The 57,671-nt window shown below is 42.1% G+C and carries 55 protein-coding genes and 4 pseudogenes (2 of these 59 only partly in view); 36 read left to right on the top strand and 23 right to left on the bottom strand.

Going from position 1 to position 57,671, the window contains the following annotated elements:
• Positions 1-474 carry the end of a PucR family transcriptional regulator gene (locus tag NQ550_RS21220; protein WP_025581281.1) on the top strand. The gene continues 1,077 nt to the left of window position 1, outside the view, so the window shows 474 of its 1,551 coding nt (coding positions 1,078-1,551); its start codon lies off the left edge, out of view; the stop codon is at positions 472-474.
• A gap of 166 nt (positions 475-640) precedes the next feature.
• Here NQ550_RS21220 and mscL read toward each other — a convergent pair whose 3' ends face one another.
• The 6 genes and pseudogenes from mscL to NQ550_RS21190 form a co-directional block, all read right to left on the bottom strand.
• On the bottom strand, positions 641-1,051 hold the full coding sequence (gene mscL, locus NQ550_RS21215) for a large conductance mechanosensitive channel protein MscL (RefSeq protein WP_025581280.1): 411 nt from the start codon (positions 1,049-1,051) through the stop codon (positions 641-643).
• A gap of 155 nt (positions 1,052-1,206) precedes the next feature.
• Positions 1,207-1,536 carry a type II toxin-antitoxin system RelE family toxin gene (locus NQ550_RS21210; RefSeq protein ID WP_025581278.1) on the bottom strand — a complete coding sequence of 110 codons (330 nt, stop codon included), beginning with the start codon at positions 1,534-1,536 and terminating at the stop codon, positions 1,207-1,209.
• Entirely contained in the window at positions 1,533-1,856 is a 324-nt protein-coding gene (locus NQ550_RS21205) for a type II toxin-antitoxin system Phd/YefM family antitoxin (protein WP_025581277.1), read from the bottom strand. The genes NQ550_RS21210 and NQ550_RS21205 overlap by 4 nt, the downstream gene beginning before the upstream one ends.
• Before the next feature lie 365 nt (positions 1,857-2,221).
• Complete coding sequence (gene dfrF / locus NQ550_RS21200) at positions 2,222-2,716, bottom strand: trimethoprim-resistant dihydrofolate reductase DfrF (protein WP_002322211.1); 495 nt, start codon at positions 2,714-2,716, stop codon at positions 2,222-2,224.
• Positions 2,717-3,024: 308 nt separating this feature from the next.
• Positions 3,025-3,503 (bottom strand): annotated as a pseudogene (locus tag NQ550_RS21195) (MGMT family protein).
• Positions 3,504-3,813: 310 nt separating this feature from the next.
• Complete coding sequence (locus NQ550_RS21190) at positions 3,814-4,485, bottom strand: helix-turn-helix domain-containing protein (protein ID WP_002322214.1); 672 nt, start codon at positions 4,483-4,485, stop codon at positions 3,814-3,816.
• Between the two features lie 510 nt (positions 4,486-4,995).
• Between NQ550_RS21190 and NQ550_RS21185 the strand changes: the two are divergent.
• The 3 genes and pseudogenes from NQ550_RS21185 (at position 4,996) to NQ550_RS21175 (ending at position 7,520) form a co-directional block, all read left to right on the top strand.
• Positions 4,996-6,044, top strand: a pseudogene (locus tag NQ550_RS21185) (replication initiation factor domain-containing protein).
• Positions 6,044-6,248 (top strand): annotated as a pseudogene (locus NQ550_RS21180) (excisionase). Before NQ550_RS21185 ends, NQ550_RS21180 begins: the two co-directional pseudogenes overlap by 1 nt.
• A 78-nt stretch (positions 6,249-6,326) precedes the next feature.
• Entirely contained in the window at positions 6,327-7,520 is a 1,194-nt protein-coding gene (locus NQ550_RS21175; RefSeq protein WP_025580843.1) for a site-specific integrase, read from the top strand.
• Positions 7,521-7,889: 369 nt separating this feature from the next.
• Here the strand turns inward: NQ550_RS21175 and NQ550_RS21170 are convergent, their stop codons facing one another.
• The 3 genes from NQ550_RS21170 to NQ550_RS21160 all read right to left on the bottom strand — a co-directional run bounded on the left by NQ550_RS21170 (position 7,890) and on the right by NQ550_RS21160 (position 11,010).
• Entirely contained in the window at positions 7,890-8,486 is a 597-nt protein-coding gene (locus NQ550_RS21170) for a 50S ribosomal protein L25 (RefSeq protein WP_025581187.1), read from the bottom strand.
• Between the two features lie 267 nt (positions 8,487-8,753).
• Positions 8,754-9,869 carry a glucose-1-phosphate adenylyltransferase subunit GlgD gene (gene glgD, locus NQ550_RS21165; RefSeq protein WP_025581188.1) on the bottom strand — a complete coding sequence of 372 codons (1,116 nt, stop codon included), beginning with the start codon at positions 9,867-9,869 and terminating at the stop codon, positions 8,754-8,756.
• 1 nt (position 9,870) lies between these two features.
• A complete protein-coding gene (locus NQ550_RS21160) occupies positions 9,871-11,010 on the bottom strand; it encodes a glucose-1-phosphate adenylyltransferase (RefSeq protein WP_025581189.1) in 1,140 nt (379 codons plus the stop codon).
• A gap of 442 nt (positions 11,011-11,452) precedes the next feature.
• Between NQ550_RS21160 and NQ550_RS21155 the strand changes: the two genes are divergently transcribed.
• The 8 genes from NQ550_RS21155 (at position 11,453) to NQ550_RS21120 (ending at position 22,991) form a co-directional block, all read left to right on the top strand.
• Positions 11,453-12,853 carry an exopolysaccharide biosynthesis polyprenyl glycosylphosphotransferase gene (locus NQ550_RS21155; protein ID WP_022380407.1) on the top strand — a complete coding sequence of 467 codons (1,401 nt, stop codon included), beginning with the start codon at positions 11,453-11,455 and terminating at the stop codon, positions 12,851-12,853.
• 2 nt (positions 12,854-12,855) lie between these two features.
• Positions 12,856-13,620 (top strand): glycosyltransferase family 2 protein, encoded by a 765-nt coding sequence (locus NQ550_RS21150; RefSeq protein ID WP_020993233.1) that lies wholly within the window; start codon positions 12,856-12,858, stop codon positions 13,618-13,620.
• A 333-nt stretch (positions 13,621-13,953) separates the two neighbouring features.
• The gene (locus tag NQ550_RS21145; RefSeq protein ID WP_025581038.1) at positions 13,954-15,312 is read left to right on the top strand and encodes an acyltransferase family protein; all 1,359 of its coding nucleotides are present in this window, start codon (positions 13,954-13,956) and stop codon (positions 15,310-15,312) included.
• Positions 15,313-15,547: 235 nt separating this feature from the next.
• Positions 15,548-16,855, top strand: a complete 1,308-nt coding sequence (locus tag NQ550_RS21140; protein ID WP_025581039.1) for an adenylyltransferase/cytidyltransferase family protein — start codon at positions 15,548-15,550, stop codon at positions 16,853-16,855.
• On the top strand, positions 16,852-19,170 hold the full coding sequence (locus NQ550_RS21135) for a LicD family protein (RefSeq protein ID WP_025581041.1): 2,319 nt from the start codon (positions 16,852-16,854) through the stop codon (positions 19,168-19,170). The genes NQ550_RS21140 and NQ550_RS21135 overlap by 4 nt, the downstream gene beginning before the upstream one ends.
• Before the next feature lie 19 nt (positions 19,171-19,189).
• Positions 19,190-20,350 (top strand): LicD family protein, encoded by a 1,161-nt coding sequence (locus tag NQ550_RS21130; protein WP_025581042.1) that lies wholly within the window; start codon positions 19,190-19,192, stop codon positions 20,348-20,350.
• A gap of 11 nt (positions 20,351-20,361) precedes the next feature.
• The gene (locus NQ550_RS21125) at positions 20,362-22,104 is read left to right on the top strand and encodes a thiamine pyrophosphate-binding protein (protein ID WP_008705384.1); all 1,743 of its coding nucleotides are present in this window, start codon (positions 20,362-20,364) and stop codon (positions 22,102-22,104) included.
• A 149-nt stretch (positions 22,105-22,253) separates the two neighbouring features.
• Positions 22,254-22,991 (top strand): SDR family NAD(P)-dependent oxidoreductase, encoded by a 738-nt coding sequence (locus NQ550_RS21120; protein ID WP_008705382.1) that lies wholly within the window; start codon positions 22,254-22,256, stop codon positions 22,989-22,991.
• A gap of 84 nt (positions 22,992-23,075) precedes the next feature.
• Here the strand turns inward: NQ550_RS21120 and NQ550_RS22695 are convergent.
• Positions 23,076-23,237: pseudogene (locus NQ550_RS22695) on the bottom strand (DUF6783 domain-containing protein); the annotation flags it as partial.
• Positions 23,238-23,449: 212 nt separating this feature from the next.
• On the opposite strand from NQ550_RS22695, the gene rpmG reads away from it, so the two are divergent.
• The 8 genes from rpmG to NQ550_RS21085 all read left to right on the top strand — a co-directional run bounded on the left by rpmG (position 23,450) and on the right by NQ550_RS21085 (position 27,753).
• Positions 23,450-23,599 carry a 50S ribosomal protein L33 gene (rpmG, locus tag NQ550_RS21115; protein ID WP_025578252.1) on the top strand — a complete coding sequence of 50 codons (150 nt, stop codon included), beginning with the start codon at positions 23,450-23,452 and terminating at the stop codon, positions 23,597-23,599.
• 52 nt (positions 23,600-23,651) lie between these two features.
• On the top strand, positions 23,652-23,861 hold the full coding sequence (secE, locus tag NQ550_RS21110) for a preprotein translocase subunit SecE (RefSeq protein ID WP_008705380.1): 210 nt from the start codon (positions 23,652-23,654) through the stop codon (positions 23,859-23,861).
• 15 nt (positions 23,862-23,876) lie between these two features.
• The gene (gene nusG / locus NQ550_RS21105; RefSeq protein ID WP_008705379.1) at positions 23,877-24,392 is read left to right on the top strand and encodes a transcription termination/antitermination protein NusG; all 516 of its coding nucleotides are present in this window, start codon (positions 23,877-23,879) and stop codon (positions 24,390-24,392) included.
• Positions 24,393-24,462: 70 nt separating this feature from the next.
• Complete coding sequence (gene rplK, locus NQ550_RS21100; RefSeq protein ID WP_008705378.1) at positions 24,463-24,888, top strand: 50S ribosomal protein L11; 426 nt, start codon at positions 24,463-24,465, stop codon at positions 24,886-24,888.
• Positions 24,889-24,949: 61 nt separating this feature from the next.
• Positions 24,950-25,642 carry a 50S ribosomal protein L1 gene (rplA, locus tag NQ550_RS21095; RefSeq protein WP_008705377.1) on the top strand — a complete coding sequence of 231 codons (693 nt, stop codon included), beginning with the start codon at positions 24,950-24,952 and terminating at the stop codon, positions 25,640-25,642.
• 467 nt (positions 25,643-26,109) lie between these two features.
• Complete coding sequence (locus tag NQ550_RS21090) at positions 26,110-27,105, top strand: D-alanyl-D-alanine carboxypeptidase family protein (RefSeq protein WP_025578255.1); 996 nt, start codon at positions 26,110-26,112, stop codon at positions 27,103-27,105.
• Entirely contained in the window at positions 27,102-27,167 is a 66-nt protein-coding gene (locus tag NQ550_RS23005) for a DUF6783 domain-containing protein (protein WP_349826297.1), read from the top strand. The genes NQ550_RS21090 and NQ550_RS23005 overlap by 4 nt, the downstream gene beginning before the upstream one ends.
• A gap of 241 nt (positions 27,168-27,408) precedes the next feature.
• Positions 27,409-27,753 (top strand): hypothetical protein, encoded by a 345-nt coding sequence (locus tag NQ550_RS21085; protein WP_242833560.1) that lies wholly within the window; start codon positions 27,409-27,411, stop codon positions 27,751-27,753.
• Between the two features lie 92 nt (positions 27,754-27,845).
• On the opposite strand, the gene NQ550_RS21080 is transcribed toward NQ550_RS21085, so the two are convergent.
• From NQ550_RS21080 to NQ550_RS21045, 9 genes are all read right to left on the bottom strand, one after another.
• A complete protein-coding gene (locus NQ550_RS21080; RefSeq protein ID WP_025578258.1) occupies positions 27,846-28,391 on the bottom strand; it encodes an NADH peroxidase in 546 nt (181 codons plus the stop codon).
• Positions 28,392-28,650: 259 nt separating this feature from the next.
• Positions 28,651-29,064: a Fur family transcriptional regulator gene (locus tag NQ550_RS21075; RefSeq protein WP_025578260.1), complete on the bottom strand. Its 414-nt coding sequence runs from the start codon at positions 29,062-29,064 to the stop codon at positions 28,651-28,653.
• Positions 29,065-29,402: 338 nt separating this feature from the next.
• Positions 29,403-30,818: an ATP-binding protein gene (locus tag NQ550_RS21070; protein ID WP_025578262.1), complete on the bottom strand. Its 1,416-nt coding sequence runs from the start codon at positions 30,816-30,818 to the stop codon at positions 29,403-29,405.
• Positions 30,819-30,975: 157 nt separating this feature from the next.
• The gene (locus tag NQ550_RS21065; RefSeq protein WP_242833563.1) at positions 30,976-31,113 is read right to left on the bottom strand and encodes a DUF6664 family protein; all 138 of its coding nucleotides are present in this window, start codon (positions 31,111-31,113) and stop codon (positions 30,976-30,978) included.
• A gap of 377 nt (positions 31,114-31,490) precedes the next feature.
• Positions 31,491-32,207 carry a tyrosine-type recombinase/integrase gene (locus tag NQ550_RS21060; RefSeq protein ID WP_049947361.1) on the bottom strand — a complete coding sequence of 239 codons (717 nt, stop codon included), beginning with the start codon at positions 32,205-32,207 and terminating at the stop codon, positions 31,491-31,493.
• 205 nt (positions 32,208-32,412) lie between these two features.
• The gene (locus NQ550_RS21055; protein WP_025578264.1) at positions 32,413-32,727 is read right to left on the bottom strand and encodes a tyrosine-type recombinase/integrase; all 315 of its coding nucleotides are present in this window, start codon (positions 32,725-32,727) and stop codon (positions 32,413-32,415) included.
• Between the two features lie 123 nt (positions 32,728-32,850).
• On the bottom strand, positions 32,851-32,997 hold the full coding sequence (locus tag NQ550_RS23000) for a site-specific integrase (RefSeq protein WP_416386868.1): 147 nt from the start codon (positions 32,995-32,997) through the stop codon (positions 32,851-32,853).
• A 159-nt stretch (positions 32,998-33,156) separates the two neighbouring features.
• Positions 33,157-34,527 (bottom strand): MFS transporter, encoded by a 1,371-nt coding sequence (locus NQ550_RS21050; protein WP_025578265.1) that lies wholly within the window; start codon positions 34,525-34,527, stop codon positions 33,157-33,159.
• 20 nt (positions 34,528-34,547) lie between these two features.
• Positions 34,548-36,035: a sulfatase-like hydrolase/transferase gene (locus NQ550_RS21045; RefSeq protein ID WP_025578267.1), complete on the bottom strand. Its 1,488-nt coding sequence runs from the start codon at positions 36,033-36,035 to the stop codon at positions 34,548-34,550.
• 180 nt (positions 36,036-36,215) lie between these two features.
• Here NQ550_RS21045 and NQ550_RS21040 point away from each other — a divergent pair, with 180 nt between their 5' ends.
• Complete coding sequence (locus tag NQ550_RS21040; RefSeq protein WP_025578269.1) at positions 36,216-37,085, top strand: AraC family transcriptional regulator; 870 nt, start codon at positions 36,216-36,218, stop codon at positions 37,083-37,085.
• Positions 37,086-37,144: 59 nt separating this feature from the next.
• On the opposite strand, the gene NQ550_RS21035 is transcribed toward NQ550_RS21040, so the two are convergent.
• Together NQ550_RS21035 and NQ550_RS21030 are read right to left on the bottom strand one after the other, a co-directional pair.
• Positions 37,145-37,708 carry a chromate transporter gene (locus NQ550_RS21035; protein ID WP_025578271.1) on the bottom strand — a complete coding sequence of 188 codons (564 nt, stop codon included), beginning with the start codon at positions 37,706-37,708 and terminating at the stop codon, positions 37,145-37,147.
• Positions 37,705-38,271 (bottom strand): chromate transporter, encoded by a 567-nt coding sequence (locus tag NQ550_RS21030; protein WP_025578272.1) that lies wholly within the window; start codon positions 38,269-38,271, stop codon positions 37,705-37,707. The genes NQ550_RS21035 and NQ550_RS21030 overlap by 4 nt, the downstream gene beginning before the upstream one ends.
• Positions 38,272-38,395: 124 nt before the next feature.
• Between NQ550_RS21030 and NQ550_RS21025 the strand changes: the two genes are divergently transcribed.
• From NQ550_RS21025 to NQ550_RS20995, 7 genes are all read left to right on the top strand, one after another.
• Complete coding sequence (locus tag NQ550_RS21025; RefSeq protein WP_242859392.1) at positions 38,396-39,277, top strand: LysR family transcriptional regulator; 882 nt, start codon at positions 38,396-38,398, stop codon at positions 39,275-39,277.
• A 596-nt stretch (positions 39,278-39,873) separates the two neighbouring features.
• Entirely contained in the window at positions 39,874-40,992 is a 1,119-nt protein-coding gene (locus NQ550_RS21020) for an anaerobic sulfatase maturase (RefSeq protein WP_025578276.1), read from the top strand.
• A gap of 955 nt (positions 40,993-41,947) precedes the next feature.
• Positions 41,948-43,906, top strand: a complete 1,959-nt coding sequence (gene metG / locus NQ550_RS21015) for a methionine--tRNA ligase (protein ID WP_025578278.1) — start codon at positions 41,948-41,950, stop codon at positions 43,904-43,906.
• Between the two features lie 262 nt (positions 43,907-44,168).
• Positions 44,169-44,645: a cyclic pyranopterin monophosphate synthase MoaC gene (moaC, locus tag NQ550_RS21010; RefSeq protein ID WP_022379965.1), complete on the top strand. Its 477-nt coding sequence runs from the start codon at positions 44,169-44,171 to the stop codon at positions 44,643-44,645.
• Between the two features lie 129 nt (positions 44,646-44,774).
• Positions 44,775-45,263 (top strand): MogA/MoaB family molybdenum cofactor biosynthesis protein, encoded by a 489-nt coding sequence (locus NQ550_RS21005; RefSeq protein ID WP_025578281.1) that lies wholly within the window; start codon positions 44,775-44,777, stop codon positions 45,261-45,263.
• A gap of 166 nt (positions 45,264-45,429) precedes the next feature.
• Positions 45,430-45,858 (top strand): MOSC domain-containing protein, encoded by a 429-nt coding sequence (locus tag NQ550_RS21000; protein ID WP_025578282.1) that lies wholly within the window; start codon positions 45,430-45,432, stop codon positions 45,856-45,858.
• A gap of 140 nt (positions 45,859-45,998) precedes the next feature.
• Complete coding sequence (locus NQ550_RS20995) at positions 45,999-46,778, top strand: TatD family hydrolase (protein ID WP_022380517.1); 780 nt, start codon at positions 45,999-46,001, stop codon at positions 46,776-46,778.
• Here NQ550_RS20995 and NQ550_RS20990 read toward each other — a convergent pair.
• Complete coding sequence (locus tag NQ550_RS20990) at positions 46,772-48,226, bottom strand: CapA family protein (RefSeq protein ID WP_025578283.1); 1,455 nt, start codon at positions 48,224-48,226, stop codon at positions 46,772-46,774. The two genes, NQ550_RS20995 and NQ550_RS20990, sit on opposite strands and share 7 nt — an antisense overlap.
• Before the next feature lie 342 nt (positions 48,227-48,568).
• On the opposite strand from NQ550_RS20990, the gene NQ550_RS20985 reads away from it, so the two are divergent.
• From NQ550_RS20985 to NQ550_RS20975, 3 genes are read left to right on the top strand one after another with little or no spacing between them, the layout of a single operon-like run.
• Positions 48,569-49,006: a MarR family winged helix-turn-helix transcriptional regulator gene (locus NQ550_RS20985; protein ID WP_029676914.1), complete on the top strand. Its 438-nt coding sequence runs from the start codon at positions 48,569-48,571 to the stop codon at positions 49,004-49,006.
• Between the two features lie 11 nt (positions 49,007-49,017).
• Positions 49,018-50,124: a phosphoribosyltransferase domain-containing protein gene (locus NQ550_RS20980; protein WP_025578288.1), complete on the top strand. Its 1,107-nt coding sequence runs from the start codon at positions 49,018-49,020 to the stop codon at positions 50,122-50,124.
• Between the two features lies 1 nt (position 50,125).
• Positions 50,126-51,178 (top strand): cysteine protease StiP family protein, encoded by a 1,053-nt coding sequence (locus tag NQ550_RS20975; RefSeq protein WP_025578290.1) that lies wholly within the window; start codon positions 50,126-50,128, stop codon positions 51,176-51,178.
• A 12-nt stretch (positions 51,179-51,190) separates the two neighbouring features.
• Here the strand turns inward: NQ550_RS20975 and NQ550_RS20970 are convergent, their stop codons facing one another.
• Positions 51,191-52,153, bottom strand: a complete 963-nt coding sequence (locus tag NQ550_RS20970; protein ID WP_022380521.1) for an HpcH/HpaI aldolase/citrate lyase family protein — start codon at positions 52,151-52,153, stop codon at positions 51,191-51,193.
• 321 nt (positions 52,154-52,474) lie between these two features.
• Between NQ550_RS20970 and NQ550_RS20965 the strand changes: the two genes are divergently transcribed.
• From NQ550_RS20965 to NQ550_RS20945, 5 genes are all read left to right on the top strand, one after another.
• Complete coding sequence (locus NQ550_RS20965) at positions 52,475-54,748, top strand: YceG family protein (RefSeq protein WP_025578292.1); 2,274 nt, start codon at positions 52,475-52,477, stop codon at positions 54,746-54,748.
• A 6-nt stretch (positions 54,749-54,754) separates the two neighbouring features.
• Positions 54,755-55,909 carry a toxic anion resistance protein gene (locus NQ550_RS20960; RefSeq protein ID WP_020993224.1) on the top strand — a complete coding sequence of 385 codons (1,155 nt, stop codon included), beginning with the start codon at positions 54,755-54,757 and terminating at the stop codon, positions 55,907-55,909.
• Positions 55,910-55,938: 29 nt separating this feature from the next.
• Positions 55,939-56,520 (top strand): TerD family protein, encoded by a 582-nt coding sequence (locus NQ550_RS20955; protein WP_008705354.1) that lies wholly within the window; start codon positions 55,939-55,941, stop codon positions 56,518-56,520.
• 97 nt (positions 56,521-56,617) lie between these two features.
• On the top strand, positions 56,618-57,199 hold the full coding sequence (locus tag NQ550_RS20950) for a TerD family protein (protein WP_025578294.1): 582 nt from the start codon (positions 56,618-56,620) through the stop codon (positions 57,197-57,199).
• Between the two features lie 27 nt (positions 57,200-57,226).
• A protein-coding gene (locus NQ550_RS20945) for a TerD family protein (RefSeq protein WP_008705352.1) crosses the window boundary here: on the top strand, positions 57,227-57,671 show its 5' portion. The gene runs 164 nt beyond the window's last position; the window shows 445 of its 609 coding nt (coding positions 1-445); its start codon is at positions 57,227-57,229; its stop codon lies off the right edge, out of view.

The raw sequence follows: 57,671 nt of genomic DNA, 5'->3' as shown, positions 1-57,671 counted from the left end.
AAACTGGTTTATTTTATCAGGGATACTTATCTGAAAGCCGGATACAGCAGGGTGATGACAGGACATATGAGTCTGAGACGGCAGTATGTGCAGGCGAAGACGGCTCTGGATGTAGGAAGCCGTAAGAAGCCTTATCTGTGGATTCATTATTTCGGTCAGGTGGCATTGACTTATATTCTGGAACAGGCAACAAGAAGACTGCCGGGAACAATGATCTGTCATGAAGGGCTGCTGGAATTGAAGAAGCATGATGAGGAGAATCAGACTCAGTATATGGAGACATTGAGAGTGTATCTGGAGCAGCATCTCAGTGCAACTCAGGCGGCAAGGGAATTGTTTATCCACCGCAGTACGTTTCTTTACAGGCTGGACAGGATTAAGGAAATCCTGCAGTCTGAGCTGGATGATCCGGAGGAAATTTTTTATCTGGAATTGTCATTCAGGCTGCTGGAGCAGGAGCGAGAAAAGGAATAGAGACAGCAGAATAGTGTGTATGCAAAATATAATACAGTAAAAAGGACTGGCACATTGGCGAAAAACGTCAGGGTCAAAAGGTCGTTCGTGTTTGAAAAATCATTCCAACAAATTGTGACGCACATCTTGTGTAAAGCATTTTTCGAACATACTGGACGGTTACGGATTATTCCGCATTCTCTTCCGGTAACTGTGAAGTACAGTGTGGACAGCGTGTTGCTTTGATGTCAATTTCACTCATACAGAATGGACATTTCTTAGTTGTCGGAGCGGCAGGTTCTTCTTTTTTTGCACCGAGGGAGGTGACTTTGTTTACGGCTTTGAGCAGGCAGAAGAGGATGAAGGCCATAATGATGAAGTTTACTACGGATGCGATGAATGAGGATGCGAATCCGGATACATCCTGAAGTGTGTATGTAGCTCCACCTGTGAGTACGTTAAGAATCGGATTGATGAAGTTGTCGGTCAGAGAGGTTACGATTCCGGAAAAAGCACCTCCGATAATAACACCGACTGCCATGTCCATGACATTGCCACGCAGGGCAAATGCTTTGAATTCTTCCATGAATTTTTTCATTGGAATTTCCTCCTTAAAAGGTGTGATACTATTATGATAACGTAGATGACTGGAATGGTCAATTATTTATAGAGGTTAGTAAAACCTAAAAAAGCATTGTAACAATGCGGATGAGATATTGTTACAATGCTTTTGGATGTACTATTCTTATGAAATCAGAATTTATTTTTCTCTCGTCTTTTAGCAGCTTCTTTGTATACTGCTTCATCTGTTCGTGCTGAGATGACGATTATTTTCATAATGTCATCTACATATTCCAATTTGTAAACTACTCGGATACCTAAATCCCGGAATTTTATTTTTAAAAGATTTGTAAGATTGATTCCGTTTTTATTTCCGAGAGGTTTTCCATATCCTCCTTTATCTGTGGGAAGAGGATTTTTTCTGACTTTTTCAATTCCTTTTACAACTTGGAGCTGTACGGAATGATCCAGTTTTTTCAGATCCTTTTTAGCTTCTTCGAGAAATTCTATATTCCATGTCATTCGATAGCAACATCCTCCGTTTCTTCTAATTCTTTTTCGGTTATTCCAAGTTCATCTAAAACAGAGGATAATGGAACTGTCGGTTTTGAACCGTTTTCTTCGAGTCGTTTGTTGGCTTCCAGCAATAAGAAATAATCTTCTTCTATCTCTGTGAGTCTGGTGTATTCTTCGGGAGACAGGATGATTGCTGATGGTTGATTATTCTTTAGTACGATTAATTCTTTTTCGGAACGTAAACGGTCAAATATTTTTGAAGCCTGGCCTTTGTTGAATTGTGAAATTGGAACCAGACATTGTAAAATATTTGTTGCAATTGCCATAAGAACACCTCCTGCTTTTTTCTTTTATTATATTCATAATGCAAATAAATATCAATAATTGCATTAAAATTTATATATAAATTTTATATCTAATTTTCGATTATCCGCATAAACACTATACTTTCAAGTATTTTGAAGTATAGAAAAAACTCATTTTACCACGAATTTACCACGATTGAATGAGCCTTGATATGACCTATAAAATAACACCCAAAAGACATCATTACACCTAAATGGTGTCTTTTTAAAAAGCAGTCAATCCTAAGACTAACTGCTTTGTGTGTATGGATATGAAATTGTCAAACTGGGATTTGTCTTACAACAATTTATATATGCATAAAAAGCAATATATTTATGAAAACACCCTAAATCCAAAATCTACTCAATTCATTTTTCCTTACATAAAATGTTCTCGTATATTTCACTTCCTCACCAAGTGTTTCCCCTATCAAAACTTCAAAATCATTGATATCAAATTCTGGAAAGAATGTATCTCCATCTTCAATATTTAAATCTACTTCTGTGATATACATTTTATCTACTATTTGCAAAGCTTCCTTAAATAGTCCATATCCACCAGATATGTATACATCTCGTCCTTTAGCCAATAATAATGCATCTTCTAATGATTTAACTGAAACTAAATTATCTCCTTGATACTCTGTTGTGGTGGAAACAACAATATTCATTCTATTAGGCAACGGATGACCGATTTCTTCATAAGACTTTCGCCCCATAATAACCACATTACCCGTTGTTAACTCTCTAAATTGCTTTTGTTCTCCCTTTATTTTCCATGGTATATTACCATTCTTGCCTATAACATTATTCTTTGACCTCGCAACAATCAAACCTATCATCTATTTCATCCTCCATAATATGATGTCGTACCTGTGATTCCATCAAGTGCACCACATCTTAACAAACTCAAAATTATCTCGAACTAACTTGACTCGACAAATTCTAGTTTGTCCGTTTCTTCATATCCACATTATATCATTTTCATATCTGCACCACAATAAAATTTTATGCACCGATAATCTTAGTGAACAGCTCTAACAAACACCATTTCATCACTCCAATCTGAAATTTAGGTATGAAAAAAGCAGTCAATCCTAAGACTAACTGCTTTGTGTATAGAGATATGAAATTGTGAAATAGAATTTGCCTATTTCAAATCAAAAAGAGAATTTTCATAGTCCTTTACATAGTATCGTATATTTTTACGCCCCTTTTGAATAATGGTATGTCCCTCTGCTTCTAATTTTTCTTTCTGTGCTTCAATACCATTTGGATATTTAGCATTTAATTCTCCGTTTGCTTTTAATGTTCTCCAATAGGGTGTTTCATCTTCGGAACGCTGATAACTCGCCCACGCTACAATAGAAACAAATATACCCGCTGTAATCGGCTCTGTAAAATCTGCACCACTCAATTTTGCAAAGTGTTCTCGTATTTTTCCAACCGTAATCACTTTACCATACGGAACTTTTTTCATTACTTTGTCATAGTCAATCGGGGAGCAAAATACATTTTGTTTCCACCATATTTCTCAATACTTTTCTGGTCTATGATAATTTGAAATTTTGGCATATCCTTACTATCATGCAACATAGCATTAAAATCTTTTTTATCTTCATTTGCCATTTGTGCCACCTCCTACTTTAAGGATAGTCTGTTTCTTATTTCCATGCAATGAGGCTGTTTGAAAATTATTAACACTTTCAAATTTGTCGCTTTCTTCATATCCATATTATAACAGTTCCATATATCCGCCACAATAAAAATCAGCATACCCTTAGCATTTATGGAACAAAAATGCACACTTTTTCTTTCTTCCTCTTGATTACCCCACAACAGAAAAGAAAAAGCCCTGTCAAGAGCCTTGCCACCATTGGTGGTGCTTTGCACTCTTTACTGGGCTTTTTGTTTGCTGTATCTTCCATGCAAGAGGAAATTAAAGACCTCTGTTCCATTTCGCCTTTAGATAATCTTCATAGTCTGCTTCATTGAAGTCTACTTGTGGAGAAGTGTCGGGAATGTTGTTTCTGTTGTCTATATCCGCAAGCTGACGAAATATCCAATCATCATAAGGGTCATGGTATTTATACTCTTTGGGCTGTTCTCTGTATCGGTCTAACCCTCGCATTTCCTTATGCACTTTTATCATGCGTTCCAGTTTTTGACGCTGTATCAACTGCTTGATTTCCATAAGTTCTTCCAACTCCGTAACCTCATTGGTAATGTAGTTATGGATATACTGTATGAGTTTATATGCCTTGTAAAATGTGCATTCTTTTTCATCATCGAAAAATTCATTTTCAGACAGGTAATCTAAGGAAACATTGAAGTCTTGTTCCCGTTTGATAATATCCATGATATAGGGCTCGGTGTGGTCAATATACTTCCATTCTCCCGACAATAATTCATTGGGCGTTACACCCAAGACGTCCATTATCTTCTCTAACGTATCAAAGGTAGGATAATTCACGCCACGTTCAATCTTGGAAAGGCTCTGCATATTGATACCGATTTTGTCCGCAAGTTCCTGTTGTTTCATTCCTCTGTGTTTTCTTATGGTCTGTATGTTTTCTCCTAAGAAACTGATTTTCTTTTCATAATGCTCCATAACTTAGTATAACCGCTCCTTTCGTTGCTTTTCTTGGTATTTATAAGCATATCATACTTAATCTATATCTAAAAGTCAACAAAAACTTCTTGACAAGTAATTCTAATGGAGTTATTATCGTATTAGACAGAGTGATTAAGCACGCTAGGGTCAATCACACGCTTGAGTAAGCATATAAAATATATATTTTCACTTTGATAGCATGAATAAGCATGGACTATCAGACCGAAAATAAGGTTTCTGACTGGGGCTGTTCCGTTTAGCCACGAGCCTTACAAGGCTCGTGAGCGTTAAGAACGGGGCAGACACAGGAAGAAAGGGAACGCCTTTAGGCGTTCGTAAAGGGCGTATATGTAACACCGCCCTGCGTATACATGTCATAGTACCTAGAAACTGTGATAAATAAAGGAAAAAACACAATTTTTACCCCGCAAAAAACGGGGCATACGAAAGGAGCAATGCACTATAACTACACACAAAAATTTATCCGTTAAGATTGATTACATCAGCATTGTATTTGATACCGCAACCGCTGAAGATGTAATCATGCACATTTTAGATTTACCGACTGATATTTTCAATGTGTATCCAAGCAACGATAAAATTCAAGACTTATCAAGCACGTCGGCAGATTGGAGATATTTATGTATCGGGGGACGCAAGAAAGACAGAGGACAACCCACAGGGGCTAGGCTGTTATCTTGTTATGACTGGCAGAGGTTGTGATGATATTTTCCGTATTCTCGACAGTAGGAATTATACCTTTGGAGATATGTTCCGACGTTGTGAGCGAAGATACGGACGGGATAACTTCCATTTCACAAGACTTGATATTGCCATTGATGATAAGAACGAAAAGCCATTCTTTACCATAGAGCAGATAAAGAAAAAATGCGAAAAAGAGGAATTTATCTCGAATAGTGAGGGCTACCACTTCGACGAAAGCAAGTTTGACGATTTCGATACCGCAAAAACCGTTTATATCGGTCTTTGGAAAATCGGGATTGTCCTACCGCTTTTATGATAAGGATAAGGAAGTCTGTTCAAAACATGATAAGACGCTTGATGAAGTCGGCAGTTGGAAACGGACAGAAATGCAACTGCGTGATGATAAGGCTCATGTTTTTGCCATGACATTCAAAGACAGACCACTTGAACTTGGGGAACTGGCTTTCGGGCTATTGGCAAACAACCTACGCTTTGTCGTGCCAAACAGAAATGAAAGCAATAAGAGCAGATGGAAAACGTGTCGGTTTTGGGAACGCTTTTTAGGGGCTGTGGAAGTCTTGAAACTGCAAGTGCCGAAACTACATAATTCCCTTGAGGAAACACAGCAATGGCTTACAGAGGGTGGCGTGATTTCCGCTGTCAAAAGTTTTTACTTCTTAGAAGAACATGACGCATTAGGCGGACTGGAAAAAGTGGGAACTATGCTCGATAAGGCAAGATACAGCACTTCCCTTTCCAGTAAATTAACCGCCCACTTACAGAGGATAGACCGCACCGACCTTATCCCCTATATCCAGTATGACACGAAACATGGGAAAGGGGGCATCTGATGAATAACAACGATATTCCTGTATGGGAAAAATACACCCTTACCATTGAAGAAGCGTCAAAGTATTTCCGTATCGGAGAAAACAAGTTAAGACGCTTGGCAGAGGAAAACAAGGACGTCGGGGTGGCTCATTATGAATGGCAACCGCATACAGATTAAACGCCGACAGTTTGAACAGGTTATTGATAAATTGGACGCAATCTAATGCAAATGAGCCTTGTATGTGTTATGATGAACACAAGTCATATCAAGGCTCTTTCCAACAAGGAAAGGAGCAGACACCATGAAAGAAAAAAGACGGGATAGCAAAGGTCGTATCCTGCATACTGGAGAGAGCCAACGAACAGACGGAAAATACTTATATAAATATGTAGACGCATTTGGAAACACAAAATATGTGTATGCTTGGAGATTGACACCCACAGACCCGACACCAAAGGGAAAACGGGAAAAATCCTCACTTCGTGAACTGGAACAGCAGATAAGACGGGATATTGAGGACGGTATCGACAGCACAGGCAAGAAAATGACGCTTTGCCAACTTTATGCCAAACAGAACGTACAGAGGGCAAACGTGAAGAAAAGCACACAGAAACAACGGGAACAGCTCATGCGGTTATTGAAAGAGGACAAGTTAGGTGCTAGGAGCATTGATACGATAAAACCCTCTGACGCTAAAGAATGGGCATTACGCATGAAAGATAAAGGCTTTTCCTATAACACCATTAACAACCATAAACGCTCGTTAAAAGCGTCGTTCTATATCGCCATACAAGACGACTGCGTAAGGAAAAACCCTTTTGATTTCAAGTTGAGTGAAGTCCTAGAAAATGATACCAAAGAGAAAGTCGCATTGACAGAGGAACAGGAACAAGCCCTACTCTCATTCATCAAGACGGACAATGTGTATCACAAGTATTATGATGATGTGCTGATACTGTTAAAGACAGGACTTCGTATCTCGGAACTGTGCGGACTGACAGTAGCCGATATTGATTTCCAAAATGAAGTTGTGATTATCGACCACCAGTTATTAAAAAGCAAGGAACAGGGCTATTACATTGAAACGCCTAAGACAAAAAGCGGAACAAGGCAAGTACCATTAAGCAGAGAAACGATACAGGCATTTCAACGGGTTATGAAGAAACGCCCAAAGGCAGAACCATTTGTGATAGACGGACGGGGCAACTTCTTATTTGTCAATCACAAAGGCAAGCCCAAAGTTGCCATTGATTACACTATGCTTTTTGTCCGTATGGTAAAAAAATACAATAAGAACCATAAGGACAACCCATTGCCACATATCACACCGCATACACTACGCCATACGTTCTGTACAAGGCTGGCAAGCAAGAATATGAACCCGAAAGATTTACAGTATATCATGGGGCATTCAAATATCAGTATTACAATGAACTGGTATGCTCATGCGTCCATAGATACTGCAAAATCAGAGGTTCAGCGTCTAATCGCATAAGAAGTATTTACCACGATTTTAACCACGCTTGATAGCGAAAATATAAGAAGATAGACCTAGATATGTGAGGTTTACCACAAAAGCAAAATGCCCGTAGAGCCGATAAAATAAGGCTTTGCGGACATTTAAGAAGATATAAAAAGATAGTCAAAAAGACATATATAATTTTCTCTTAAATTTTAATGCAATTATATTTTCTAATAAATAATCGAATAACTGCGCATCGCATTCTTGTTATTTTAGTGATTATTCTGTTATGTGCAGGTGACAAATTCGAGTTGTAAACGTCTGTTTGGAATATTATATTCTGGCAAAAAAAATTCAGGTACGCTTAAGCGTACCTGAATAAATGTTAAAAGAGATATTATGTTATTTAGCTTCTTCTTCGGCAGCAGCCTCTTCTTCAGCTTCCAGAGCCGGGTCTACGTGAACGGCGGCTACGGATACAACTGCAGCTTCAAGGTCTGTCTTTAAGTCTACATCTTTGTCCTGGGCGATGGCGAGGTCTTTGACTTTGATTACGTCGCCGACTTTCATGTCACCGACATCTACCATAATTTTGTCTACCAGTGCTGATGGGAGAGCTCTGAAGGAGATTTCTTCCAGATGCTGCTGTAATACACCGGCTTCCAGTTTGTCGTGGTTTACAAGTACGATCTCTGCTACGGAATGTACTTTCTCGTTGCTTACCAGTGCCTGGAAATCTATTTCATCCACCTGTCCTTTTAACGGATTGAACTGGATTTCTTTGATCAGTACGTCATATGACTGACCATCTACATCCAGCATAATCTGGCTTCCTTTGTTACTTGTCTTGAGAAGTTTCTCGACAGCAGATTTCTCGATTTTAACAGGAAGAGAACCTTCCATCTCTCTGCCAAATACGTTACCTGTAACGTAGCCTTCTCTTCTTAATCTTTTGGCCTTTGTGTCCATTGTTCTTTTTTCAGCTTTTAAAGTATTCATTTGACTTTTCCTCCATTTTACAGCTGAGGTGACACGCTTGACACTATCTTTAATTTATGAGCATCCGAAATGCTCCAGGTGGTGTTAAGTATTTTTGAGTATTCAGTTGTTTGTTCTTTATCTTTGTTACAGCTGTATTATAACACGCTAGAAATAAAATGCAAGAGGAAAATGTGAAGAGTTTGTGAAGTTTAAGTAAACACAAACAAAGCCCCCCGGAAGTGACTACTTTCGGGGAGCTTTGCATTTAATCTAATTAATCATTAATTACAGAGTATCATTTCTTCTGATATAACCAGGCTGTTCAGCCGGGGAAACGATTTCTTTTTTATGAATGAGGTTTGCCCATTTGTCAACTACTTCATTCTCTACGTGAACACCCTCGCCTACCGTGACTTCAGCGAGAACAACACTGTTTCTTACAACAGCACCTTTTTTAATGACGCATCCACGACCGATTACGGAATTCTCAACAGTACCTTCAATCTGGCAACCGTTGGAGATTACGGAATTCTTCACATCTGCAGTATTGAAATACTGAGTCGGGCAGGAATCATTGGTACGTGTATAGATTGGCCAGTTATCATGGAAAAGTTCCTGAGCTGACTTGTAATTAAGGAGAGCCATGTTTGCAGCATAGTAACTTGGGAAGTCTGTAATGCTTGCAAAGAATCCCTTGTGTGCAACGCCGCGGATGTCCAGAGTTTCGCATTTATCATTCAGGATGTCTGCCAGTGTATACATGGAAGAAAGATTCTTGGCTTCTTTGATCAGGCTGATGAAAAGCTCTGTTTTCATAACACAGGTATCCATATAAACATACTGATTCTTCTTATTACCATGATTCGGTTCGATGGATTCCACACCTTTCTGGCGGTTCAGTCCCAGAACATTACAGGTAAGATAAGCCTCTTTTGCATTATCAACAGCGTGATAAAGGAGAGTAACATCTGCACCGGACTCAATGTGTGTATGTAAAAACTGGTCAAAATCAATTGAATAAACCATATAGCTCGGGGCAATGACAACATACGGATGATTCATTCTGCTGAGGGACTCCATGTTGTCCAGATAGCAGGAGATATCGGTGTTATAGATATCATTGTCATTATTGTGCTCTGAGAAGAGAAGCTGAAGTTTGCCGCTCTTGGAGTTGATATTGTAATGACGTCCTGTTCCAAGATGTTCTACAACAGAACGGGGTTTATTATTGATATAGACCTGAATACGTTCAATGTTGCTGTTGGTCATATTGGAGATAGGGAAGTCAATGACTCTGTATCTGCCAAGGAAAGAAAACGCACCGATTGGGCGATAATCCTGCATACCATCTACATAAATATTTCTCCCGGAAGAGCTTACGATTCCAAATGCCTTATACATATTATTCTGCCCCCTTTACGCGTTTCGCTACAAGCTCAATGTGCTCACTGTCTGCGGCACCGACAACTGCACCTTTACCGATGCGGACACCGTCAGCTACAAGTGCACGCTGAACAACGGCACCCTCTTCTACAACAACACCCGGCATCAGTACACTGTCGATAATTATGGCACCTGCACCAATCTTAACACCTGTAAAGAGAACGGAATGCTTAACTTCGCCCTGAACAACACAGCCCTGTGTGATATATGCATCTTTAACATCTGCTTCTGCGCTGATGTACTGTGGAAGTGCGGTAACATCTTCTGTATAAATCTTCCATGACGGATCACCCAGATCCAGTTCATTCTTGGAACTTAACAGATCCATGTTTGCTTCCCAGAGAGAGTCGATGGTACCAACATCTTTCCAGTATCCTTCAAATTTATATGCATAAAGAGTTCTGTTATCGTTAAGCATAGTAGGGATGATATCCTTACCGAAGTCATGGCTGGAATCTGGATTCTTGATATCAGCCATCAGCATCTTGCGGAGGAGTTTCCAGGTGAAGATATAGATACCCATGGATGCAAGGTTGCTCTTCGGATGCTCAGGTTTCTCTTCGAATTCTACGATACGTCCGGATTCGTCAGTATTCATGATACCAAAACGGCTTGCCTCTTTCATCGGAACTCCGATAACTGCGATGGTTGCATCTGCCTTTGCTTCTTTGTGGGCTGCAAGCATCTTGTCATAGTTCATTTTATAAATATGGTCACCGGAAAGAACAAGAACGTATTCAGGATCAAATTTATCAATGAAATCAATATTCTGGGAGATTGCATCTGCAGTTCCGCGATATACATTCAGATTCTCATCTGCTTTCTCACGTGGAGGAAGAACGTAAACACCGCTGTTTTTAGCATCAAGACCCCAGCGTCCGCCGGCTGCCACATAACTGTTCAGCTGGATAGATTCATACTGTGTAAGTACACCTACAACATCAACGCCACTGTTGGCACAGTTGCTTAAAGGAAAGTCTACGATACGATATTTACCGCCGTATGAAACGGCCGGCTTTGCCACTTTATTGGTAAGATCATGCAGACGGCTGCCACGACCGCCGGCCAGGATCATGGCCAACATACTATTTTGTTTCATAATAGTGAACCCTCGCTTTCATTTGTTAGGTAATATTATACATTTTTTCCTGACATTTTTCCATAGGTTTCTGAAAAAAATATGTAAAAACTTTGCTACAAACTAAGTAAAATCGACGAAAAATTATACATTATATACAAATATCGAGACGAATCGCATGACAGGGGATTAAAGATATTTGTAAATTATGCTTATAACGTACCAAAATTCATTCCAGATTGCCTGCGACAATGGAATTTTGGCCTGTATGTCTCGGGATTTTGGCATATTCATGCCAAAACACCTCGCGGAATAATGCTGTGTGAACAGTAACATTTGTTCACAAATTTAAGTGAAACGGGTGGACGTATAATAGTTCTTACGCTATAATAGGTAGGAATTTATAGAAGAAACGCGTAACTGTGAAAATACTGAACAGTTACAGAGAAACAGAGGTTATCACGTGAGTAAAAGAGAAGATTATAAACGATTTATCGTATTTTGTCTGGCGAGTCTGGTGGTTCTGGCACAGGCGGCGGTCTTTGCATGGGTGTGGTATTCCGTTTACAGAGGACAGATCGACGAGCCTTTCTGGCGCAAAGGTAACTGGGTACTGATCGCAATCTACGGTCTGATGTTTGCCCTGTTTGCCAAATTGTACGGAGGACTTAAGGTTGGATATCTTAAGAGGATTGATGTATTTTATTCGCTGACACTGGCACTTTTGTGTACCAATGTGGTGGAATATCTGGAGATCACCCTGATCAACAGGTGGTTCCTGAGCGTATGGCCTATGATCGAGATGACAGGAATACAGCTGGTGCTGATCATTATCTGGATATTTGGTTCAAGGTATATCTATTCCGGACTTTACCGCGCACGCCGGCTTCTGGTCATTTACGGTGACCGGGATCCGGGGGACGACCTGATCCATAAGATGAATTCCCGAAAGGACAAATATGACATCAGCGGCAAGGTACACATCAGTGTGGGAGAAGAAAAAATCCATCAGATGATGCAGGATTATGACGGCGTGATCATCTGGGATCTGCATTCAACAGAGAGAAACCGTTATCTGAAATACTGTTTTGCACATTCTGTCCGATGCTATGTGAGTCCGAAGATTTCGGACATCATTCTTATGGGAAGTGAACGCATCCATCTTTTTGACACACCGCTTCTGGTATCCAGAAATATGGGACTGGCAGTAGACCAGCGTGCTGCAAAGAGAGTTATGGATATTCTGATTTCAGGGATCGGCATTATAATCACTTCACCGATCATGCTGATCATAGCGATTGCGGTAAAAGCATACGACAGAGGTCCGGTGTTTTATTTTCAGGACCGTCTGACATTGGGTGGAAAGCCCTTTAAGATCTGTAAATTCCGCAGTATGTGCGTAGATTCGGAGAAAAACGGTGCAAGACTGGCATCCAAGCATGATTCCCGTATCACACCGGTAGGTCATGTGCTGAGAAATCTTCATCTGGACGAGCTTCCTCAGCTTTTCAATGTATTTAAGGGAGATATGTCTTTGGTAGGTCCGCGCCCGGAACGTGAAAGTATCATGCTTGAGTATGAGAAAGAGCTTCCGGAATTCTATTATCGTCTGAAGGTTAAAGCAGGTCTTACCGGATATGCGCAGGTCTACGGTAAGTATAATACAACTCCTTATGACAAATTAAAGCTGGATCTGTTTTATATTGAGAATTATTCCTTCCTGCTGGATATCAAGCTGATCTTTATGACAGTTAAAATCTTTTTCCAGAAAGAAGTATCTGAGGGAGTAGATGACAGACAGGTAAATGCGTTGAAGGATTCCGGGAAAAACGCCGGAGTGTCAGAGAATAAAACGGAGGAATGACAATGAATAAACCGCTGGTATCTGTGATCATGCCGGTTTACAACGGAGAAAAATATATTAGAAAGGCTGTGGAATCCGTCTATGAACAGGGAGTTTCGCTGGAACTTCTGGTGATCGATGACGGTTCTACAGACCATACAGAGGAAGTCCTGTCTGCCTATGAGGGCAGAGAGGACTTTCGGTATATTAAGAATGAACAGAATATGGGAGCTGCAGGCTCCAGAAACAGAGGAGTCGGGCTGGCACAGGGAACCTACATTGCTTTTCTGGATGCAGATGACTGGTGGGAGTCAGGCAAGCTGAAAGAGCAGCTGAAACGTCTGGAAGAGACAGGATACGTGCTGTGTTCTACAGGGCGGGAACTGATGAAAGCGGACGGAAGCAGTACAGGACGGACAATCCCTGTAAAAGAGAAGATCACCTACAGAGAACTTCTGAAACATAACAGCATCAACTGTTCTTCGGTAATACTCAGAAGGGATGTGGCGCGTGAATTTCCCATGGAGCATGACGACAGCCATGAGGATTATATCACCTGGCTGAAAATCCTGAGAAAATATGGCTGTGCTGCCGGAATCAACAAACCCTATCTGAAATATCGTCTCAGCGAAGGCGGCAAATCCAGAAACAAACTGAAATCAGCAGCCATGACTTACAATGTCTACAGATACGCCGGTTACGGCAGGATCAGAAGCTGTATTTTTTTCTGTTCTTATGCTGTACATGGAATATGGAAATATTGCTACTGTTCACTTCGTTCACAGTAACGTAGCCAAAATTCATTCCAGATTGCCTGCGGCAATGGAATTTTGGCTTGTATGTCTCGGGATTTTGGCATATTCATGCCAAAACACCTCGCGGGATAGTGGTATGTGAACAGTAACTAACAAAATATTTCCATTGACCGAAATGTTAAGTTTCTATTCCATAAATCGTAAAAATATGTTATGCTTGTTGCAGTAAATATGACTTTGCGGTTAATTGCCCGTTACATTGCTGTGCGTTTTTTTGTCTGCCGGTCATCTGAAGAATCTGGCAGAATGGGGTTGTATGTTCACACAGCAGAAGTCAGAAATATGATTAGAGGATAGTACTTAAACATGAAAATAAAAAAAGAGAGAGCGGCGGTGCCGTACTCCTGCCTGATCGATAACATTAAAGTTTTGCTTATCTTTCTGGTAGTATTTAACCATATTATTGCATTTAACCTTGTAAAGGTAGACACTGTAGTGAGATATGTGTGGTATGCGATCACGATTTTTCACATGCCTGCATTTGTTTTTATTTCAGGATATCTGTCAAAGAAACCTCAGAATGTGCTGAAGAATTTTAAGAACCTGCTGATACCTTATGTTCTGGGATATACCTTAACCTGGTATTCACAGATATGGCTGGGCAGATCTGTAGATTATGAGATACTGCGTCCTACCGGAAGTGTCATGTGGTATATACTGGCACTGTTTATTTACCGCCTTACCATTGAGGCCCTGGGTAAGATCAGATTTATTGTTCCGCTCAGTATTCTTTTTGCATTATGGGCAGGAACCAGACCGGAATTTACCACATTCCTGTCATCCTCAAGAATCGTGGTGTTTTTCCCGTTCTTTGTTGCGGGGTATCTCTGGAAGAGGGAATATATCACAGCGATCCGTAAATTTAAGGGAAAATGGATCCTGGTGGCAATCTCCGGAGTCCTTTTGTGGGCGATACCGAATTATATGATCCCAAATGAAATGGGAATCGCTATTTTCCGAGGTAATCATGGATATCAGCTCTGCGGTCTGACGGATCCTCAGGGAGTGATCCTCAGACTGCTGATGTATCTGGTATCTTTCGTAGTTGTCTATACGATGCTTGCGTTAGTGCCGGACATCAAACTGCCGCTCACCTATGTGGGACGACATACAATGGGAATTTATTTCTTCCATTATCCGATCATGATCATTATGAATGGTTTATATATCCTGATGCTTCCTGTAATGAACAATGTATGGGTGCTTCTGGGAGTATCACTGGTATTTGTACTTGTACTGGGAAGTCTGCCTGTGGATCTTCTCTATACGGGTGTTCTGAATCTGATCGCATTTATCCTGATCAAGAAGGATAAGACAGTCAGAGATGAAGGTCTGGAAGAAGAGTATGACAGCGAATATGATGAATATGAACTTCTCAGAAGAAAGAAAGCTATCGCAGAGCTTGCGGCAACGCTTGATTCAGAGAGTGAGCAGGACGGACATATGGAGAAAGTAAATATGGACGAGGACACACCGGAACATACTTCTTCTGACAGGCATGAAGGCTTCAGCAATGTGGCCGGCATGGAGCTGGAGATTGAAGAAGATAATCTGGATGATATCCCTGATGAACTGATCAAAGGGGAAGAGGAGCTTTCGCTGGAAGACCTGATCCAGGAACTGGAAGCTACTACCAGAACGATGGACGACAATAAAGAACCATAAACACAAAGGAAGAGTTTTGAGATACAAAAACAGTATTTCAAAACTCTTCTTTTTGTAAAGTTAACGCGAATTTAACATTTTTGTAACGGACAGGTGACGGAAGTTGGGAAGTATGATATAATCAAAGTATCTATCGTATGGAGGTTACTGTGAACGGAGTGAACAGTAACGTATGGAGCAGGAAAACTGTTCGGCAAAATAAGAATATTTTTTTCAGGGGAGTTATGACGAAAGAATGAAGAGAGTAATCACATATGGCACTTTTGATCTTTTTCATAAAGGCCACTATAATATTATCAAAAGAGCAAAAGCACTTGGTGATTATCTGATTGTAGGTGTCACAAGTGAGAGCTTTGACATTGAGCGGGGCAAACTCAATGTGCGGGACAGCCTCATTAAGAGAATTGAGAATGTGCGAAGGACCGGGCTGGCAGATGAGATCATCATTGAGGAATATCAGGGACAGAAGGTCAATGACATCATTAAGTATGATATTGATGTCCTGGTGGTAGGATCTGACTGGCGGGGGAAATTTGATTATCTTAAGAACTACTGTGATGTAGTTTATCTGGAAAGGACCAAGAATATTTCCAGTACAAAGCTTCGCAGTGAAGGTGTTATCTTTAATATGGGAATCGTGACAGATGACATCAGGGATAATGATTTTGTGGAAGAATCCAAATATGTCAGCGGGGTTCATGTGGAGCGTGTATTCAGTGAGGATCACGAGACTGCACAGAGATTCTGTGATAAATATGAGTTAGGTTCCTGTTGGAACAGCTATGATGAATTTCTGGCAGATGTAGATATTGTTTATATCAAGACTTCGCTGAACCGGAGAGCGGAATATATCGAACGAGCGCTGAAAAAAGGAAAATATGTGATCAGTGATTCGCCCATGACGCTTTCCTCAGAGAAACTGCGCCACCTGTTTCAGGTGGCAAGGGAGAACAATGTGGTTCTCATTGAACGGACCACACTGGTCTACCTGCGGGCGTTTAATCAGCTGGTATGGCTGGTACACAGTAATCTGGTGGGAGATCTGGTAAGTGTCAAATGTGCGATCTCCCAGGATGATTTCGAGGGCGGCAGGACTTTTAATGAGACGGTCTGCACAGCCATCTGCGCAGTACTGAAACTGCTGGGGAAAAACTGCCAGGATATCAACACCAATGCGGTCCGCAATCAGGAAGGCCGTTTTGTATATGATATGATTTCCATGAAATACGCCGGTGCACTGGCGACTATTGAAATCGGAACAACGGTTGACATTGAGAATGAACTTGTGATCATCGGAAGCAACGGCAGGGTAACTATCCCTAATGACTGGTGGAACACCGGATACTTTGAAGCCAATATTTCAGGAAAAGAATTTCTGAAAAGGTACAGCTTTAACTTCGAGGGAAATGGTTTCCGCTATCTGCTGCAGGAACTGATGATCATGATCAGAGACAAACGGACAGAATGTACCCGGCTTTTCTATGATGAGTCGGTAAAGATAATAGAAATTTTGGAAACAATCAACAGAAAGGACAATTCATGACGGAGAAACAGAAATACCTCCTGAAGCTTTTCAGGGAGGTTGATGAAATCTGCAGAGAACATAACCTCAGATACGTGCTGGCAGGAGGCTCCCTGATCGGAGCTCTCAGACATGAGGGATTTGTTCCCTGGGATGATGATGTAGACCTTTATATGCCACGTCCGGACTGGGAGAAATTCATAGAGATATGCAAAACAGAACTCCCGCCTGACAGAGAGATACAGTGTTCGGAGGTGGACAGAAACTATACAAATTCATTTCCGCGCTACGCATCCACCAATACCTGTGCCATCCATAAGAGCCAGATCATCGGGAAGGACTGCGGCGGAGAAATCATAGACATTCTTACACTGGATCCTGTTCCGGCTGATGACAAAGAATACGAGAAATATAGAACACATATGATGATCTACTCAGATCTTATCAATATTTCCGTAGGTTACAGTGACCGCTGGGAGATACCTGCATCCATGTATCTGAAGTATCTTCTTTCTTATATTTTTCTTGGTAAAAAAAGAACACTGGCAAAGCTTGAGAAGATTATGTTCTCTTATAAAGAAGAGGAATGTGACCGTTATGCCATGCGCTGGGGCGGCTGCCCGTTTCTTTTTGACAAAGATATGATGTTCCCTGTCAAGGATGGAGATTTTGAGGGACAGAAGGCGATGATCCCCAACAAATGCAGCGATTATCTGATCTGGCATTACGGTGATGAGTGGGCTTATATGCCTCCGCATGACAAGAGAGAAGGCCATGTGGCAGTATGTGTAGATGACCTTCCCTATCAGGAGCTGCGTGAGGAGTATATGCCGAAGATCAATAAGGGCAGGCTGCGCTGGGATTGCATCTTCCGCAAATTTTATAATATGCGCATTGCGAAGAAGAGTCATAAAGTCCGTCAGGAGGGTCTTACCATGAAAGCCCGGGCTGTTGCACTGGATCTGCAGGGAGCCATCGATGAATCCGGACTGAAAATCAGTGAGTTGGTAGAGAACAGGGCTTTCCGTAAGCTGAGTGCACTGTTTGGTTCCTATTATAAGAACCAGCTCAGTGCTGACTTTATCGGAAGAGAAGACTATACCAATATTTATGCTTTTTATCATCCGACACTTGTGGAGATACCTGACGATGTATTCTATGCGGCAATGCTGACTCTGTTTTATACAGAACGTGTGTCAAAGGCATATCGGATGATGCAGGTCCGTCAGCAGCTTGACCATCTGAGTCCTGAGATGGAGGTACTGAAAGAAGACATTGAGCTTTTCCGAAAAGCTGCGGATCATTATGAATTCCATCGGATGAAGGAGGCAGAACAGATCGTCAATGAGCTTCTGAAGAAATATCCGGGACATCCGGGCTTTATGAAATTCAAGTGCCGCTTTCTGATGGAGAATGCAGGGGAGAATCGGATTGAAGCAGAGCGTTTTCTGGACAAAGCACTCAAGCTGTTCCCTGAGGACGGATATTTCCTGAAATATAAGGCAGACATCTTCTGGATGGACGGTGAAGTGCAGAAAGCAGCAGAGCTCTATCTGCAGGTAAAGGAAAAGACCACCAATGGAATTGTATGGATGGAGATGGACAGATTCTTCCAGGGATACAAATCCGAGGTCCTGAAAAACTGTGAAGAACTTCTGGCGAACCGCAACAGGAGGGAAGCGCTGTCACTGATGGAACTGTGGAGCTGCCTGATCCCTGAGGATGATGATATCCGGGGCGCATTATATCTGGCAAAGACAGCCTGTGCGCATACCCAGAGCGAGATAGAGAAAGAGATCGCAGAGATCCGGGCTGTTATCGAGACACCGATGCGCACATCTGTTAAAACAGAAGCAGGCAGCAGGGAGAAAACATCAGAAGAATACCAGATGTACAGAAAAGCCCTCACAAGAGCATGGAGACGTCTGGGTTATCCCAAAGAGCTGGCAAACCTGCGAACTCAGATTATCTGCACAGGGGAAGAAAGCGAACTGGAGTGGCTGGCAGAACAGGTGCGAAACCGTCAGTTCCGCAAGGAAGAGAAAGCCTGTGTCTACAAACTGGTGGGCGATGTCCGGATGAAACAGGGACAGACAAAAGAGGCCTTTTCCAATTATAAGAAAGCACTGGAGCATGAGATGTCTTCTTATTTAAGAACAGAGTTGTACCGTATTTTTATCAATGATCTGAACGACGGAAGCAGACAGGCGAAGAGCTTCGGAAGGAAAGCGGATATTATGATCGTGCTTGACAACTGGCTGGGTAAATACGGCAGTATCGATGACATTAAGAAGATTGTCCATACTGTTTCCGATCCTGTCGGAAGCAGAGGATGAACAGAAACGGAGTAAAAAGTTGAACAAAAAACAAAAGGTGATTTTATCATTATTACAGGAAATCGATGAAATATGCCGCCGGAATAAAATAGAATATTACCTCTCTCCACGACTGACACTCTGCGCAGTGGAAGGGCATCCCTTCCCACAGAATCCCATGTTTGGAGTTGTGCTGATGAAAACAGCGGATATGGAACGGTTCCGTCTGGCTGTGGATGAAGATCCAAGGGAAAAGAGAGCACTGGAATCCATGAAGAGCCACAAATGGTTCTCAGGATTTCATCTGAGATACACCAATACAGATACTCTGTGCCTGAATCTGGACAACACCAGAGACTACGCATTCCCGGGAATCGGAGTCAGTATTTTTCCGCTCAGAACGCCGGCAGCTTCTGTAAAAGCAGAACGCAGATTATCCAGAGATGAGATTGCATGGACAGAGCTCTGTCATATCAACTATGCAGATAGAAATTTCAGGAGCAGGGTGAACCGTACGATCATGCGGCTGCAGTGCATGATAACCGGGCGCCAGGGACAGGCGGCACATTTGTATGACAGGCTTGTCAGATCCTGCCAGCAGCCCGGAGCAAATAAATATATCCTCAAAAGAAGAAAACAGACCACAGTTTTCCCAGCAGAAATTTTTGCAGAGAGTAAACGTGTCACCCTGGAAGGTGCAGAACTCCAGGTTCCGGCAAAAACCGCAGAGTATCTCACCATAAGTTATGGAAAGAATTATAAAGATGCAAAGGAACCCCGCTATGTGACACCCATTGCGCTGGCAGTCAGTGCGAGGGTAAGCTACACACAGTTCTGGAAAGAATCCGGAAACTTTGAGAAATACTGTAAAGAGCGAATGAAAAATGCCCGCAAACTTGCCAGAAGCAGGCGGCACAAAGACTACTTCAATGAATGCTGGGATTATGTAGAGTTCTGTGGGGAGCGCATGAATCTGAGTGTTTCCTATGAGAAGCAGAAAGACTACATTAAGAACTTGTATAAGAATGAAGATTATATGACACTTGAGAGGGTATTTCGTCCCTATTTCAAGATGATGCAGAAGAGTCTGCAGAAGAATGAACTCTTTGCAGAGGACGAAGAGATTTTTGACATTTATGTAGACGTACTGGAGAAAACAGGAAAGACAGTACAGAGAAGTAAGATCGGCACGCTGATCTGACGGGAGGGAACATGAAACTTTCAGATTATATTGTTACGTTTTTGCAGAAAAAAGGAATCCGCCATTTCTTCGGCTATCAGGGAACCATGATCGCACATCTGGTAGACTCCATTGAGAGAAATCCGGAGACAGAGAATCATTCCGGTTACAATGAACAGGGGGCAGCTTTCGCAGCCTGCGGATACGCACAGGCGAAGGAAGAATGTGCCTGCGCCTATGCTACCAGCGGACCGGGAGCCATCAACCTTCTGAGTGGTGTGGCAGATGCCTATTATGATTCCCTGCCTGTGATCTTTCTCACAGGACAGCTGAACACTTATGAGTATTCAGGGATTAAGGGGCTGCGTCAGCAGGGATTCCAGGAGACAGATATTGTGGCAATGGCGAAACCGATTACCAAATATGCTGTTCAGATACGAAACCCTGAGGACATTGTGGAGGAATTAAATAAAGCATACCATATTGCAACCACAGGACGCAGAGGACCGGTGCTCATCGATCTTCCCATGAATATCCAGAGAAGTGAAGTGGAGAATCCGGTCTATGACATGACTTTTGAGGACAAACATACAGATGCAGCTGCAGCACAGCAGGCGGCAGATACGATTCTGGAAGCACTGGAACAGGCAAAACGTCCGGTGATCATGCTGGGCCATGGCGTGGACAGCAGCTTCAGCCAGCAGAAACTGATCCGCTTTGCACAGAAGAGACAGATTCCGATCATCACCAGCGTTCTGGCGAAATCAGTTCTGGGATACGACCATCCGCTGAATTTCGGGTGCATCGGCGGTGCCTATGGACACCGTTATGCAAATATGATCGCCAATGCAAAAAGCGATCTGCTTCTCTGCTTTGGCATTTCTCTGTGTACCAGGCAGATCGGAACCAAAGTACATGAATTTGCCAGAGGTGCAAAGATCATACGTATAGATATTGATCCATACAATCTTCAGAGAGATATCCATGAGAATGGTATCAATGAAGTGAAGCTGCAGGCAGAGACAGGTGCAGTAATCGATTGTCTTGCAAAAGCAGCAGCTCCGGATACAGAGGGGATCAGTGACTGGCTGAATGTCTGCACAGAGATTAAGGAAAATCTTCAGGCAGTTGATGATGCCACGCCGGAAAGATATCCGAACCGTATGATCGCAGACCTCAGTGATATGCTGGAGGATACCTCCGCGATCGCAGTGGATGTAGGACAGCATATGGTGTGGAGTTACCAGTCATTCAAGAATCATGAAGGACAGAAACTTCTCTTCTCCGGCGGACATGGAGCTATGGGCTACGGGCTTCCGGCAGCTATCGGAGCGTATTATGCAACCGGAAAACCGACCGCCTGCATCTGCGGAGACGGTGCACTCCAAATGAATATCCAGGAACTGGAGTGGGTGAAGAGAGAGAATCTTCCTGTTAAGATCATGGTTATGAATAATGAAGCACTTGGCATGATCCGTCACCTGCAGAGAGATTATTTTGACTGTCTGTTCGCAGGAACCACAGACGGCTGCGGTTTTGCTTCCTGTAATTTCGCAGAGGTGGCAAAGGCTTACGGCATTCCCGCACTGAGAATGCTCTGCGATGCAGTCAGAGAAGAAGCACCGGAATTTCTGGAAGGGGAAGGTCCGAAACTTCTGGAAGTTATGCTGGAGCATGGAACTTTTGCATATCCCAAGACCTGTCTGGGTGAACCGATCCATAATCAGCAGCCATATGCACCGAAGGAAGTTTATGACAGACTGATGGAATTGTAGGAGTGAAGAATATATTTCGGTAATGTGGAATATATAATTATAGAAGGAATTTTTTTGCAGGCAGTCCGTTTTATGGAAGTGGGGAGACTCCCGCATGACAGAGAACAGATCTGTCTGTATTATAGATGAATAAAAAGAGGGAATATAAAATGAGCAAGGTAACAGTGATCACAGGCGGCACCTCCGGAATCGGACGCGGTATTGTGGAGAAGATACTAGCAAACTCAGCAGAAGATGATCTGATCTTTGCCACTTACGCTCACAATGCATATAAAGCCAATGAATTCTGGGACAGCCTGAAACCGGAAGACCAGGAGAAGCTTATTATTCTGAAAGCGGACATGTCTTCCTATGACGATATGATGAATTTCGTCGGAGAAGTAAAAGAGAAAGCAGGACACGTAGACTGGCTGATCAGCAATGCGGGAATCAGCACTTACGATAAATTTCAGGATTACACTTTCGAGGAATGGAATAAGATCGTAAATACCAACCTGTCTGTACCTGTATTTATGGTCAAAGAATTTATGCCTGTTATGACAGAGGGCGGAAGAGTACTCTTCATGGGTTCCTATGCAGGGCAGCAGGCATACTCCTCCTCTTTGGTATACGGCGTGACCAAGGCTGCCATCCACTTCCTTACCAAATCGCTGGTAAAGGAATTTGAGCCAAAAGGCATCACAGTCAATGCCATTGCCCCCGGTTTCATCCAGACGCCCTGGCATGAGAACCGCACACCGGAAAGCTACGAACGCATCAACCGCAAGATCGCACTGCACAGATTCGGTGAGATCAAAGACGTGGCAGATATGGCGTACAGTATACTTACCAATAACTACATGAATGGAAGTATTGTAGATATCCATGGAGGATATGATTACTTCTGATAAAGTTCAACAGAAGAAAAATATTTCTGGAGAGCTAGAGCGTGTCTGAAAAAGGCTTTCTGCAAGATGTGCGTCACAATTTGTGGGATATTTTGCCCGGATGAGGGCGCCGTAGCGGGCTACGGCAACTGAATTCGGGTGAAATATCCCGCAAAGTGGGGCGTGTAGATTGCGGGAATGATTTTTCAGACACACTCTATGGCAGATTGAAGAAAAGGATATGGGTATTTTCAGAAGAAATACCATACGGCGTCGGATAGCTGCGTTTCCTGTAAAAAATATGCGATGAAATATAGGCATAAATAATAAGAAAAGACTTGACTTAGGCATGCCATGTGTGATAAACTTGACAAGCGACATGGAAGTTAGGTCTTTTTTTTATGCCCGAAAAGATGACGGATACATCGTCCGGCATGAGGAAAATGACCATGCAAATGAAAACACTGGAGGTGGAAGTTGTGCGCGTTAAGATTACATTAGCATGTACCGAGTGCAAGCAGCGTAACTACAATATGACTAAGGAGAAAAAGAACCATCCTGAGAGAATGGAAACTCAGAAATATTGTAAGTTCTGCCGCAAACACACTCTGCATAAGGAAACAAAGTAATCCAAGGTAACTGGACGAAACAGTTACTCACAGAGAATTGTGAGGTCAGGCTATGCAAGGAAATGAAAAATCTGCTGGCAAGAGCCAGAAGAAGAGTTGGTTTCAGGGACTTCAGTCAGAATTCAGGAAGATTGTCTGGACAGACCGCAATGAACTGATTAAGCAGACTATCGTGGTAGTTTGCGTGTCGATCGTGCTTTGCGTACTGATCAGCGTCATGGATTCATTTATTCTCGAAGGCATTAATCTTTTAATGAAATAAGGATAAGGTGATTGTATGTCAGAAGCGAAATGGTATGTTGTTCATACTTATTCCGGGTATGAGAACAAAGTAAAAGTCGATATTGAAAAAACCATCGAAAACAGACACCTGGAAGACCAGATCCTTGAAGTTCGTGTTCCGCTGCAGGAAGTGGCTGAGCTGAAAAACGGGGCTCTGAAACAGGTTCAGAAGAAAATGTTTCCTGGCTATGTACTTCTCAACATGGTTATGAATGACGATACATGGTATGTTGTCCGTAACACCAGAGGTGTGACAGGCTTCGTTGGACCAGGGTCCAAGCCGGTACCGTTGACCGAGGAAGAGATGCTTCCTCTTGGTATCAAGAAAGAGGAAATTCAGGTCGATTTCGCAGAGGGTGATACAGTTGTTGTCACAGGCGGTGCCTGGAAAGATACCGTTGGTGTTATCACTGCCCTTAATGTGCAGAAACAGACAGCAACGATCAATGTTGAACTTTTCGGCCGCGAAACGCCGGTAGAAATTAGTTTCGCAGAAATCAAACAGATGTAACAAGCAAAGGTAACAATATCGTGGGAGGGACCATAAACCCCCGCCAATACCACATAGGAGGTGCCGAAAAATGGCAAAGAAAGTAACAGGATATATCAAATTACAGATTCCGGCTGGTAAAGCAACTCCAGCACCACCTGTAGGTCCAGCTCTTGGACAGCACGGTGTAAATATCGTTCAGTTCACAAAAGAGTTCAATGCAAGAACAGCAGATCAGGGAGACTTAATCATTCCTGTAGTTATCACTGTTTATGCAGACAGAAGTTTCAGCTTCATAACCAAAACTCCGCCGGCTGCAGTTCTTCTTAAGAAAGCTGCTAAGATCAAATCCGGTTCCGGCGTACCGAACAAGACAAAAGTTGCTAAGGTTACTAAAGCTCAGGTTCAGGAAATCGCTGAACTTAAGATGAAAGACTTAAATGCAGCATCCCTTGAAGCAGCTATGAGCATGATCGCTGGTACTGCAAGAAGTATGGGAATCGAAGTAGTTGATTAATTTTAATATTAAATAGTAAGTGGGAGGGCGTTCCCCGCAAATACCACAGGAGGTTATAGAAATGAAACGAGGAAAGAAATACGTGGAAGCTGCTAAAGCAGTAGACCGCGCTACATTATATGATACCGCAGAAGCTATCAGCTTAGTTAAAAAAGCTGCAGTTGCTAAATTTGACGAAACTATCGAAGTTCATATCCGTACAGGCTGCGATGGACGTCATGCAGACCAGCAGATCCGTGGTGCAGTAGTTCTGCCACATGGTACTGGTAAAAAAGTTCGTGTTTTAGTATTCGCTAAAGATGCTAAAGCTGAAGAAGCAAAAGCAGCAGGTGCTGAATTCGTAGGAGCTGAGGATCTTATTCCGAAGATCCAGAACGAAGGATGGTTAGACTTTGACGTTGTTGTTGCAACTCCAGATATGATGGGTGTTGTAGGTCGTCTTGGTCGTGTACTTGGACCGAAAGGTTTAATGCCAAACCCGAAAGCTGGTACAGTAACAATGGACGTTACTAAAGCAGTTCACGATATCAAAGCAGGTAAGATTGAGTACCGTCTTGATAAAACCAACATCATTCATGTTCCGGTTGGTAAAGCATCCTTTACAGAGGAACAGTTAAGCGACAACTTCCAGACGCTGATCGATGCTATCGTTAAGGCTAGACCAAGCACACTGAAAGGTCAGTATTTAAAGAGCGTTGTTATTGCTCCGACAATGGGACCTGGTGTGAAGATCAACCCGATGAAATTAGCATAATAGATTTTAGCAATTTAAGACTCCCGGGGATTCTCCGGGGGTCTTTTTGCGCTTCTTTAGGTGGCGGGTATGGGGACGCGCAGGAAAATATTTGTTTTCTGATACGGCTGCGGAGGCAGGAATACTAAGCTTCCGGAAATTTGCTAAAACCATGCCGGAAAAATTCAAACTCGCTTCGCTCAGACAGTGAATTTTTCCGGCATAACGCAAATTCCCGGAAGCTAAGTATTGCTACACCTCCTGTAGATGTATCAGAAAACAAATATTTTCCTGCGCTGTACAATGGTTTCGCGGGCGGGGAAAACGGAAAGGTATTGGATATAGGGAGAAAGATGCAATGTATGGGTGTGCAGGAATGGAAGATTACAGGATTGTGTAAGGGTGTGTTATAGTAGGGGGATGAATTAGAGATTTGTTAGATATATTTTTTCTGAGTAATGTTATAGAGGCAGACAGGAGGCGTTATTGTGGCTGGCAGGAGACGGAAAAAGAGCGGTGGAAGAAGTTATGCATGGAGATATCGGGGCAGGATTGTGGCTTGTGTGTTTGTTGAGGTGATCATTATCTGTGCGCTGGTTATCATGATCGGATGGAATAAGGGCGTGAAGGAGTGGTTTGAGCAGTTTGAGCAGCCGGTTCTGAAGGAAGTGGATATCAGTGGTATCAACAGTCCGAATGCGATCCTGATGCAGGCCAGGGGAGGTAAGATTCTGGGTGAGATTAACGGGGAGGCTCAGATTTATCCGGCTTCTATGACGAAGATTATGACTGTGATATTGGGGATTGAGAATTTTGATGATCTGGATGAGAAGATTACTCTGACGGATGAGATGTTCTCCGGATTGTATGAGCAGGATGCTACGCAGGCAGGTTTTCAGCCGGGGGAAGAGGTCCGGGTGATTGATCTTCTCTATGGTGCGATGTTGCCTTCGGGGGCAGAGTGCTGTATTGCGCTGGCAGATACGATCAGTGGTTCAGAGGCGGATTTTGCGGAGCTGATGAATAAGAAAGCAAGGAAGCTTGGAATGGAGAATACTCATTTCTGTGATTCTACAGGACTGCATAATCCGGATCATTACAGTACGGTTAAGGATATTGCGGTGTTGATGAAGTATTGCATTAAGAATGATACGTTTCGTGAGATTGTGGAGACCTCCAGACATTCTACCGGAGTTACAAATATCCACCCGGATGGAATTACCTACTACAGTACAATGTTTAAAAATCTGTCTGATCCGACAGTCACAGGTGGAAAAATCCTCGGTGGCAAGACCGGCTATACCAGTGAGGCAGGACACTGTCTGGTGAGTTTTGCGGAGATTGAGGGCAGGGAATATATCTTTGTTTCCGCAGGTGCTTCAGGAGCAGAAGGAAATACGATTCCGCATATTCAGGATGCTGTGACTGTTTATAACAGGGTTGGTGCGGCGATTGAGGAGAAGATGAATGATAATAACAAATAAAATCTCCCACAAATTGTGACGCACATCTTGTGGGGAGCATTTTCGTTACTGTTCACTGGTAATATCCCGCGAGGTGTTTTTTGTGAGCAAAGGTCACAGAAAACCCGAGACATACCGCGCGAATTTATGCGATCAGCATAAATTCTGTGCATCGCGAAGCGTGTTACTGTGAATGGAGTGAACAGTAACGCATTTTCCAAATACACTCTAATGTTTATAGATTTTTATAGACATATTTTTATGTATGTGATATAATCAATCACATACAAAAGAACGATACGGGCTACAGAGGAGGTGAAAGTGGTGACAGACAGACAAATACTGGAAGCTGTTTTGACAGAGGTCAGAGGATTTGGGACGCGAATGGATAAATTCGAAAGTCGAATGGATAAATTCGAAAGCCAGATGGACCGAATGGAAGAGCGTCAGAAGTGTTTTGAAGAAGAGACCAGAAATAACTTTGCAGATATCAGACTGCATTTGGAGAACATAACGGATAGGAATATTTCTATCCTTGCAGAGAATCATCTGAATCTTATCAATAAGATGGATGTGTCGGCTACCTGGATGAACAGGATTATGATTAATGAGGTTAAGATGAATGCTCTGACAGATCAGGTTGCCAGACTTCAGGCGAAATCCAGTTAAGCTTCCAATGATGAAAATACGAACGGATAAAAAGGGAGAACCTTAATGGTTCTCCCTTTAAAAGGTTTATTTTATGCGATTTTCCGATAGAATTATTCTCCGAAGTATCTCTTAAGAAGACCAGCGAATGCTTTTCCATGTCTTGCTTCGTCTCTTGCCATTTCATGAACTGTATCATGGATAGCGTCAAGGTTAGCAGCTTTTGCACGTTTAGCAAGGTCTGTTTTACCAGCTGTAGCACCGTTCTCGGCTTCTACGCGCATCTGAAGGTTTTTCTTTGTGCTGTCTGTTACAACTTCACCTAATAATTCAGCGAATTTAGCAGCATGTTCTGCCTCTTCATAAGCTGCTTTTTCGTAGTATAAACCGATTTCCGGATATCCTTCTCTGTGAGCAACTCTTGCCATTGCAAGATACATACCAACTTCAGAGCACTCACCCTGGAAGTTTGCTCTTAAATCAGCCATGATGTCTTCGCTGGATCCCTGAGCAACACCTACAACGTGTTCAGCAGCCCATGACAATTCACTATCCTGCTTTACGAATTTATCAGCCGGTGCCTTACATACAGGACAGGCTTCCGGAGCTTTCTCACCTTCATAAACATAACCACATACACTACATACCCATTTTGTCATAATTAAAATCTCCTTTTCTTTTTAATGAATTTATTAGGGATGCCAGAAAATAAATTGATTATCTTAGCATCGTTTAGTTCTTATTGCTTTCCGCGTGTGCGGTAGAAAAAGTAATTTTTAATAATAGTAATTATTACTGTTTTCTATGATTTTAGATTACCATACTTGATTGAAAAAGTCAAGTTTAATTTTAGCTTTTTTGCAACTTTTTATCATTAGTTGTTATTCCCAATTTGGACAACAATGATGTAAGTAAAAACTACTTTGAATTATCGGAGTTGCCTTCTGCCTCTTTCAGGCAGTCCTCACACAGACCGAAGAATCTGGCACTGTAATCAGTAATCTTTCCTCCGAAGTTTTCACCTGCAAGCTCCATAATGTGATGGATCCCTTCGCTTTCCAGATCAATGATTCGTTCACATCTGGTACACATGAAGTGACAGTGTCTCTCGGTTCGCCCATCAAAGTGATCCGCTCCGGCGAAAGAGGAAAGTTTCTTGATCTCTCCCAGATCAGCCAGCAGAGATAAGTTGCGATATACCGTACCGAGGCTGATATTCGGATAGATGAGTTTCATATTCTCATATACCACATCGGCAGTAGGATGATCTTTTCTGGTTCTTAGAAACTCTTTAATCGATTCCCGCTGACGGCTGTATTTCAGTGTCGCCATGGTATTCCTCCCTTCACTGTTTACTCGCAAATGATTTATAATAACTGTTCAGTACAGTTGCAGTTATGATTTATTTAATAACAATAATCATTACTGATATTGACACTATACAATAGTGGATGGAAATTGTCAAGATATAAAAATATTATTTTATGGAATTGTTATAGTTTGGGCTCCTGATATAGAAATAGCCGACTGATTCTCCGAAGAAAATCAATCGGCTATGTGATAAATTTATTTATGATAAGTTTGTTTATACTATTTTCGTATCATGAAGAGATAACGTTAAAACAGCAGTAGAAACGCTTAACGATGTACGCTTTTCCTGGAGCAAATAATTACACCAAATGCTCCTCATTAATCAGGACGATACTGGCGTTTTCTTTTGCAATATCAAGCATACGCTGCGTAAAACCGCTTTTGCTGAACAGGCCGAAGATAACATCATACCCAGGATATGCTTTACGAATTTCAGCTGCACCATCAACTTTCTCTTTCAGTGAGAAATATACGGGAGCATCCACTGGTTTGACATGATACTTACACTCTCCGGCAAATATCCTCTTGTTTTGATTGTCTATTGCCATTACATCAATCTCTGTATCACCGTCATAATCATTCAACCAATAAGAACCGATACGGGACGGAACAAACGGAATTTCTCCTTGTTTGCATACACTTGCAAATATATCCTTACAGATGTCCTCATATGCAAATGCCACGAATTTTTCAATAAAGTCTTTTCGAATCTCATCCAAAACAATTTGCATATTGTCCAGTTCCAACTCACCTTTATAGGGGTAAACATACCGAAACCAGAAACGTATGAAATTGTCTGCGATAAAATACAAGCCTTTTCTGGATTTTTCCGGATTTTTCTTTGTTACCGGAGTTCTCTTTTCAATGAACCCCAAATCCGCAAGTGTCGATAAATACGGTGTTAATGCCTGCGTTTCCTGCCCTAGTGCACCAGCAATTTTGCCTAACTTGTGGTTTCCGTCTGCTATCGCTTTTATAATAGAAAAATAGTTCACTGCGGTCATGGATTCACTTTTCAGCAAGAAAAATGGTTCCTCATACAAAAAGCCACTTTTCGATAAAACAACATCCTTTAATTGATCGACCAAATCACGCCCATCTTCAAAAAACTCAAGATACTTTGGAACCCCACCTGTCACAGCGTATTGTTCTACTGCTTTATCAAAAGGCAGTGCAAGCGCATCATAAACATCTGTAAATGGCAATGGAGCCAATCGCATCTGCGCTGTTCTACGTCCATATAAAGGACTATCATACGACAGCGCATGTTTCTGCATCATACCAATGAGAGATCCAGACAAAATCAGCATCACATTGCTGTCCTTCAGAATCTCATCCCATGCATTCTGCAAAATAGATGGGAACGCTGGGTTAGTCTTCACAAGATACGGAAACTCGTCAATGACCAGCACTTTTTTCTTGTCAGGCTCATAATCAGCAATAACCTGAAACAAATCAAGCCAATCTGTAAATACAGCTTTCTGTAAAAGGCTGTTTTTCGTCATACGAGCAACAACGCCCGCTAAACGTTTCATGCTTTGAGATTCCAATTCTTCTGTTGCAAGGAAGTAGAAGGCTGTTTTCTTTTTCAAGAACTCTTTGATCAATGTTGTCTTTCCTACTCGACGTCGACCGTAAATAACAACGAAGCCGCCATCGCGCTCGTATTCTGCATTCAACTTTTCCAGCTCCATTTTCCGACCTATGAATTTCATATCTAATCCTCCTTATGATAAATTAGTTTATGATAAACTTGTTTATATTATACATTCATTTACCAGGAAGTCAAGGTCGTTCATGGAAATCTGTTTATAATCCAGCTATTTTACAGAGCCTCTAAGAAGCGCACAAAGTTATTCTAAGTCGCCACTGTCAAATCGCCTTGATTTTTCTGAGATATGCCACCGCATCTGTATGACCACGGAAGTAAATCTGCTGTCGCTCCATATCATCCCTCTGACGCACCAGATGCAGATACTGCGTAAAGGCTGTGTGTTCCTCAGCGGTCAATCAAAACCATCTTCGATATGGGGAATCACTGTCTTTTCTTCTGACAGTTCAAACCCTCTCTCTGATAAAAATTCCCGGATAATCGGGAGGACACCTGCTTCCAAAAGCTCTCTGCTTTCGCCTGTGACGATGAAGTAAGTAGACCTAGGGAACTTCCCCCTAAGTCCCTCTCAGAACTTATCCCGACTTTCTATTTATTCCGATAAAACATCTGAAATGCCGTATTTTAAAAGATACTAAAGTAAAAAGTCGGGATAATAACTACTTTAAGCCATAAAGTTTTTTCAGAAGATCTTCATCATCTTCCCAGTCAATATCATATTCATTGGAGAAGAGAGGATCAAAGTCTGATGTTGCCTTTTCGATAGCCTCTTTTTTCATCGTTGTATCAGCATTTGTATAAAACACCTTGCCGTATCCATTTTTGCATGTCCAAGCCATTCGGTCACCAATGGGAGTGGCATACCATTCCTATACAAATGCATCGCACGTGAATGTCTCCACATATGGGGATATAGATGCTCTGGCACATCTGTTGAAGTCTCCTGTGCTTTTTTTCCATAACGTGCAACAAATTTCTCTACGTTGTCAATTGACATTTGTGACCGTATTCCTTTACGTTCTATATAAAAAAGATATTCTTCTGGATTATCTTCTATATGGAATCTATGAAGGTAGGATTTCAGGTGTTTACACGTTTTTTCCATGATTGGAACATTTCTTGTTTTAGCACCCTTGCCTGTTATAACAACATAAGGATTTTTTCCATCCATACGGATATTGCAAAGCCGTAAGTCAAGTATCTCCTGTGCCCTTGCACCGGTATCATACATAAGTATCATAAAGAAAAGGTCTCTCTGCCCGTTTTTCTTATTCCGGTCAGGCTGCTCCAGGATAGCTTTCAAGGCTGACTCGCTGAAAAATTCTATTTCCCGCACACGAGTATCTTTCTTTTTAGGAATGACTTTCACATCCAGAAAAAGCGGCATGAGAATCTTATCCTTTTCTGCGGCATATCTGAGAAATGATTTAACTGCACACATCCGCTGGTTTCTGCTGTTTACACTGTAACCGCGGTCTGTTTCCTGCCACATAAGAAAACTCTCTACAGGTTCCCTTGAAATACATTTAAAGCTTATATCTGCTAATGGCGTGCCCTGCGATGCACTGATATAATCAATGAAAGGTTCAGGGTATCCCTGTAAGACTTAGCTGTATTCTGGCTTGCACCGCGCTGTTTTGGAAGATAGATAGTCAGAAAATCCCTAACGATGCGGTAAAATAAAAGAGAGTCATTCTTCATCTTCCACCTCCGGTATCAGGGCGTCCAGCTTTTCCCAGATATTGCTGGCACATATCAGCCACACCAGCAGACACGGGAATCAGCCGCTCCCTGTGAGACTTGTTTTTTCGGATATATAGGGTTTTGTCCTCATAGCAGAAATCAGAACGTTTCAGTTCCCTACCCTCATTCGGTCGGAGACCACAGAAATAAATTAACCTGTAGATAACAGGAATAATCAGATGGCGGCATGGGTTTGTTTTACAGTACGGTTCCTTATCGCTCTCGGCAAACACTCTACGCAATTCATCATCTGTAAAAATATATGGCATGGTCCTGCGAGTAATTGGAAAAATACTTATTAAAATCACTCAGGTAGTTCTCATAAGTTTTTCTCGAGAATCCAAGACTTTCTTTATAGGACAACATTTCCTGTATAACTTCAGGGAGATTGATCATACGCCACCTCCCAGTGAGTCGAAATCAAGAGTACAACAGCGCAAGCTTTGCAAATCTGTGGATATATACTGTTTTGTAGCTTTCGTCCCTTTATGCCCCAAAACCTGGGCAACGGTATCAACTGGAACCCCATTTGCAGCCATCCCAGTCCCAAGCCCACGCCTCATACCATGCATCTCCCTATAAAAGAGCATCTTCGATTAATATTTCGGGATAAGTTCCGTGAGAAGTTTGAGGTGAGAGTCCTTTTACTTACTCGACGAGATGTCGACTAATCAACTAATGGTAGCCTCCTACTCGATTTATTTTGTTTTAATTGCTTTCTGTGCCCTTAATTTTTCATTTGTCTTCTCTACATTCAGTTGTGTCAAAAGAAGAGCGACGAGAATATTAATCAGCATTGGGAGCCACAGGTACATAAAGTGAAGCATATTGATGCAAGACTGTGACTGAACTGCCAGTTTTCCGTTGAATCCACCGAAGTCAAGCAGCCAGCCTACAATTGCTGTTCCAAGTCCGCTGCCGATTTTCAGTCCCATGGATGTACATGAGAACATAGTTCCGTCGATTCGCTTTCCATACTGAAGGAATGTATGCTCGGAACATTCTGCAACTAACGCATTTAAGTTGCCCTGCCATGGAGCCATACCAATTGCACCGATTGCAGTACCAGCTAACATCAACGGTACATTGCCCATATAACCTGCAACAATGACGATTCCACGTCCTGCAGCGGCTACTAAATATCCTGAGAAGTTCAGTTTATAATACCCTTTGAATTTCGCAACCAAAGACGGAAGGAATGCAAGTCCTACAATCAGCGCCAGGTTGATTGCACCTGAGAAGGTTCCCAAAAGTTCTGCTTTTCCAAGTACATAAGTCATATAAAAAATTCCCATGTTAATGATTGCAGAATAAGTCTGGCGAAGGATATCTACTACAAGGATTACCAGATAATATTTATTATGAATCAGCATTTTAATAGATCCGATTAAGCTGTATTTTTCTTCAGCTTTTTCTGTGTTTCCATCTCTGAGTTCTTCCTCCGGAAGTTCCTTTACAGAAAATACTGTAATCGTATTGGAAATCAGTCCGATTATAGCGTAAATGATTGCGATGGTTCTCCATCCGGCAGCTCCGCCCCCCAGTTTTTGAACAAGATCTACTGTAATTGTCTGAATGATAAAGCTTGTTCCAAATGCAAACATGAAACGGATAGATCCCATCTGTACACGTTCTTTTCCATTCTTTGTGATTAGAGCGGTCAGTGTAGAGTAAGCAATATTGTTTGCTGTATAAAACCCTGCATTTAACAGTAAATATGTGATAAAGAACCAAATATACTGGGATGTTCTTCCAATGGTTGTCGGTACAGAAAATGCCGCAATCAGTGTGATCGCACATCCAAAATATGCACCGAGCATCCAGGGTCTTGCCTTACCCATTTTAGTATGTGTCTTATCAATCATTGAACCAAAGATAACATCTGAAATACCATCCAATACTTTTGATACAGCAATCAGTGAGCCGATGACACCTGCATTCAGCCCTACCGTATTGGTCAGATAAATCATAATGAATGATGACAGGAATGCGAATACCACATTACCGGCAATATCTCCAGAGCCATAGCCTACTTTATTATACCATTTTAAATATTTCTTTTCTTCCATCGTATTCTCTCCTTATCCCTCTAACATTTTTTCCTGACGGATGATTCCATTGGAAGTCCCGTATCATAATCTAACTGTCTTGGTTCATACTCTTCATTCTCTCTCTGTCTTGTATAGCCTTCGTTTTCCCAGTTTGGTATGAAATCTTTTCTCCATGGACGCATGCGCCACTGATAACCTCTGTACAAATCTCTGGTACTATTCATATGTTCAATCAGCCTGTCATGCATTTCATTTCTGATTTCTGTATAAGTTTCATCATCAATCAGGTTGTTCATCTCATACGGGTCTTTTTCCAAATCATAGAATTCATCACTGTCTAACAGATGAATAACCAGTTTATACCGTTTGGACATGACTGCCCTCATAATCTGCAGACCGCCGAATCCATCGTGGTCAAGCTCATATCTGGTAAATTCTGTGTATACCACATCGTTGATTTCCTTTGATGGCTCATAGATCTGCGGCAGCATACTCTTTCCTTCCAGTAATTTCGGAATCGGAAGTCCAAAGTAATCCATGATTGTCGGTGCAATATCAATGTGGGATGCCATCGCATCTTCCACGCAGCCCTTTGCGCCGCCTTTGATAATCAGAGGGATATTTGCCACTTCCCTGTACGCGGCTGCATTTTTGGAAAATAATCTGTGCGCTCCGAGCATATCTCCATGGTCAGATGTGAAGATAACCATCGCATCCGGTGCGACTTCTTTGATTTTATCCAATACTCTTCCGATTTCATAATCTGCAAAGGAATTACATCCAAGGAATAAGGATAATCCATCGGATGGCTTATTGATTTCGTCCTCCGCTGCATGTAAGTTCTTTCCAGACCACAGTCTCTGCATGAATGGTTTCTTAGAAAGGTCATCCTGAAAATTCGGACAACTGTCGAACCTGAACCCATCATACATATGATTAAATGGTGCCGGACAAAGAGACGGACCGTGAGGTTCATCATAAGATACACTTAAGAAGAAATCTTCATCCTTATGTTCTTCCAGATATTTAATTGCACGATCCGAGCAGCGGTGTGCATAGGTAAATTCTTCCGAAAAACTTTCTTTGTAAGCCTCCTTTGGATCTCTGGATTTCACCTTATCTTCATCACTTAGTTCATTCAGGTAAGTTTTCATATCATACCAGTAATCTGAATCCCAGCCATCCGGGCAGCGTCCGTTTCCAAAGTAATCTGAGCCATCCAGATGCCATTTCCCTATATAACCGCATGCAATGCCGTTATCACTCAGTCTTTGTCCTACCGTCTTTACATTGTCCCCCATTGCAATGCTGTTTGTTACCATGCCATTCGTGTGCGGAAATGTACCAGTGAAGATTGCACTTCTTGCCGGTCCACAGACCGGCTGGCAGGTATACGCATTCTCATAACGGATTCCTTCTTCAGCCAGACGGTCCAGATTCGGGGTTTTCATCTTTGGATTGCCGTAGCATCCGACCATGTCTTTTCTGGTCGTATCTGTCATCAGAAATATCAATTGTTTTCTCATGTTACATCCTCCTTCAATCTTATGCACTATGGTTTATTCTGCTCATCTCTTCATTTTAGTATAGTGGTTTTAAATCTTTATTCCATACCTTTTTATGTGTTTTGCATGGACAGTTCTGCTTTTTCGTGTTATATTTACCTTAAAAAGAAAAAGTCTGGCTAAAGGGAAGAGGGTGTTTTTATGATTAATGTATCCGGGCACTTAAGAAATGAAAGACGTGTAACCGGGTTTGCTGATGACTCTGTTTCATTATCCGTCAACTGCTGCGGCATGCAGGTTTTTAAAACAAAAGATTATTCTCAGAACCGTTTTGCCGGCCGCGTTGATTATCAGCTTATTTATGTCTACAAAGGTGCCGGTCACTATTGGCTGAATAATGAACGAAAAGTATTAGGCGCCGGAAATATCCTTCTTTTCCGTCCGAAAGAGCCTCAGATCTATTCCTATTATGCAAATGAGCACCCTGAAATCTATTGGATTCATTTCACCGGGAATAACTGTAAAAATATAATAGAGAAGTACAATCTACATAACTGTTATATCGGGGAGCATACTATGTTAAAGACTCTTTTTCAGGAAACGATTATTGAGCTACAATTGAAAAAACCATTTTTTGAGGATGTTGTTCTATGTAATTTTTTGCAAATACTTGCCGTCATCGCGCGTTACCATCAACAGATTCTCTCTCCGTTAGGAAATGACTTCTCTATTGACCGGCTGATCATGCAGCTTAATCAACGGTATAAAGATAACTGGAATGTTGCATCAATGGCAGAATATTGCAAGTTAAGTGTCGGGTATTTTTCCCACATATTCAAGAAACGTATTGGGGTTGCACCGATGCGTTATCTAAATGAACTTCGGGTAGAAAAAGCAAAGGAGCTAATTGCAACAAATGCGATGAAACTGTCAGATATTGCATCCATGGTGGGTTTCTCCGATCCGCTTTATTTTAGCCGGGTATTCAAAAAGACTGCCGGAATTCCTCCTAAAGAATTCCAGCAGTCTCTGCTTACATCTAATACTCCAAAGTGGTGGCCTGATAAATAATGGATTTATTTCCCCTTAGCGGACAGGAAACCGTGATGCCCGCTGTCGGCTGTGGGGTATCATCCTCCAAGGAATGATACTGCCACTTTCATAACTCCTGCCGCCACCATAACCCAGATAGGGTTCATTTTCACTTTCTGAAGTAATACGACACAGATGGCAAATATCACTACAAGGCTCCATTTCGTTCCTGCCAATGCAATTGATGCGGAACTTCCCCAAAATGCTGTAATCAAAATGGAAATTCCGGCAGATGCAATCATCGCAACAACAGCAGGCCTCAGAGAATTCAGGACTCCCTGTAGCATATCCATCTCTCTATATTTCAGATATAACTTTGCAATCACCGTAACAATGATGCAAGATGGCAAAATGCATCCAAGAGTCGCAATCAAAGCTCCCGGAATCCCGGCAATCTTAATTCCAACGAAAGTTGCTGAATTGACTGCAATCGGACCTGGTGTCATCTGGGAAATGGTGATAAGATCTGTAAATTCAGACATGCTGAGCCAACCATGTGCTGTAACCACCTGCCCCTGAATCAAGGGCATTGCCGCATATCCACCGCCAAAACTGAATAAACCAATCTGTAAAAAACTCAAAAACAATTGCAGATAAATCATTTATTTTTCCTCCTCTTTGCAATACATGTCCGGATTACTCCGATTAGTCCGCAAACGATAACAACATAGACTACATTTACTTCAAAGATACAGGAGGCAATAAATGCACCAACCATGATCACTGTGGATATGCCATTCTTATCCTGAACGATATCGGCTCCCATTTCATAAGTCACAGATGCGATAACCGCGCCAACGCCAGCCTGCATACCTTCCAACATCTGGCTCACAAAATAATTGCTGCGGAAAGCATTGTAACAAACCGAAATCACAGATATAATCAAAAACGGTGGAATAATTGTTCCAATGATTGCCACCAGTACTCCAGGCATTCCGGCAAGCTTATACCCAACTACAATTGCGCCATTTACTGCGATTGGTCCCGGCGATGACTGCGCGATTGCAACCAAATCCAACATCTCATTCTCTTCAATCCAGTGATAATCATCCACAAATTTTTTTTTCATCAATGTAACAATCACATATCCGCCGCCAAATGTAAAGGCACTTAAATATAAAGTTGATATGAATAGCTTCCATAATACGTTCTTTTTATTTTCCATGATTTTTCCTCCTTCGCATACCAGTATATCCGCTCTTGACACATATGTAAAATATTATTATTCTATGAAATAGATAACTGTTTTATTATGGATTGGAAGAAGGGATATTATGACGCTCAGATATATGAAAATATTCGTCTCTGTATATGAACACAACAGTATTACAAAGGCTGCTGATGTTCTGCATCTCGCTCAGCCGTCCGTCAGCCTTGCCATAAAAGAGATGGAGGAATATTATGGGACCCGTTTCTTTGAGCGGATTGGGCGGCACATCAGTCCGACCGGAGCGGGGAATGAACTTTACAGATATGCACTGCATATTATAGAGTTGTTTGATGAAATGGAACAGAAAATTAAAGATTGGGATCATTGCGGAACACTCCGTATCGGTGCAAGCATTACGATTGGCACTCATATTCTCCCGCTAATGCTTAAACAATATCAGGAAATTTATCCAATGCTAAAAATTACTGTTATTATCAAACAGTCTGCTGCTATTGAACAACTTGTTTTAGAGAATAAGATTGACATTGCTTTGATTGAAAACCAGCCCGAATACGCTGATATCATGGCAATTCCATTTATGACAGACCATTTATGTGCGATTGTTCCTGTTACGCATCCATTGGCTGATAAAAAATGGGTTACTTTGGAAGAAGTGTCAGCGTATCCTTTTCTCATGCGGGAAAAAGGAAGTGCGGGACGGGAAATCCTGGATGCCGGTTTTGAACTGAAAAATATAACAGTTCATCCTGTCTGGGAGAGCACAAGTACACAGGCTATTGTAAAAGCGGTGTCTGTCGGTCTTGGCGTTGCCGTACTTCCTTACCTTTTAGTAAAAAAAGATATGGAAGAGAATCATGTATGTCTGTTACCATTCAAAAAACCGCTAAAAAGAAATCTGAATGTGATTTATTATAAGCGGAAATATTTTACAGAACAAATGAAGTCCTTTATTGACTTATGCCGAAAATATGGAAAAGATTATGAATCTGCGGAAGTATGATTGTGCTGCATAATCTTACCGGGGATACCGAGAAGGGCGCAGCATCCTTTGTTGTAAAACTGTTATATATAAACGATGTAAATGTATGGCATGACGTATAATTGATAATGATAAGTCGGGTTTTGAATAGACAGATAATTTTGCGTATGTTACAGTATATGAAAATACCGCGATTTTGGTTTCGGGATGAATACACTCAGTGAAAACTGACATGATTCTATAAAATAAGACAAAGAATAAAAGCGATAGCCGAAACTGCAGGAGGGTGATAACCATGGACATTCGTATGGTAATCATGGATGATAAGTTGCTTGTGAACAAGCTGGAGGGGACAATGAATTGAGAAAAATCAGGCATCACGCTGGTTTTTACCATGTACAATATCCTTCAGGACACTGTCATAGAGATACGAATGCCGAGGACACAGTGAAGAGGAAAACTGTACTGGAACTGAAAAAAGAAAATGTGCTATGATTTTACATACGGAACAATCATAGATACAAGGAAAGAACGATCATAGATACCTTCGGTGGTGTGTTGCCTTTTATCCACCGGGGGTAAACAAACAGAGTAATTATAGATAAAGGAGAGGTAAAATGCCAGCAATAAGTGTTTTAATGAAACCATCTTCCAGCATGTGCAACATGTCCTGCAACTATTGTTTCTACTGTGATGAAGCACAGAAACGTACACAAGAATCTTTCGGGTACATGAGTGAGCAAACGCTGAAAAACATAATACGGAAAACGATGCTGCGGGCAGAGGGCATGATAAGCTACATTTATCAGGGCGGTGAGCCAACCCTGCGCGGAGTTGGTTTCTTCAAAAAAGCAATTGAATTTCAGAACCAGTACAACAGGAATCATGTACAGGTACAGAATGCGCTTCAGACCAATGGTTATGCAATTACAGAAGAATGGTGCCAGTTTTTCAAAGACAATCATTTCCTGATTGGCCTGTCGGTGGACGGAACGGAAGAAATCCATAACTCTATGCGGCACACACATTCCGGGAGCGGCACCTTTGCCCGTGTCAATCAGACGGCAATGCTGATGGATGAGTATGGGGTGGATTATAATATCCTAACCGTTGTCACGCCAAAAATCGCGGAGAATATTCGGGAAATATATGGCACTTATCAAAGGCGAGGATGGTATTATCAACAATATATTGCCTGTCTGGATCCCTTTGGGGAGGAACATGGGAAAACCCCGTATTCCCTTTCACCAGAGGTATATGGACAGTTTCTGACAGATTTATTCCGGCTGTGGTACAAGGATTTGAGGCGTGGAAAGCAGCCTTTTATCCGGCAGTTTGAAAATTATGTCGGTCTTGCGGCAGGTTACATGGCGGAATCCTGTGAACAGAGAGGAGTCTGTGGAATCCAGAATGTGGTAGAGGCAGACGGAAGTGTGTATCCATGCGATTTTTATATGATGGATGAGTACCGTCTGGGGAATTTTAACACTGACCGCCTGGACGACATTAACCAGAGAAGGAGCGAGATTCAGTTCATCGAGCAATCCTGGAAATTGGATGAAGAGTGCCGCCTCTGTAAGTATTTCCGACTCTGCCGGGGAGGCTGCCAGCGCAATCGGGATTTTCAGCCTGATACCGGACTTTATAAAAACTATTTCTGTGAAGGATACAGGATGTTTTTCGGGCAGTGCTATGAGCAGATCATGGAAATCGGGAAAAGCCTGTCCAAAAGCTGAGAAACTGTTGCCTGCCAGTCCATGGGTGATGGAAACTGAATATGCCAAAATCCAGAGACATACAAGCCAAAATTCCATTGCCGCAGGCAATCTGGAATGAATTTTGGCTACGTTACTGTGAACGGAGTGAACAGTAACCAGTAACGATGTGGGTTTACAAACCCACCAAAATGTGCTATATTTTCCCTATAACAGGAAATAACTATTTCCTATAGCTAACAGCGTTCCACGATCACAGAGCGGAGTGCTGTTACGAAATAACACAAACTCATTGAAGAAGAGAGTAAATCCGCAGACCGTATTACAGAGAAATCCCAATGGATCACATATCACAGATCCAAAGGCTGAGAGGGATATGCAAGGAGCAGGTTGAAGATGGCTTCCGAGAGGCACTGCTGAGAGCCAACAGCTTTAGGCAGCGACAGGCACGCCTGTTACAGCGTAGAGGTATCATAATGTACCTCCCAAGGTTTCCCCGCGCGAGCCCGGAAACGAACAGAAGTGGTAACACGGGTAATACTCGTCTTCTCAGATAGTCTGAGGAGACGTTTTTTATATTATAGGAAATTACTCTGTAATGTTCCTATAATATAAAAAAGCCCTCCGGGCAGGATCGCACTGCGACGGAGAGGAATTATTTCCCCCAACACCAGTTCCTTCCTACCATGAAGAATTTATGTTTTTCTTCCATAAATAAGGAGCAGTTGTTACCATTTCAAAAATCAGCCTGGGAAATTATTTCTCTTTCTATGCATTTGCAGGGATCGTGTAAATCTTAGTGCCTGGAAATCTGCGTTATGAACAAAAATCTCACTGTCTGAGCGAAGCGAGTTTGAGATTTTTGAGAATGCTTTTAGCAGATTTTCAGACACTTAGAGTTACTAGATCCCGAAACCGCATAGAAAGAGAAATAATTTCCCGGGCGTCCACATTCAAAAAAGGAGACAACAAACCCATGGAAAAACAGAAATACTACATCACCACCGCCATCGCCTACACATCCGGCAAACCCCATATCGGCAACACCTACGAAGTCGTCCTTGCCGATGCCATCGCCCGCTACAAACGTCAGCAGGGCTATGACGTATTCTTTCAGACAGGAACCGACGAACATGGTCAGAAAATCGAATTAAAAGCCGAAGAAGCCGGAATCACTCCAAAAGAATTCGTAGACAACGTATCCGGTGAGATCAAAAGAATCTGGGATCTGATGAACACATCCTACGACAAATTCATCCGTACCACAGATGAAGACCACGAAAAACAGGTCAAAAAAATCTTCAAAAAAATGTACGCAAAAGGCGACATCTACAAAGGACACTATGAAGGAATGTATTGTACACCATGCGAATCTTTCTTTACAGAATCCCAGCTTGTAGACGGCAAATGTCCGGACTGCGGACGCCCATGTGTACCTGCAAAAGAAGAAGCATATTTCTTCAAAATGAGCAAATATGCCGACAAACTTATCGACTACATCAATACACATCCGGACTTCATCCAGCCGGAATCCCGTAAAAATGAGATGATGAACAACTTCCTTCTCCCGGGACTTCAGGATCTCTGTGTATCCAGAACTTCCTTCAAATGGGGAATCCCGGTAGACTTTGATCCGAAACACGTAGTATATGTATGGCTTGATGCCCTTACAAACTATATTACAGGAATCGGCTACGACTGCGATGGCGAAAGCACAGACCAGTTCAACAAGCTCTGGCCTGCAGACCTGCATCTGATCGGTAAAGACATCATCCGTTTCCATACAATTTACTGGCCGATTTTCCTGATGTCACTGGATCTGCCACTTCCGAAACAGGTATTCGGACATCCATGGCTTCTTCAGGGTGATGGTAAGATGAGTAAATCCAAAGGAAATGTAATCTATGCAGATGAACTGGTAGACTTCTTCGGTGTAGATGCAGTCCGCTACTTCGTACTTCATGAAATGCCATTCGAGAATGATGGTGTGATCACATGGGAACTGATGGTAGAGCGTCTCAATTCTGAACTCGCTAACACCCTTGGAAACCTTGTAAACCGTACCATTTCCATGTCAAACAAATATTTTGGCGGTGTGGTAGAAAACAAAGGCGTTACAGAACCTGTAGATGATGATCTGAAGAACTTCATTCTCTCCGTACCTGCCAAAGTAAACGAAAAAATGGATAAACTCCGCGTGGCAGATGCAATGACAGAAGTATTCACAATCTTCAAACGCTGCAACAAATACATCGACGAAACAATGCCATGGGCTCTTGCTAAGGATGAAGAGAAAAAAGACCGTCTTGCAACAGTTCTCTACAATCTGGTTGAGGGAATCTGCATTGGTGCGGTTCTGCTGAAATCCTTTATGCCGGAAACAACAGAGAGAATCCTTGCCCAGTTAAATGCACAGGACAGAGAACTGGAAGACCTTAAGACCTTTGGCCTCTATCCGTCAGGAAATAAAGTAACTGAAAAACCGGAGATCCTTTTCGCCCGTCTTGACCTGAAAGAAGTACTTGCAAAGGTGGCAGAGCTTCATCCGCCGAAAGCAGAAGAACCTGCAAAAGAAGAAAAAGAAGACGTAATTGATATCGAAGCAAAACCGGAGATCACATTTGAAGATTTCGGCAAGCTTCAGTTCCAGGTTGGTAAGATCATCAAATGTGAAGAAGTAAAGAAATCAAAGAAACTGCTCTGCTCACAGGTACAGATCGGCAGCCAGGTGCGCCAGATCGTATCCGGAATCAAAGCACACTACAGTGCAGAAGAAATGGTAGGTAAGAGGGTTATGGTAGTCACAAACCTGAAACCAGCCAAACTTGCCGGTGTACTCAGTGAAGGAATGATCCTCTGCGCAGAAGATGCAGACGGAAACCTTTCCCTGATGGTACCGGAAAAGGAAATGCCTGCAGGTGCAGAAATCTGCTGATCTTTGTATTACTGAGAACAAAGCGAATGGTAGCGAAAATGTGTGAAAACTTACGAATATTATCTTGACAAATACACTCTCAAAAGCTATATTAATATTTAGATAAAGGGGAGTGACTGACTCATGAGTATTCATGGTGTCGTCAATTTCGGTGGGTAAAGACTCCAACCGTATCGTGATGAACAGGCGAGGCTTTTATTGTATGTTCCCGTACAATAAGAGCCTCGCTTTTTGTAAAAACTTAAACAGGGGGATTTTGATCATGTCACAGGGTTTTAATCATTTTGATGAGAACGGAAACGCAGTTATGGTAGACGTTTCCGGGAAAAATATCACTTACAGAACAGCAGTTGCCACAGGTGAGATTCATGTAGGAGAAGCAATCATGGAGGCTGTGAAAGAGGGTTCCGTGAAAAAGGGAGATGTGCTTGGAGTAGCACGTGTAGCGGGGATTATGGGAGTGAAAAGGACTTCTGAGTTGATTCCCATGTGCCATCCGCTTCCGATCCAGAAATGTTCCGTAGACTATGAACTGGATGAGATAAACGGAATTATCCGCGCTTTCTGTACAGTGAAAACAGAGGGCAAGACCGGTGTGGAAATGGAGGCGCTGACAGGGGTTCAGGTGACACTTCTGACGATCTACGATATGTGTAAGGCAATTGACAAGCATATGGTAATGTCCAATATTCATCTGGTTGAAAAGACGGGTGGTAAGAGTGGAGATTTCCATTTTTGATATCCACGAATTGCTTTGCGATTTGCAAAATATTTGTTGGGTAAAATAAAAGAAATGTGTATAATGGAAATACAGAATGGCAGATGACGAAAAAATTTTTTATCTGCCCGACAGGGAGGTTTTTATAAAATGAAAAGAGTAGCGATCATTACATCCAGTGATACGGGATATCGCGGAGAACGTGAGGATTTAAGCGGACCGGCGATCCGAGAGATTGTTGAGAAGAATGGATATGAGGTTGTGGCTGAAGATGTTCTGCCGGATGACAGAAAGATGCTGTCAGAGAGAATGGCGGAAATCGCAGACAGCGGCACAGCGGAACTGATCCTGACAACAGGCGGAACCGGTTTTTCACCCAGAGATATTACACCGGAGGCAACGGAGGATATTATTGACAGACGTGTACCGGGGATTCCGGAGGCAATGCGTGCGTACAGCATGACCATCACGAAACGCGCCATGCTCAGCCGTTCTACGGCAGGTATCCGCAAAAAAACACTGATCATTAACCTGCCGGGAAGTCCGAAAGCTGTAAAAGAGAGCCTGGAGTATATTATTGATGCGCTTGAACATGGCATTGAGATCATGACAGGGGAAGCAAGGAACTGCGCAAGATAACTGATGGCGATAACAGGGATAAGAAAGCAGAGCAGCGTCAGAATGTACTGACGAAAAGAGAAATCGGTGAGCCAAAGCAGAGAAGATAAGCTGACAGCAATAAACGGAAGAGCAGGTACGAAAACAGTATCTGAAACTAAAACAGGAAGGTGAAAGGGATAATCTTATGGGAAAAGTAATTGCGGTTTGTACAAGTGAAAGAAAAGGAATACAGAAGACAAGTGTTCCGGAGATTAAAGTAATTGAGGACTGGGGAATCGAGGGTGATGCCCATGCCGGAAAATGGCACCGTCAGGTAAGTCTGCTCTCTTCTGACAAGATTGAAGATTTTCGCGCCAGAGGTGCAGAGGTGGAAGACGGGGCATTCGGAGAGAACCTGGTGGTTCAGGGAATCGACTTTGCCACACTTCCGATCGGCACGAAATTCCAGTGCAATGATGTAGTCCTGGAGCTGACACAGATTGGAAAAGAATGCCACAGCGGATGTGCGATCTTTAAGAAAATGGGAGAGTGCATTATGCCGAAACAGGGAGTTTTTACGAAGGTTCTCCACGGAGGTGTGATCCACCCGGGGGATGAGCTGGTAATTTTGTAACAGATTTTTTAATCGGACTATAGCAATTCCATAAATTACTGCAAACAATCCAGTCCATCATAGCGTGAAGTCCTGCTGAACTGTCTTGATTGCATTATTTTATGGGATTGCTATAAGATTACATGAGGAGATTGGAAAAAATGATTATTGATACACATGCGCACTATGATGACGAGGCCTTTGACACAGACAGGGAAGCGCTTCTTATGTCTATGTACGATGGAGGGATTGAGAAGATTGTGAATGTCTGTGCATCTGTAGGCGGTTTTCAGGATACTGTGGATCTGATGGAGAAATATCCTTTTGTATATGGAGCAGTGGGAATCCATCCGGATGATGCAGATAAGATGACACAGGAGACTCTGGATGAGATTCGCAGATTATCCCATATGGACAAGATGGTGGCAATCGGTGAGATCGGGCTGGACTATTACTGGCATAAGGAAGAAGAGGAACATCAGATCCAGAAGAAAATGTTTCGCGCTCAGCTTGACATTGCCAGAGAAGAGAAGCTTCCGTTTATGATCCACAGCAGAGAAGCTGCCGAGGATACTCTGAATATCGTCAGAGAATATATGCAGGGTGGTATGTATGGCGGTATCATTCATTGTTTTTCATACAGCAGGGAGATTGCGGCAGAATATCTGAAAATGGGACTGTATCTGGGAATCGGCGGAGTTGTCACTTTTAAGAACGCAAAGAAACTGAAAGAGACGGTTCAGTATGCACCCCTGTCTCAGCTTGTTCTGGAAACAGACTGTCCCTATATGTCTCCAGAGCCAAACAGAGGTAAGAGAAATTCGTCATTAAATCTGCCTTATGTAGCACAGGCAATCGCAGAACTGAAGGGAATTACAGCAGAAGAGGTCATTGATGTGACCAGACAGAATGCAGAGAAACTGCTGGGCATTCATCAATAACCGCTGTCATATTCGTTTGAAGAATCATCGGAACTTTCATCCGAAGAGCTGTCAGAACTGTCGGAAGAGTCTTCGGTTCCGTCTGATGTGTCTGCCTGATATTCCCAGGAGTGGATGGATTCTGTATCTTCCACTACATTTCCGGTAGTTTTGTCGATCATGTTGCCCTCCCAGTCAAACTTGACGTTCAGCAGGTTTGTATTTGTGGAAGGCTTCACATTCATGGACATGATTTCCTTAAATTTAGCTTTCAGGTTATCGAGAGTAAACTCATCACCGATCACATTTCTTACACTGTGGGAAGAAGCAAGTTCTTCTGTATAATCATCCAGCATATATGGTCCGTATTCTCCGCTATCGTGATTATAATGCATGACCATAGGTTTCACTTCCGGAGAAAGGATCTGGATGGTTGATTTGCCGTTCAGAGTTGATTTCTGTATGGTAAAACTTGCCATTCCTTCCAGAAGTTCCGGGAGTTCCTGCTGGGTGGAAACGAAGTTTCCGAGGGAGTAGAATATGGTGGTATTGTGTCCCTGGTCATCAGAAAGCTGTCCGTAAGGCTGAAGCACATGCGGATGACCGCCAATGATCACATCAACACCCTGCTGCATCAGAAAAGCGGCCCATTGTTTCTCGTATTCATTTGGCATGGTTTCATCTTCTGTTCCCCAGTGAGCCACAAAGATGATGCAGTCGCTGATTTCTTTGGCTTTCTGGATCATTGTGGTGATCTTATCCTTATCAAAGATATCGATCATGTACTCATATCCTTCGCCTGCACCGGAATTATTGGTGCCGTATGTATAGTCAAGAAAAGCAATCTTAATACCATTCACTTCTTTTACTTTGACAGTGTCTGCATCTTCCTGGGTGGAGTGAATGCCAAGTACAGGAATATCCGGATAATTGGTGCTCCAGAAATCCAGAGTACTTTTCAGATAGTCATATCCATAATCATCGGCGTGATTTGTGGCAGATTCCACTACATCAAACCCTGCTTTGATAATGGCATCTCCCACTTCCTGGGGAGTGGCAAAAGAAGGATAAGTGCTGACAGCATCGTGGCTTGGAGCAAAAACCGTTTCCTGGTCGATCATGGCTACGTCTGCAGCCTGGATCTGGTCCAGAACATGAGTGTAGATATGGTCATAATTCCATATGCCGGAGTCATTTTCGCCGGATTCATACAGCTTGCTGTGATAAAGATTATCTCCAACAGCAATTACACTTGCAGTGGAGATGACAGGTGTTTCAGCTTTGATCTTATCCTGCTGTTCCTTGAGAGCCGCTGCTTCTGCTGCTTCTTTCTGCGGTTTACGGATCAGGGTGTAATCCATCTGATGCATCACCAGAACGAGCAGAACCAGAACAATAACAGAACACAGAAGACTGATCCGGGAGTTGATTCTCTCCCGTAAATTAAGTGGCATATTATTTTTTTTCATAGAAAATTCCCTTTAACTAAAATAGTTCTTAACAGTGAGAATGCTGAACAGTTACAGCAATCTGCAGCCTGTATTGCTGTCCTCAGTACCGTATCTCAAATTCATTGCAGACTGCATACGGAAATGAGACAGGAGCGTGTGAACTGTAATCTATCTGTTCATTATAACAAATTTCATGGTTCAAAGAAAGAATTAAGAGAGAAATTCTTTGAAAACCTGCCAGAAATGCTTTGTGAGACAAAGTATTTTAGTGTATAATAGGTAGCAATATAACCATAATGTACAAACATGCTACAGCAATGCTATATGGAATTGCTTAAGCAAAAAGAGGGAGGTAACCGGATGAACCATTATGAGGCAATTAATGATGTACTGGTCAATTTATTTAATGAGATTCTGGACCTGGAAGAACGGGCATTGATTACGGGAGAATATAAGAATATTTCCGTCAATGATATGCACATTATTAATGCAGTAGGTATCCGGGAACAGAAGAATATGTCAACAGTAGCCAGAGAACTGAATGTGACTGTGGGTACATTGACGATCGCTGTGAATAATCTTGTAAAGAAGGGATATATCCAGCGTATGAGAAGTCAGGAGGACCGAAGGGTTGTGCTGATCTCCCTGACAGAACAGGGGAAGAAAGCTTATTACCATCATAAAGATTTCCATGAGAAGATGATACTGGCTGTACTTAAAGGCCTAAATGTGGAGGAGACAGAGGCATTGACGAAAGCTCTGACCAAGCTGCAGGCATTTTTCAGATCATATCAGTAGAAGGAGTAAAAATGGAATATACTGAGAAGGATTTAGTAAAGATCGCAAAAAGGGAAAATAATACGAAGAGAAACTATCTGGTAGTGGATCCGCTTCAGGGAAAGCATATTCCGGTAGTGCCATCAAAGGCACTGGATTTATTTGCTGCTCTGGCAGATACTTTCAGGGAGAAATACAAAGATGAAAAACTTTTGCTGGTGGGCTTTGCGGAGACAGCAACTGCCATAGGTGCTCAGGCAGCGATTACTGTGGGGGCAGATTATATTCAGACCACCAGAGAAGTTATTCCCGGCGTGAATTATCTGTTTTTTTCCGAGGAACACAGCCATGCCACAGAGCAGAAGCTGGTAAAAGATGATATTGACAGAGCAGTGGCGGAGACGGATCGGATCATATTTATCGAGGATGAAGTAACTACCGGAAAAACAATTCGGAATATCATCAGTATTCTTGACAGGGAATATGACGGAAAATTTAAATATTCAGTAGCATCTCTGTTAAACGGAATGAGCGAGGAGAATCTGGAACGTTATAAGAGACAGGGGATTTCTCTGTATTATCTGGTAAAAACGGATCACAGTACTTACGGAGACAGAGCAGAAACATTTAAGGGAGACGGATTTTATTATAAATGTCCGGATAAGGCCGCAGAGTATACAACGATTTATGTTAAAGACCGGATGGATGCCCGCAGACTGATTGATTCCGGGAAATATGAAGAAGCATGTGAGAATCTGTGGAGAGAAATCCGGGAGAAAACCGGAAACATGGCTGATAATATATCTGGCAAAAGAATACTGGTGATCGGCACTGAGGAGTTTATGTTCCCTGCACTTTATATCGGAAGAAAGATGGAAAAAGAGGGAGCCGAAGTAAGGTGCCATTCGACTACAAGAAGTCCCATTGCTGTGAGTCTGGAAAAAGAGTATCCCCTTCACAGCAGATATGAACTGAAAAGTTTATATGATCCGGACAGGAGAACGTTTATTTACGATATAGGAAAATATGACAAGGTATTGATTGTCACAGATTCCCCGGAAATAAAGGAGAGTCAGGAAACGCTGATAAATGCTGTCCGGATGCAGAACAAGGATATTACAGTTGTAAGGTGGTGCTGATTTGAGAAGTTCCTATTCAGAAGAAGATGTGATTTTATTATTGAAGGATATTACCGGGCTGGTAGAACCTCAGCCTGCCAAAGTGCGGGAGAAACTGATTCAGTCCGGAAAACATTACAGCGAGATGCTGCCTGTTGAATATGTTCCTACAGATCAGTATATGCAGGTATATCATAATGCGCTGAAACATTATGCGAAGCCGGTTGCCAATGCAGTAGGAATGCTGGCAGATAAGATCATAGAGAATAAGGGAAAGAAAATTGTCCTGGTATCTCTTGCCAGAGCGGGAATCCCAATTGGTATCCTTGTGAAGCGATACATCAAATTCAAATATGGTATAAATGTGCCTCATTATTCCATTTCAATTATCAGAGGAAGAGGGATTGACGATAATGCCATGAAGTATCTGCTTGAAAAGTATAGACCGCAGCAGATTTTATTTGTGGACGGATGGATTGGCAAGGGTGCGATCCTGAATGAATTGAAGAAAGATATCTCTGCATATGAAGGGGTTTCTGCTGACATAGCGGTAGTGGCAGATCCGGCAAATGTTACGGAGCTTTGCGGAACACATGAAGATATCCTGATCCCAAGTTCCTGCCTGAACAGTACAGTATCCGGCCTTATCAGCCGTACTTTTCTGAGAGATGACATAATAGGCAGAGATGATTTCCATGGGGCAGTCTATTACGGAGAACTGACAGATTCTGATCTGTCATATGACTTTATTGAAACCATTGAAAAGGAATTTAATATGGAGAATACACCTGATCTGGAAAAAAGAGTGGAAAGTCAGGGTATTGATGAGGTAATAAATATAGGAAAGAATTTCGGTATTGACGATATTAATCTGATCAAACCGGGGATCGGAGAGACAACAAGAGTATTACTGAGGAGAATTCCCTGGAAGGTGCTGATCGATGAGCGATATAAGGGAAATCCTCAGTTGGAGCATATTGTCAGACTTGCCGAAGAGAAACATACACCTGTAGAATACTATTCACTTACACATTATAAATGCTGTGGAATCATTAAGAAGCTTGCGGATGCGTGAGAAGGGTAATATTTATTCTGTTATTCCGAAAACTTCTGAAAGATAAACTGTTTTCTTAGCCCAGTTCAGATGGGTTTTATATTCATTCATTCTTTCTCTGGTTTTGCTTCCTGCAACAAGGGAAGCAGAATCAGCATTCCAGTTTAAAATCGCCCGTGCGTCAAGGTAGTCATTTCGTGAAACCTGATAAGCTCTGTTTACTACAGGGATCTGTGAAGGGTGGATAACGGTTTTTCCGATGAAACCGCAAAGTCTGTCCTCCCGGATTTCCTGAATCATTCCTTCTTTCCAGCTGTCACCGGCATAATATTCCCATACAGGACCGGAAATCACATAATCCATACCATATACAGTGATAATATCTGAGAAAATATCTGAAACAGGTCTGATGCTGTGAATAGATTCATTGGCATGTCTGCGAAACCCAAACATATGGCACAGATCATTTCCGCCAACACGTATATTCAATATAAGATCTTCAATTCTGGCTAAAGAATCCCTTAACAAATAGAGAATATCAATTCTGTTTCGCAAATCTATAATGGAGGGACTTTCGTAAATAGGCATCATGTAAAGCTTTTTTGCGACAAGTTCATTGACGAGGATCATCTGCTCAATATAACTTTGTGCGTTATCCGGGCTGAATTTAGGGACGATGAAACCGGTAACAATCTTAATGGATTGCCCAAGAGCTTTTGTTAATCTCTGAATCTGCTGTGGATTCCGAACCCGGATAAATATTTTGGGCAGATAGAATGGCTTTTGTTCATGCTGTATGAATATCTGGCTGAGAGAAGAAATCAGTATCTGCTCGGCTTCTTCAACATGATCGTCGTTTATGGTATCTTCAAGACAGAGAGCAAGAGAAAATCTGTTCCCGAATCTTTCATTTATCAGAGAATCAGTGATGGATATTCTGTTGGCAGGACAATAGAGTAATGGACCTACACTGTAATATAAAACATTATTTTTCATAACACTCCTTCTGACATATCTACAAAAATTCCCGTAAATAGGGTACCTTATAGAAATTCAATAAAATACTGCAGGTAATCCGGTCCATCACAGTGTGAAGGACCGAGTCAGCAGCTACATCATAGCACATTTCAGGGGAATAAGCCATAGAAAGAACAGGGGAATTTTCTTGAAATATAAATAGCAATATGATACAATTTTGAGGTAGAATTTATACGAAAATTTGGAGAAAATTATGGTTCCGCATTATTTTATGAAATTACTGTAGAACTTATCATGAACAGAAATAAGATAAGCAGATATTGAAGGTGAGATACTTATATGTTGGAACACAAAAAAATTCAAAACCTCAGTGATTATTTTGTCGAACTGAACAGCAGGCGGGAGAAAGGTGTTTATTTCTACCGTATCAACGGATATTCTGAAGAAGTCGGCGAATTTATAAAGAAATATTATGATACAGCAAGAAGAACCGGAGTGGTTATCGAAGGGAAGATACCTAATCCCGATGAGGGGAATCTTGCATATTATAATGAAATAATGGGAATGGATTTTCAGATGAGTATGGATTTTATCCATGTCAGTCTGAGAAAATGGCTGCCAAGGATGAATGAGTTTCAGAGACAGAATGTGGCAGCCTCCATTTATGACTCTCTGGATTCCCTGCGAAAAGCCGGGAAAACCGAGAATATGCTCAGGAACGCATATATCAAGTTCATGTGCTGGCTGTATTATAAATTTGAACGCATTGTAAATCAGCTTGGAGAGAACCATATCCCTAAAATATTATATGAAGGGCAGATAAGCAATTATGAGTTAATGCTCATATCGATTCTTTCCAATGCAGGCTGTGATGTAGTACTGCTTCAGTATGCAGGGGATCAGGGATATCTGAAAACAGATCCGGGTTCCGTTCTTTCAGACAGTTTGCAGATGGAAGGTTTGCAGCCATTTCCGCAGGGATATTGTGTGAAAAAGGTCAGAGATGAGATTCAGAATGAACTTAACAATGAGAGACTGTATGGAATCAGACCTTCGCTTACAAATTGTACAAATGCATGGATAAAGGGAAACGGCCTGGATGATATCCGCGAGAGCATTCTGTTAAGGGGAAATGACAGCCGTTTTTTTTATAACTGTTTCTGCAGGATAAACGGGGCAGAAGATAAGCTTACTTATGCAAATGAACTGTTCAGATTGCAGCAGGAACTGAGAAATTCAAAGAGAAATACGGTGATCGTAAGTAAAGAGATTCCAAGACCAACGCCGCAGGAAATTTCAGAGATAAAGAGGTCAAACTACACATCCGGAGATCAGATGCTCCTGGGACTTGCGTGTAATATACAGTATGGAGCCAATCCGGAGCTTCAGCGGATCCTGCATAAAACATTTGTGGATGTTATGCTGGCTGAATCTCAGAAGGAAGGGGAAAATCTTAACAGACTGACAAACAGGGCAGTGTATCTGCTGTGCTGGATGAGAAGATATCTGCCGAAGCTGTTCATAAACTGGAAATCACCGGAGATTGGATGCTTTATTTATCTGGGGGGCTGCCGGAATGAAAACGAAGCTCTGTTTATGAGTTTCCTTGGGCGGCTGCCACTGGATGTGCTGATCTTATGTCCTGATCTGAACATTAAGTGCTGTCTGGAAGATAAACTTCTGTATGAGGTCAACTATCCGGAGAGTCTGGCGATCACAGAATATCCGGAAGAGAGTTCTCAGGTAAAGATTGGAACAGCCGCTTATCATGCGGAAAGAGAACTTGATACTCTGATGTATCAGGACAGTGGGATATACAGAAATCAGCAGTATGTGAAGGCGAATGTTATCAATCTGCAGACCATGTATGAAGAGATAAAACTACTGTGGGATCAGGAATTGAAATACAGACCTAATTTCAGCACAGTTAACGGTGTGGTAAATATTCCGGTTATTTTTTCAAAAATCTCAGGAGTGAAGGATGGAAGTGTTTCTCAGTACTGGGAATCCATAGCAGCACTGATCACAGAGGATACCGTTGTTGTGAAAAGTGCTCCGTGCATTGAACCAACTGCCTCCGGTCCAATGAAAGCCTTTGCCGTAGAATTTTATAAAAACGGAAAGCTTCTGCGGAATAAAATAAAGAATCATCCCAGATATCCTTATCATCTTCTTCGGGAGGAAATGCAGGAATTTATACTTGACAAGCTGCAGCTTCTGATCGAGCGGAAACTGATAAAGGGTATTGGGGAAAATGGTACAGAATATACAGTGATCGCGCAGATTCTGGATCTGCCGAAGGAGATTCTGCGTCTGATCCAGAAATTTGATTTTACAAAAAAGAATCCGAAACTGATATATATTAATACAGGGGAGACGATGATTTCACTTCAGGATTCGATTCTTGTAACATTCCTGAACCTGGCAGGATTTGACATTCTGTTTTTTGTCCCTACAGGCTATCAGAGTGTGGAGAACTACTTTGCAGAAAAACTGATGGAAGAGCACCAGATCGGGGAATATAAATACGATATGCAGGTTCCGGATCTGAATAACATTTCGACAAACAGTACCCGCCCCTCATGGCGGAGAAAACTTTTCAGGAGAGGTTAGTAGATTATGGGACTTGATTTCGGTAAATCATCTATGGGAAATCCTGCTCAGGCCGGTAATGGTCTTCAGGAGAAAAATGAGATTGAAGTTGTGGAGAAATATGATATTGTCGCTGACAGGCAGCAGATGAATGCTGAGCTGGTCAATTCAAAAGAAGTGGACGATATTGTCAGCACGATCGAAGTTTACAATATGGATACCATTGTATCTTTTGGTGCGAAAGCAGCAGAGGAGATTTCCAAGGCATCTGATGTGGTCCTCAACAGCATGAATATGTCGCAGCTTAATGAGACAAGCGAGATGCTTAAATCGCTGGCAAAGATCATGGATCAGTTTGACATTAATGAAATTAAGGATAATCCGGGACTTTTCGGAAAGCTTTTCGGAAATTTCAGAAAACAGCTGGATAAGATACTGGCCAAGTATCACACAATGGGCGAAGAAGTTGATAAGATTTATGTTCAGCTTAAAGGATATGAGTCTGAAATCAAACAGTCCAACAAAAAGCTGGATACCATGTTTAAGACCAATGTGGATTATTATCATGAACTGGTGAAATATATCCTTGCAGGAGAACAGGCATGTAAAGAGATTGAAGCCTACATTGCCCAGAGACAGCAGGATATGGAGAATACGGGAGATCAGTCTATTCAGTTTGAACTTACCAGTCTGAATCAGGCACTGATGATGCTGGAACAGAGGACACAGGATCTGAGAACAGCAGAGAATGTGGCAATGCAGTCCATTCCCATGATCAAGACTATGGAGTTCAGCAATTACAATCTGGTGAGAAAGATCAATTCTGCGTTTATCGTTACGCTTCCTGTATTTAAGCAGGCACTTGCGCAGGCAATTCTTTTGAAAAGGCAGAAGATACAGGCAGAATCTATTGCAGAACTGGATAAGAAAACAAATGAGATGCTTCTTAAGAATGCCCAGAATACAGTAGATGTATCGAAGATGACAGCTAAAATGGCATCCGGAAGTTCCATTCAGATTGAGACTCTTGAGAAGACATGGGCAACCATTACAAATGGAATCGAAGAGACAAGAAGGATCCAGGAAGATGCCAGAAAGAAACGCCAGGAGGATCAGGTTCGTCTGGAGGCAATCAAACAGGATTTTAACAAACAATACAATGTGCCACCGGTAAGAAAATAAAAACACAGAAAAAAGGGAGGATGAATGATATGCCTATTAATTTATCAAAAGGACAGAAGGTAGATTTAACAAAGAAGAATCCGGGACTTAAGAAGATCATGGTAGGACTTGGATGGGATGTAAACGCTTTTGATTCAGGTTCGGATTTTGACCTGGATGCAGCAGCATTTATGCTTGGTGCCAACGGAAAATGCCCTACAGAGAAAGAATTCATTTTCTATGGCAATCTGAAGCATGTCAGTGAATCAGTCATCCACATGGGAGATAACCTTACCGGTGAGGGTGAAGGTGATGATGAGCAGATCATGATCGATCTGTCAAAGGTTCCGGCAAATATTGAGAGAATTGCGTTTACAGTTACCATTTATGATGCAGAAGCAAGACGTCAGAACTTCGGACAGGTTTCAAACTCTTACATCCGTCTGGTAGATGAATCCAATGAGGTGGAACTGATCCATTATGATCTTGGGGAGGACTTCTCCATTGAAACAGCAGTAGTTGTAGGAGAACTTTACAGACATAACGGAGAGTGGAAGTTTAATGCCATCGGAAGCGGATTCCAAGGTGGACTTGCAGCGCTCTGCGGTCATTATGGTATTGAAGTAGCGTAATGTAAGAGACAGTCGGCTGTTTGGTAAAAATACTAAACAGTTATCAGGTATGGAGCTGTATAGCGAAGCGGATAAGACAATATGGGAGGAAAAATATATGCCAGTTAGTTTAAAAAAAGGACAGAAGGTCAGTCTTACAAAAGGTAACCCGGGACTTAAGAATGTAGTTGTAGGTATCGGATGGGATATCAATGCTTATGACACAGGCGGAGATTTCGATCTGGATGCAGCAGCGTTCTGTCTGACAGATTCCGGAAGGGTTTCTGATTCGAACGATTTTGTATTCTATGGAAATCTTGTACATCCGTCCGGAGCAGTCCAGCATATGGGAGACAACCTTACAGGTGCCGGAGACGGAGATGATGAGCAGATTAAGATCGATCTGTCAAAGATTCCTGCCAATATCACAAAGATTGCATTTACAGTTACCATCTATGATGCAGAGGCAAGACGCCAGAATTTCGGACAGGTTTCTAATGCCTTTGTGAGAATCTTCAATGAAGTGACAGGAGAAGAAATCCTCAGATATGATCTTGGAGAAGATTTCTCTATTGAAACAGCAGTTGTATTTGGTGAACTGTACAAGAATGGTGACGAATGGAAATTTAATGCCATTGGAAGCGGTTATCAGGGTGGTCTGGCTGCTTTGTGCAACAGTTATGGTGTAGACGTAGAATAGTGCCGGAGGGCAACAGGAGGGACGAAAATGTCAGTAAGCTTACAGAAAGGACAGAAGGTAAATCTGTCAAAGGAGCATGCAGGATTAGCAAAGGTGATCGTGGGACTTGGCTGGGATGAGGCAAAGCCATCCGGCGGTGGTGGATTGTTTGGTGCATTATTTGGTTCTTCATCACATCAGGCAATCGACTGCGACGCTTCTGCAATCATGTTGAAAAATGGTAAATTTACAGATAAAACAGACCTGGTATATTTCGGCAACCTGAAACATAAATCCGGGACAGTCAATCATATGGGAGACAATCTTACAGGAGCAGGCGAGGGAGATGATGAGCAGATCGTTATTGATCTGTCAAGAGTTCCGGCTGAATATGATAAGATTGTCATTGTTGTCAATATCTATCAGGCAGTAAAGAGAAAACAGCATTTTGGAATGATCCAGAATGCATTTATCCGTCTGGTTGATGCCAGAA

Origin of the sequence: Blautia wexlerae DSM 19850 (genome assembly GCF_025148125.1) — a bacterium.
Taxonomy (GTDB): Bacteria; Bacillota; Clostridia; order Lachnospirales; family Lachnospiraceae; genus Blautia_A; species Blautia_A wexlerae.
This window is presented reverse-complemented; position numbering and strand designations above follow the sequence as displayed.

Excerpts from the sequence above, each read along its gene's own strand:
- rplK (WP_008705378.1), top strand. The coding sequence starts at position 24,463 with ATGGCAAAGAAAGTAACAGGATATATCAAATTACAGATTCCGGCTGGT.
- NQ550_RS21005 (WP_025578281.1), top strand. The coding sequence starts at position 44,775 with ATGAAAAGAGTAGCGATCATTACATCCAGTGATACGGGATATCGCGGA.
- metG (WP_025578278.1), top strand. The coding sequence starts at position 41,948 with ATGGAAAAACAGAAATACTACATCACCACCGCCATCGCCTACACATCC.
- NQ550_RS20990 (WP_025578283.1), bottom strand. The coding sequence starts at position 48,226 with ATGAAAAAAAATAATATGCCACTTAATTTACGGGAGAGAATCAACTCC.
- NQ550_RS20965 (WP_025578292.1), top strand. The coding sequence starts at position 52,475 with ATGTTGGAACACAAAAAAATTCAAAACCTCAGTGATTATTTTGTCGAA.
- secE (WP_008705380.1), top strand. The coding sequence starts at position 23,652 with ATGCAAGGAAATGAAAAATCTGCTGGCAAGAGCCAGAAGAAGAGTTGG.
- NQ550_RS21175 (WP_025580843.1), top strand. The coding sequence starts at position 6,327 with ATGAAAGAAAAAAGACGGGATAGCAAAGGTCGTATCCTGCATACTGGA.
- NQ550_RS21170 (WP_025581187.1), bottom strand. The coding sequence starts at position 8,486 with ATGAATACTTTAAAAGCTGAAAAAAGAACAATGGACACAAAGGCCAAA.
- NQ550_RS21125 (WP_008705384.1), top strand. The coding sequence starts at position 20,362 with ATGAAACTTTCAGATTATATTGTTACGTTTTTGCAGAAAAAAGGAATC.
- NQ550_RS21205 (WP_025581277.1), bottom strand. The coding sequence starts at position 1,856 with ATGGCAATTGCAACAAATATTTTACAATGTCTGGTTCCAATTTCACAA.
- nusG (WP_008705379.1), top strand. The coding sequence starts at position 23,877 with ATGTCAGAAGCGAAATGGTATGTTGTTCATACTTATTCCGGGTATGAG.
- NQ550_RS21035 (WP_025578271.1), bottom strand. The coding sequence starts at position 37,708 with ATGATTTATCTGCAATTGTTTTTGAGTTTTTTACAGATTGGTTTATTC.
- NQ550_RS21000 (WP_025578282.1), top strand. The coding sequence starts at position 45,430 with ATGGGAAAAGTAATTGCGGTTTGTACAAGTGAAAGAAAAGGAATACAG.
- dfrF (WP_002322211.1), bottom strand. The coding sequence starts at position 2,716 with ATGATAGGTTTGATTGTTGCGAGGTCAAAGAATAATGTTATAGGCAAG.
- NQ550_RS21160 (WP_025581189.1), bottom strand. The coding sequence starts at position 11,010 with ATGAAACAAAATAGTATGTTGGCCATGATCCTGGCCGGCGGTCGTGGC.
- NQ550_RS23000 (WP_416386868.1), bottom strand. The coding sequence starts at position 32,997 with ATGGCTGCAAATGGGGTTCCAGTTGATACCGTTGCCCAGGTTTTGGGG.
- NQ550_RS20960 (WP_020993224.1), top strand. The coding sequence starts at position 54,755 with ATGGGACTTGATTTCGGTAAATCATCTATGGGAAATCCTGCTCAGGCC.
- NQ550_RS21120 (WP_008705382.1), top strand. The coding sequence starts at position 22,254 with ATGAGCAAGGTAACAGTGATCACAGGCGGCACCTCCGGAATCGGACGC.
- NQ550_RS21045 (WP_025578267.1), bottom strand. The coding sequence starts at position 36,035 with ATGAGAAAACAATTGATATTTCTGATGACAGATACGACCAGAAAAGAC.
- NQ550_RS20970 (WP_022380521.1), bottom strand. The coding sequence starts at position 52,153 with ATGAAAAATAATGTTTTATATTACAGTGTAGGTCCATTACTCTATTGT.
- NQ550_RS21075 (WP_025578260.1), bottom strand. The coding sequence starts at position 29,064 with ATGGCGACACTGAAATACAGCCGTCAGCGGGAATCGATTAAAGAGTTT.
- NQ550_RS21150 (WP_020993233.1), top strand. The coding sequence starts at position 12,856 with ATGAATAAACCGCTGGTATCTGTGATCATGCCGGTTTACAACGGAGAA.
- NQ550_RS21140 (WP_025581039.1), top strand. The coding sequence starts at position 15,548 with ATGAAGAGAGTAATCACATATGGCACTTTTGATCTTTTTCATAAAGGC.
- NQ550_RS21055 (WP_025578264.1), bottom strand. The coding sequence starts at position 32,727 with ATGCCATATATTTTTACAGATGATGAATTGCGTAGAGTGTTTGCCGAG.
- NQ550_RS20950 (WP_025578294.1), top strand. The coding sequence starts at position 56,618 with ATGCCAGTTAGTTTAAAAAAAGGACAGAAGGTCAGTCTTACAAAAGGT.
- NQ550_RS21070 (WP_025578262.1), bottom strand. The coding sequence starts at position 30,818 with ATGAAATTCATAGGTCGGAAAATGGAGCTGGAAAAGTTGAATGCAGAA.
- mscL (WP_025581280.1), bottom strand. The coding sequence starts at position 1,051 with ATGAAAAAATTCATGGAAGAATTCAAAGCATTTGCCCTGCGTGGCAAT.
- NQ550_RS21210 (WP_025581278.1), bottom strand. The coding sequence starts at position 1,536 with ATGACATGGAATATAGAATTTCTCGAAGAAGCTAAAAAGGATCTGAAA.
- NQ550_RS21040 (WP_025578269.1), top strand. The coding sequence starts at position 36,216 with ATGATTAATGTATCCGGGCACTTAAGAAATGAAAGACGTGTAACCGGG.
- glgD (WP_025581188.1), bottom strand. The coding sequence starts at position 9,869 with ATGTATAAGGCATTTGGAATCGTAAGCTCTTCCGGGAGAAATATTTAT.
- moaC (WP_022379965.1), top strand. The coding sequence starts at position 44,169 with ATGTCACAGGGTTTTAATCATTTTGATGAGAACGGAAACGCAGTTATG.
- NQ550_RS21020 (WP_025578276.1), top strand. The coding sequence starts at position 39,874 with ATGCCAGCAATAAGTGTTTTAATGAAACCATCTTCCAGCATGTGCAAC.
- NQ550_RS20955 (WP_008705354.1), top strand. The coding sequence starts at position 55,939 with ATGCCTATTAATTTATCAAAAGGACAGAAGGTAGATTTAACAAAGAAG.
- NQ550_RS21145 (WP_025581038.1), top strand. The coding sequence starts at position 13,954 with ATGAAAATAAAAAAAGAGAGAGCGGCGGTGCCGTACTCCTGCCTGATC.
- NQ550_RS20980 (WP_025578288.1), top strand. The coding sequence starts at position 49,018 with ATGGAATATACTGAGAAGGATTTAGTAAAGATCGCAAAAAGGGAAAAT.
- NQ550_RS21050 (WP_025578265.1), bottom strand. The coding sequence starts at position 34,527 with ATGGAAGAAAAGAAATATTTAAAATGGTATAATAAAGTAGGCTATGGC.
- NQ550_RS20985 (WP_029676914.1), top strand. The coding sequence starts at position 48,569 with ATGAACCATTATGAGGCAATTAATGATGTACTGGTCAATTTATTTAAT.
- NQ550_RS21135 (WP_025581041.1), top strand. The coding sequence starts at position 16,852 with ATGACGGAGAAACAGAAATACCTCCTGAAGCTTTTCAGGGAGGTTGAT.
- NQ550_RS21080 (WP_025578258.1), bottom strand. The coding sequence starts at position 28,391 with ATGACAAAATGGGTATGTAGTGTATGTGGTTATGTTTATGAAGGTGAG.
- NQ550_RS21025 (WP_242859392.1), top strand. The coding sequence starts at position 38,396 with ATGAAAATATTCGTCTCTGTATATGAACACAACAGTATTACAAAGGCT.
- NQ550_RS21030 (WP_025578272.1), bottom strand. The coding sequence starts at position 38,271 with ATGGAAAATAAAAAGAACGTATTATGGAAGCTATTCATATCAACTTTA.
- NQ550_RS21060 (WP_049947361.1), bottom strand. The coding sequence starts at position 32,207 with ATGTGGCAGGAAACAGACCGCGGTTACAGTGTAAACAGCAGAAACCAG.
- NQ550_RS21190 (WP_002322214.1), bottom strand. The coding sequence starts at position 4,485 with ATGGAGCATTATGAAAAGAAAATCAGTTTCTTAGGAGAAAACATACAG.
- rplA (WP_008705377.1), top strand. The coding sequence starts at position 24,950 with ATGAAACGAGGAAAGAAATACGTGGAAGCTGCTAAAGCAGTAGACCGC.
- NQ550_RS20995 (WP_022380517.1), top strand. The coding sequence starts at position 45,999 with ATGATTATTGATACACATGCGCACTATGATGACGAGGCCTTTGACACA.